The sequence below is a fragment of the Sphingobium olei genome (assembly GCF_042678845.1).
Classification (GTDB): Bacteria; Pseudomonadota; Alphaproteobacteria; order Sphingomonadales; family Sphingomonadaceae; genus Sphingobium; species Sphingobium olei.
Genome location: NZ_JBHTLS010000011.1, coordinates 1 through 54,426 on the forward strand (window position 1 = coordinate 1; position 54,426 = coordinate 54,426).

Consider the following 54,426-nt stretch of genomic DNA (forward strand, 5'->3'; position numbering starts at 1 on the left):
CCAAAACCAACATCCCGATCTCGCCGCCTGAACATCCAGACGGCTGTTTAAGCTATCGAAATGAGGGGTCCCTTTTAGACGCCGATCACCCCGCTAACGGGGTCCTTTTTGCACGCCGATTCACATCCTCGACTCGGCGGTCCTCTTCCGCGGCGAAGCTGACTGGGAAGTCGAAGCTCATCGGTAGGCTGGCAACCGCAAGGCGCTCACCGGACGCGGCAATGTCTAGGGTCGGATCACCTTCGGCAAGCCACCCCATCGCGGCGAGCAGCATGTCGCGCCATTTGTCGTTGAACCAAGACCGCGTGAGGCGCAACCGGATACGCTGCAGCTGTTCACCCGGGAGCGGGGTTCGGCCATCGGTCGTCACCGCGACATTGGCATGGACCCGGAAGAGAGCATCCGGCCAGAGCTTGGGTTGAGCGACAAGGCACAGATGCCAGCGCCGATCCTTGAACTTGCCGCTCAGGACCCGGTCGACCCGATGTCCATCGCTCAGCGTCAGCTTCACTCTTCCGTCGATGAGTCCGTCGGGGAAGAAGCGGCCGCGGGCGCCCGAGGCGAAATCGACAGGAAGTAGCCCGAGACGATGCATGGCCAAGTCCCAGTGCTGACGCATCAAATTGACGGCGATCCGCCGTGCATTGGAACGCTCAACGAAGTGGCGGCTATAGGTACCGTCGATCACGCCGTTGAATGGCAAGCTGGCGCGCGCCTTCAAAGGCGGAGCGCCGTTGTCGAGACGCTCGATAGCATCGGGTCCGCAGAAGGCGATCACCCCTCCATCGTGTAGTACATGGGGAACACGTGTGAACTGGCTCCAGGCTTCCAGCTGCGCAGTCGTTCCCTTCGCCTCCAGGATCCAGACGTCAGGCCTCGCCCGGAGTTCGAACCAGTTGCTGTAGAGCGTCTCGGGACTTGAAGTGACCAGCTTTCGACCGTCCTCTTGGGCAGCGACGATCATCGCAAGCTGCTCGGCGTCCGGATGCTCGACCTTTGGCACACGTGAGGAGTCGAGCGTCTCGAACAGGGGCTGAAGGCAGGCAGCCCAGTTAGGGAACGCATTGTGTGCGTTCTGGCGGAGGATCTCCGTCGGGAAATCGCCGAAATCCACGTCGGCGATTCGGATCGGAATCATAAACTCCGCATCGCCGAGCTTGCGACGCATGACGTCGCCGAGGGCGAGTTCCTTCTTTACGCCTTGCTTGCCGATGTGCTCGGACACGACGACGATCTGCTTGATCGCCTCGTGCCGCAGCACGTGCTCGATCTTGTCCCAGAAATCGTCGCCACCCCGAAGCGCGCCAACGTCGACCCAGACCTTGTACCCGGCAGTGGTCAAGCGACCTGCGAGCCACCGCGCGAACCGGTTATCCTCGGGGTTGGCGTGCGTGATCAGAATGGTGTCGCGCACCAGTGTCGGAACGGTTGTCATGCGTGTCCCCGCCTGCAGCGTACCGTACCCAAAAGCACGAATATGGGCCTACTACGCCAGAGGGCGCACGTTGGTGATGGTAATGCCGACATCCGCGCTCGCCAGCGGGCCGTCCGTCGTGAACATCTGCGCTTGCAGATCGATCGCCAAAGCAAGGCATGCCCGGTCGCCAAGCGAAAGACCAAGTGCCTTCGTCGACGGCCGGAGGTCGCCTATGATGAGCGCCTGGGCAGGGGAGAGCGGCCGAACATCGAGGTGCAACCCGCCGAGCGCCTCACGCACCTCGTCCAGCGACAGGCCACGCTCCCGCAGCTTGGACACGACCTCGGCCAGGTTTGCCGTTCCGATGACACTGCGGGTCAGCACGTCGACTACCCGATCAGCCCCGGGCTCGTCGTTCAGAAGGCAGAGCAGGGCGGAGGCGTCGAGTACGACCTTGCTACTCACGCTCCGCCTCACGCCGGCGTTCGGCAATCAGCTCGTCAGCCAGGCCGACGCCTTCGGGCACATACTTGCGAAGGATCGCGCGAGCCCGCTCTAACGCTCTCGGTACGGACCGTACCCGCAACTCGCCATCGTCCACATCGACGAGAACGGTGTCACCTGTGGTGATCCCGAGCTCACGGCGCATTGCCGCCGGGATCACGAGCTTGCCACCATCCACGATCTTGACCCTCTGTGCTTCCATCTGCACTGACCTCGCTTGGCTGACCCAATCACCAGACCTTACCGGATGTCGGCGCTGACGGATAGCGCAAAGCAGGACCCTTCAACGGGTTTAGTGATTGGTGGCCGTTCATATCTGCGCGCGGTAGCTACTTAGGCCTGACTAGCTGAGCTAGGCTCGACAGGATCGGCGCTTGCTATTCCGAGCCGGATGCCGCAGCGGTGGCTCACAAGGGTATACCCAACAACGCCAAGTAGGAGTGATGAGCAGGTGGCAGGCAGCGAGGTTAGGGCGGCGCGGGTGTATTTGCGGGTAAGCACGGACGAGCAGGACCTGACGCGGCAGGAGAGCATTGTGGCTGGTGCGCGGGCGGCCGGCTTTTATGTCGCGGCCGTATACCGGGAGAAGGCGTCGGGCGCGCGACCGGACCGGCCGGAGCTGCTGCGCATGGTGGCGGACCTGCAGCCGGGCGAGGTGGTGGTGGCCGAGAAGATCGACCGCATCAGCCGCCTGCCTCTGCAGGAAGCGGAACTGCTGGTGGATGCTATCCGGGGCAGGGGGGCTCGGCTGGCGGTGCCGGGCATTGTGGACCTGTCGGACTTGGTAGCTGATAGCGCAGGCGTGGCGCGCATCGTGCTGGAGGCGGTGCAGGACATGCTGCTGCGGGTCGCGCTGCAGACGGCGCGGGATGACTACGAGACCCGGCGCGAGCGGCAACGCGAGGGCATCGAGATTGCCAAGCGGGCGGGGCGGTACACCGGCCGCAAGCCGGACCTCGCCCACCACCGGCGCATCGTAGGTCTGCGCGAGGCGGGCATGAGCATCGCGAAGACCGCGGAGCTCGCCGGGTGCAGCATCGCCCACGTCAAGCGCGTGACCGCGCTCCACCGCTCAAGGGCCGCTCAGCCGCAGAAGACTAGTTGAGTACCGTACATGTTTTACCTGCGGGTCGTGGCAGACCGAACCCCACCGCGGATTGGTCTCCGCGTGGAGCAGCAGAGCGGCATCCTGGGTATCACCGCAGGATAATCGCGCATAGTCGCTTCCAACCTGCCATTCTGACACGGGGTTCCGACACCTGTAGACCCGCGGAAAAGCTGGGGTGCTACGCCGGTGTCACAACCGGACGGTTGTGACACCGGCCGCGTTACGGACTGGAATGATAAAACAGGAAGTTCGGTACGATCAGTCAGGGATCAGCGCCCAACCACGTATCTGCAATGTCGCCATTGTGGTGAGAGCCGAGACATCGACTTCGATAGCCTTATCGACCGTGACCGGAGCGATCCCATTCCCGACTAAAGCCTGGCTGCACACTCGAACGGACACGCCTGCCCGCCTTAGCGCCGCTATCAAGGCAAGATTGGGGTTCGTCGTGGCACCGGTTTTCGTCGCATATGCCTCATCATCGGCAATAATCGGTGTCGCCGGCCCGTGGACGATCACGATCACATCTCCCTGTGCCGGCCGCACGCCGTCCGCCCCGAGCAGGTTCAGGAAGCGTGCGACCTTCTCCAGCGAGGGATTGACCTTGTCGGGAGATGACGCCGCCTTCGTCACACTGAACAGCACACGATATCGCAGCGAGTGGTCCGGCCGCTCAACCGCGCCTTCTACCGGCGTGATCCTGCCATAGCCGGCAATCACGGGTTGTTGCGCGGTGACGCCTGCTGACCCGGCACTGCTCATGACGGCCAAGCATCCTGCAACTGCGATAGCGGGAAGCCGCATCTGGTTTGTCCTTTCGAAACCGGAATGATTATCCGACCCTCGCAAATACGGCTGCGCCTATATTTTGCGGCCGCGTGGCAGCCGACGCCCCGCGCGCTCGCGACGGTCGGGAAGCGGGCGCTGCCTCATGCACGGCTAGATCATCGGCGCCGAATATCGCCTCGAGCGTGCGCACGCACATTGCGGCTGCGTCATCGGCGAGCCGGTAATGGACCTGCTTTGCCTCGCGTCTCGTCTTCACCAGCTCGGCGCGGCGCAGCTCGGCAAGCTGCTGGCTGAGGGCCGGCTGGGTCACGCCGGTCGCAGCCTCTATGTCCGCAACCTGCCGCTCACCGCCCAGCAGATAGGACAGGATCATGAGGCGCTGGGGTTGAGCGAACACGCGCAGCTTTTCGACCGCCGCATCGGCGATCGCGCGGGATTGATGGATCGCCGTCATCGATCGGCCTTCAACTGATGAAACCAGTCGGCACCGGCGCTGCACGGCAAGGCGGGCGGGAGCAGGACGTCGTCACCCGGCTGCCAGTCGGCCGGCGTATAGGCCTGCCCATCGGCCGATCGCTGCAATGCCCTCACCGTGCGGAGCATCTCGTCGACCGATCGCCCGACGTTCATCGGATACCAGTTGAGCGCACGGATGATGCCCTCAGGATCGATGAAATAGGTCGCGCGCACGGCCGAGGCGTCGCCGGCCTGTTCGTCAAGCATGCCATAGGCGTAACCCACCGCCATCGACGGGTCTTCCACGACCGGGAACGGCACCTCTACACCGAAGACATCCTTGATCGCGCGCAACCAGGCGACATGCGAATACAGGCTGTCAACCGACAGCCCGAGCAAGGCGCAGTCGAGCTCCTCGAATTGCGGTGCGGCCTTCGCCAGGGCCACGAACTCGCTGGTGCAGACCGGCGTGAAATCAGCCGGGTGCGAAAAGAACACGACCCAACGACCACGATACTGATCGAGCGACATCGCGCCCTGCGTCGTGCGGGCGGTGAAATTCGGGGCCGCGTCCCCGATGCGCAACGAGCGCGGTACGTCTGCATCCATCGTTTCCATGCTTTTCAGATGGCACGGGCAGCCCGTTGACGCAAGCGGATTACACAACTACATAAACCATGAAATCAATAATTGGAGGCGATCGTGGAATCGGCGTTGAATGAGGCAGTTGCGCAGATTGAACGTGCGAAGGCGGCGGTAGCGCCGGTCGTTCACTCGTTCTTCGACGAGCCGACCAACACCGCGACCTACGTCGTCTGGGACCCCGCCACGCGAAAGGCGGCGATCGTTGACAGTGTCCTGAACTTCGACGCTGCGGCCGGTCGCACCAATACGGCGTCGGCGGATGCGGTAATCGCTTATGTGCGGGAGCACGGCCTTTCGGTCGACTGGCTGCTCGAAACCCATGCTCATGCCGACCACCTGTCTGCGGCGCCCTATCTGCAAAAGGCGCTGGGCGGTCAGCTCGCGATCGGCCGCGACATCATTCGCGTGCAGAACGTCTTCGGCAAGATTTTCAACGCCGGCACCGACTTCGAACGGGACGGCTCCGAGTTCGACCACCTGTTCGACGATGGCGACCGTTTTACGATCGGCGACATCGAGGCCATCGCGCTGCATGTGCCGGGGCACACCCCCGCCGATATGGCCTATGTCATCGGCGACGCAGTCTTCACCGGCGATACCCTGTTCATGCCGGACTACGGCACCGCACGCGCAGACTTCCCCGGTGGTGATGCGCGCCAGCTATTCCGCTCGATCCGTCGACTGATGCAGTTGCCCGACGAGACGCGGCTGTTCCTGTGCCACGACTACAAGGCTGCGGGGCGCGACCGGTATGTCTGGGAGACGACCGTGGGCGCGCAGCGCGTCGGCAACGTCCACGTTCATGAGGGGGTGGACGAAGACAACTTCGTCGCGATGCGCACCAGTCGGGACGCCACCTTGTCGATGCCCAAGCTCATCCTGCCATCGGTGCAGGTCAATATGCGCGGCGGCCATCTGCCGGAGCCGGAAGTCAACGGCACCCGCTACCTCAAGATTCCACTGGATACGCTGTGATGCCCGGATTTCCCCATGCCATGCCGCTTGCCGGCTTCATCGGCGGCCTGATGATCGGGTTCGCTGCGGCGATCATGTTGCTGGGCAACGGCCGCATCGCCGGGGTCAGCGGCATGTTCGCGCGTGTCCTCGCTCTCTCTGAAGGGGGAGCGCCTTGGATGATGGCCTTGCTTTTCACGGCGGGGCTGCCCCTGGGCGCGGCGCTGACCGCAGCCAATGTGAATGTGGAAGCTCGCTTCCCGACGTCGCTCGGGCTGATCGCCGTCGCCGGGCTGATCGTCGGGATCGGGACGCGGCTCGGCGCGGGGTGCACCAGCGGTCACGGCGTCTGCGGCCTGTCGCGCCTGTCGCCGCGGTCCATCGTCGCGACCGGCACGTTCATGGCGACCGGCATCGCCACCGTGACCCTCATGCGTCTCGCGGGAGTGGTATCGTGATGCGCCAGAGCCTTCTTTCGCTCGTCAGCGGCACGCTGTTCGGCGCCGGCCTCGCCGTGTCCGGCATGATCGATCCTGCGCGGGTACGGGCGTTTCTCGACGTCGCCGGTGCCTGGGACCCGACCCTGGCATTCGTCATGGCGGGAGCGATCCTGCCGATGGCGATAGCCTGGCTCATCGTGCGTGGACGCTCTACGCCGATCGTCGCGGAGCAATTCCATACGCCGGCCACGTCGCCGATCGACGCGCGCCTCCTCGGCGGTGCCGCCCTGTTCGGCATAGGCTGGGGCCTTGTCGGCCTGTGCCCCGGCCCCGCCATCGCCGCGCTCGCGATCCAGCCTGCCCCCGCGCTGCTCTTCACCGCTGCAATGGCGCTCGGCGCAGCCATCCACCGCTTCGCACTCATCCCACGCCGTTCGGCGTGACCGGACAGGAGACATTACATGGCCTTCAAGAAGATCACACCGTCCTTCTCGGCTGCTCCCCAGCTCACCCGGGATGATGTCGCTGCCGCCGCACAGGCGGGGTTTCGCTCGATCGTTTCGAGCCGGCCAAATGGCGAGGAGCAGGGACAGCCGAGCGCACACGAGATGGCCCGGATCGCCGAAGAACACGGCCTTGCGTTCGCCCATGTCCCGATCGTGCCGGGCAAGGCGACCGATGCCGATGCGGACCGGATGAAGGAAGCGCTGACTGCGCTGCCGGGACCGACGCTCGGCTTCTGCCGAAGCGGCACGCGGGCGGCTACCCTATGGGCGCTGGCGGAGGCGAGTCATGCCGATCCCGAAACGATCGTCGGTCAGGCCAAGGCAGCCGGGTACGACCTGGCCGATCTGAAGCCGGCGCTCGCTCGCCGGTCCGAAAGAACCGGCAAATGACCTACGACATCGTCATCATCGGAGGCGGAGCTGCGGGCATCGCAACCGCCGCCAGCATCCTGAAACGTAACGCCAAGGTGTCGATCGCGGTCGTCGATGCGGCCCGGGACCATTATTACCAGCCCGGTTGGACGTTAGTCGGGGCAGGCGTTTTCACCCCCGAACAGACCCGCAAGGCCGAAGCCGATGTCATGCCCAAGGGCGTCGAATGGATCCGGCTGCCGGCGATCACCATCGACCCCGAGCGTCAGGCGATCACCCTGGGCGACGGGGATACGATCGCCTATCGTGTCCTGATCGTCGCCCCCGGCCTGCGTTTGGCGTGGGAGAAGATCGCGGGGCTTACCGAAGCGTTGGGCCGCAACGGGGTCACGTCCAACTACCGCTACGATCTGGCGCCCTACACCTACCAGCTTGTCCAGGAATTGCAGCGGGGACGCGCGCTGTTCTCGCAACCGCCGATGCCGATCAAGTGCGCCGGCGCGCCTCAAAAGGCGATGTACCTGTCCTGCGACATCTGGCGCGAACGCGGTGTTCTCCCCGCGATCGACGTCGAATTTCACAACGCCGGTGCGGCGCTGTTCGGCGTCGCGACCTATGTCCCTGCGCTGATGGAATATGTCGAGAAGTATAGGATCAACCTCAAGCTCGAATCCAACCTCGTCGCGGTCGACGCCGATCGGCGTATTGCCACCTTCGAGCGCAAGCAGAACGGTGTCAGCGAGCGGATCGAGCGCGGGTTCGACATGCTCCACGTCGTGCCGCCGCAGGTGTCGCATGACGTCGTTGCCAAAAGTTCGCTCGCGGCGGCAAACGGCTTCGTCGAGGTCGATGAGGCGACGCTGCGCCACAAGCGATACGACAACGTCTTTGCCTTGGGCGATGCTGCGGGGACGAGCAATGCGAAGACGGCTGCGGCAGCCCGCAAGCAGGCACCCGTGGTGGCGGTCAACGCGCTCGCCGCACTCGAAGGCAAGCCTCCTGTTGTCGACTATGACGGCTATGGGTCGTGCCCGCTCACCGTCGAGCGCGGCAAGATCGTCCTCGCCGAGTTCGGCTATGGTGGAAAACTGCTCCCCAGCTTTCCGTCGTGGCTGCTGAACGGCACGCGCCCGACGCGCGCTGCCTGGTTCCTGAAGGAGCGGATGCTGCCCCCGATTTACTGGCAAGGCATGCTGAAAGGCCATGAATGGATGGCGGCTCCGCATAAGATCGGCAAAGCGGCATGACCCTCGAACCGATCCAGTATCTGCTGGGTGCGTTATCCGGCAGCCTGGTGGGCTTTACCCTCGGGCTTGTCGGCGGGGGCGGCTCGATCCTCGCCGTCCCACTCATGGTCTATCTGGTGCGCGTGCCCGACGCCCATCTCGCCATCGGCACGAGCGCGTTCGCCGTCGCGGCTAACGCCGCCACGGGGCTGATCGGCCATGCAAGGGCGCATAACGTCAAATGGCGCTGTGGCGGCATGTATGCGACCGCCGGCGTCATCGGCGCCCTGTTCGGCTCTACCGCGGGCAAGGCCGTCGACGGCGGCAAGCTCCTGTTCCTGTTCGCACTGGTCATGGTCGTCGTCGGCGTCCTGATGCTGCGCGGGCGCGGTGACACGGGCAACCCGGGGGCGGAGTGCAACCGGGAAAAGGCGCCGAAGGTGCTGGGCTACGGCCTCGGCACCGGTCTGTTCTCGGGCTTCTTCGGCATCGGCGGGGGCTTTCTGATCGTCCCCGGCCTGATCGGATCGACGGGCATGCCGATCCTGAACGCCGTCGGCACGTCATTGATCGCCGTCACCGCGTTCGGGCTGACGACGGCCGCCAATTACGCATTTTCGGGTCTGGTGGACTGGCCGCTGGCTTTCGTGTTCATCGCCGGTGGAGTTGTCGGCGGCTTGATCGGCACGCGCATCGCGAAGCGCCTCGGTACGGGCGGCACGCTCACCACGGTCTTCGCCGTCCTGATCTTCGTGGTGGCGGCCTACATGCTCTGGAAAAGCGCGGCCGCGTTTCTCTGATGGCGGGTGCGATTGCCATCGGGCCGCTGATGCTGGCCGTCGATCGCGGGCTTGCCGTGCTGTGCATCGTCGTGTTCCTTGGCCTCACGACACTGGCCGGTCGGTTCCGCTTCCCTCGCGTATCGACGGTCTCCACCAGCGCCATCGTCGCTGGACTGGTCACGGCACGGATCGGTTACGTCGCAGCGCATTGGTCGAGCTACACCGGCGCTCCGCTGTCCATCCTTGCCGTGTGGCAGGGTGGCTTTTCCCCCGTTGCAGGGCTTCTGGGCGCTGCGGCGATGCTGGCGATCCGGCTTGGCCGCTCAAGCGCGCTGGCGGCAGGCTGGGGAGCGTTGGCTGTTGCGGGTGGCCTCTGGTTCTCGCTTCAGGCGCTGATCCCTCCCGTGACCTACGGCCCGTTCCCCTATCATCTCAACCTGACAACCCCGTCCGGCGCGCCGCTTCCACTCGATCGCTTCCGTGGCAGGCCCTTCGTGGTCAACCTGTGGGCGACATGGTGCGGTCCGTGTCGGCGTGAGCTGCCGATGCTCGATGCGGTTGCGTCGCGCCCTGGCGAGGTCCCGATCCTTCTTGCCGATCAGGGCGAGGCGCAAGCGATCGTCAGCGGTTTTCTCGGCCGTGAAAATATCGGAGCGCGCCATGTCGCGCTCGACCCCGATCGTGGCCTTTCTCAAGCCCTGAAGGTGGCGGGGTATCCCGCAACGGCCTTCGTTGCGGGCGACGGCACGATCGTACAGCTCCAGCTCGGTGAATTGTCACGCGCTGCGCTCGCCGATGGAATCGAATTAGCAAGGAAACACCGATGAATCGTCGCAACCTGTTGTCTCGGGGCCTCCTGGCCGCGCTTGCCTTCGCCGCGCCGATCACGCCTCTCATGGCCCAGCAGCCCGATCTGTCGCGCAAGGCGGTCGTTGACGATCCCGTGGCTCCCAAGCGCGCCGGCAGGACCTACGACGTCACGGTTGTCGAGTTTTTCGACTATAACTGCCCCTATTGCCGTCGCATGGAGCCGGTGCTGAACGCCCTGCTTCGCTCCGACCCGAAGGTACGGGTCGTGTACCGGGACTGGCCGATCTTCGGACCTGCCTCGCGTGAGGCGTCACGCGCGGCTGTCGCGAGCCAATGGCAGGGCAGGCATGCCGCCTTTCACGAGGCCCTGATGACCTCGCCGGCGCGGCTCGACAGCGCGGGCGTCAAGGCAGCGGCTGCCAAAGCCAAGGTCGACTGGCCCCGTCTGCAACGCGATTTGAAGAACCGTGGCGCCGAAATCGACGCGCTGCTTACGCGCACCGATAGCATCGCCCAGGCGATCGGTTTCAACGGAACACCAGCGCTGATCGTCGGCTCGCAGGTCGTCGCCGGTGCTGTCGATCTCCCGACGTTGCGTCGTCTCGTCGCGGAAGCGCGCAAAAAACCAGCGGCGCGCTGACCATGCCCGGGCCGCTCAATCGGAGACAGCTTGCCGGCTTGGGCGCGGTGGTCGTGGGTGGTTGGGCAGTCGGGCAGGTTCTACGGCGTACCGCCCCGATCGGGCGCGACGTCGGGCCGACCGCCGACCTGATCCTTGCCGGTAACGGCTCGCCCGAGGACGGACCTGCCGATGCTACGCTCCGGCTTGCCGTGTTCACCGACTATCGTTGCCCGGCCTGCCGTCATGGATTTTCCGCCCTGGAAGAGGCTGTGCAACGCGACGGCAAGGTGCGGGTCATCTACAAGGATTGGCCCATCTTCGGTCCGCCATCCGAACGTGCCGCAAGCGTGGCGCTCGCGTGCGCCGAACAGGGAGTTTACCCGACCGTCCATCGTGCGTTGATGACGGACAGCCGCACGATCGACGACGACGTGTTGCGGGACGTCGTGATGCGCGCTGGCGGCGATTGGCTGCGCGCGATGACCTGGCTTGCCGCCCACGCGGACGCTGTCGCAGCCCGCCTGCGGGCGAACGGACAGGAAGCCTATTCGATCGGACTGGCGGGCACCCCGGGTTATCTTGCCGGTCCCATGCTGGTGATGGGCGCGATCGACGCCAGCGATTTCCAACGGCTGTTCGCGCGTGCGCGGGAAGAAAGCTGACGATGCGAGAGGATACGAAACATGATCGAGTATAATCACAAGGGCATGACGGTTGCGTCGCTCCATGACGAGCGCACCGGCAGCTTCCAGTATGTCGTGGTCGACGAAGCCACGAAGACCGCCGCGATTATCGATCCGGTCCTCGACTTCGATCCCCGTGCCGGTGCGACCGCAACCGACAATGCCGATATGATCCTCGAATATGTCCGCGCCAAGGGACTTACTGTGGAATGGGTGCTCGATACCCATCCCCATGCCGATCACTTCTCGGCCGCGCCGTATCTCGCGGAAAAGACAGGGGGCAAAACCGCGATCGGCACCAAGGTCGTGGAGGTGCAGAAGCTCTGGCAGGACATCTACTGCCTGCCCGACCTGCCCGTCGATGGTAGCCAGTGGGATCGCCTGTTCGCCGATGGCGAGCAGTTCAGGATCGGCTCGCTCGACGCGCACGTCATGCTGTCGCCCGGCCACACGCTCGCCTCGATCACCTACGTCGTCGGCGACGCGGCGTTCGTCCACGACACGCTGATGGTGCCCGACAGCGGCACCAGTCGGGCTGACTTTCCAGGCGGCAACGCGCGCGCGCTGTGGCGCTCGATCCGGGCGATCCTCGAACTGCCGCCCAGCACCGCGACCTATGTCGGCCACGACTACGGCAAGGACGGGCGCGAAGTCTTTGGACGATCGACCGTGGCGGACCAGCGTCGTGACAACATCCATGTGCACAACGGCATCGGTGAGGCCGAGTTCGTCGCCACCCGCGAGAAGCGCGACGCAACCCTGCCGCTGCCGGACCTGATGCTTGCCGCGCTCCAGGTGAACATCCGCGGCGGTCGCCTGCCGGAGCCGGAGGCGTGCGGCACAGCGTTCCTCAAGGTGCCGCTCAACCACTTCGGCGCGGGCAAATGACCGAACCAACGCCGCCAACGCCCGGTGATGATGGCGATGCCCAGCGTATCATCTTCGCCATTACCGCCGCGCTGCTCGTCCTCGTCGTCACCTACAAGGTAGGGCAGTCTGACGCGCCCGTGCAGGCACCCGTCGAGGTAGCAGCGGACGCCGCCTTTTCGCCACCGGCGGAAAGCACCATCCCCGCCGGGCCGGACGGCGACGCGATCCGGCGCGGTCGACTGATCTTCACCGCGAGCGCGGCTCATGCCGGCCAGTACGTCGGCAACGGCCTGACGTGCAGCAACTGTCACCTCGATGCCGGGCGGAAGGCCGATGCGTCCCCGATGTGGGCGGCCTGGGTCAGCTACCCAGCTTATCGCGCGAAGAACGGCCGAGTGAACACGATGGAGGATCGCATCCGCGACTGCTTCCTCTACTCGATGAACGCGCCCGCCTCGAAAGCCGGCGCCCCGCCGCCCTATGGCGACGATATCTACCGCGATCTCCAGAGCTATTTCGCCTGGCTCGCGACCGGCGCGCCATCCGGCAAGCCGCTGCCCGGTCGCGGGTTCATAAAGCTCGCCACAACCCCGATCGGGCACGATCCGGTTCGCGGCGCGATTGTGTTCGCCGGCCAGTGCGCATCATGCCACGGTGCGAACGGCCAAGGGCAGGCGAACCCGGACGGCAGCTATACTATCCCGCCGCTGTGGGGAGCGCGCTCCTACAATTGGGGTGCGGGCATGACCGGGCTGGCGTCGGCTGCCGGGTTCATCAAGGCCAACATGCCTTATGGTGAGGGCAACACGCTGACGGATCAGCAGGCGTGGGATGTCGCCGCCTATGTCGATAGTCGCGAGCGACCCCGCGATCCGCGGCAGACCGGGACTGTCGAGAGCGCACGTAAGCAGTTTCACCCCAAAGGGGACTATTATGGTCAGGAGATTGACGGAAAAATGCTTGGCAGCTGATCGCTCGGCTTCCTAACCAGTGTCACAACCGAACGGTTTTGACACCATTCCTTGAGTAGCCAAGTCAGCTAATCGCTTAGTGACCTAGCCGTAATGGATAAGTTGAGTCACTGCTGTTTTCTGCTTTCGTTCTCCACGATACTGAATCATAGAATTGTTATGCCAATCGCGCGTGAACATCGCTGGCTCTACCCGATTGACTGGCGTGAACTATCTGCCTTCATCCGGTTTGGCCGCGCCAAAGGACGCTGCGAACATTGTCAGCGCCCGCATGGTCGTCATGTGCTGCATCTGGGCGATGGTGTTTGGTGGGATGAGGACATAAGCAGGTGGCGCAACGGGCAGGGCAGGTGCGTTCGCCGCCTGCCGCCGCCCGACGCCCTCTTATGCGCGCAACCTGGCTTCGTCGGCATTGATCCACCTTCACAAGTGCGGATCACGCGCGTGGTTCTTGCTAGCGCGCATCTGAACCATGATCCGAGCGATAACCGACCACGCAACCTCGCTGCACTCTGCCAGCGGTGCCACATGCGCCACGACGCCAGCGAGCATCGCCGACGTCGGTGGATCAACGCCTTCCGTATGCGTGCGATCGGCGATCTATTTGCCTGATCCGAAATCTCCTGCTGACCGCCTGGGAGCTAATCAAAGATCACTCAGTCGGTGAATCGAACGCTGTCAGGATTGGGCACGGCCCTGCCGATCCCGAGCCGCACTCGCTGGCAAGCCGACGCAGCGAAGCACGCGCCTGTTCAAGCTCGGCGATCTTCGCATCCAGCGCCGCCATCTGCTCATGGGCGAGCTGGCGCGCACGCGCGCGATCGTCGGTCGCATCCAGCGCCAGAAGCTCACCGATCTGCTCGAGCGTGAAACCGGCTGCCTGCGCCGAGCGGATGAAGCGAAGGCGGCGGGCGTCATCGGTGCCGTAGCGCCGGATGCCGCCTCCGGCGCCAGCCCCGGTCGGCCGGTCTGGCTCGTCCAGCAAACCGCGACGCTGATAGTAGCGCACCGTTTCGACGCCGACGCCGCCCTCGCGCGCGAGCGCCGCGATCGTCATGCCGGTCATGCCTTGACTCCGTACTATGGTACGGACCCTATATAGGCGGGGCGAGGATATTGGAGAAGCGGCATGGCGAGCGCCCCCGCCAAACAGGCGACGATCTACCGGATGGTGATGCCGGAACATACCTGCCCTTTCGGGCTGAAGGCGAAGGATCTTCTGCGCCGGGAAGGCTATGCGGTCGATGACCATTGGCTGATGACGCGGGAAGAAACCGACGCTTTCAAGGCGAAGCACGGCGTCAAGACGACCCCGCAGATCTTTATCGCCGGGGAGCGGGTCGGCGGCTATGACGATCTGCGCCGCTTCTTCGGCAAGATGGTCCGCGACCCCAAGGCCGTCACCTATCGCCCGGTGATTGCCGTGTTCGCGATGACGGCGCTGATGGCGCTCGCCGCCAGCTATGCGGTACTCGGCACGCCCTTCACGGTGCGGGCGGGTGAATGGTTCATCGCGTTCTCGATGTGCGCTCTGGCGATGCTCAAGCTCCAGAACGTCGAGAGCTTCTCGAGCATGTTCCTCAACTACGATCTGCTCGCGAAGCGCTGGGTGCCCTATTCCTATGTCTATCCCTACGCGGAAGGAGCGGCGGGCGTCCTGATGGCAGCCGGCGCGTTGACCTGGCTGTCGGTGCCCGTCGCGCTCGTTATCGGTACGATCGGCGCGGTGTCGGTGTTCAAGGCCGTCTACATCGACAAGCGTGAGCTGAAATGCGCGTGCGTGGGCGGGGACAGCAACGTGCCGCTCGGCTTCATCTCGCTCACCGAAAACCTGATGATGGTCGCGATGGCGCTGTGGATGATCGCTGCGCCGCCCGTGCTGGCGATGGCGCACTGACGCGAAGGTCGGCACGCGTCGTCAATGCGGGCTGATCGCCGTAACTTCTGCCGTCATACCCTTCGCCTTGGCGGTGAATGCGACCCGCTGCCCCGACCGCAGTCCCTTGAGCAGGGTCGGGGGGGATGCCCGGAAGGTCATCGTCATTGCGGGCCAGCCGATCGTCGGGATCGGGCCGTGCTTGATGGTTACGGTTCCACCTTTCGCGTCGACGGCAGTGATCGTCCCCGATCCGCTGCCGGATTTTACAGCCGATGCAGCCGGCCTGCTGCCTTGAGCAAGAGCGCTCGCTGCGATCGGCGTGACTAGTAGCATGAATGCGGCGCGCATGGAGAAAGTGGCTTTCATCAGATCTTCCTTTCGGGGCGGGTTGAAGCTCGCCGCCGCAAGAGCAAGTAGGCGGCTGGCAGGATGAACATGGAGAGGAAAGGGGCGGTCAGCATTCCACCGATCATCGGCGCGGCGATCCGGCTCATCACCTCCGATCCGGCGCCATGCCCGATCAGCACGGGGAACAGCCCGGCGACGATGACAGCGACGGTCATCGCCTTGGGACGTACCCGCAACAGCGCGCCCTCCCTGATCGCTTCCGATACTTGCTCGCCCGACGGTGACGGCCCGCGCTCGGCCAATGCGTGTTTCAGGTAGATCAGCATGACGACGCCGAACTCCGCCGACACGCCGGCGAGCGCGATGAACCCGACACCTGTGGCGACCGATTGCGCATAGCCGAGCAGCCATAATGTCCAGATGCCGCCGGTCAGCGCGAAGGGCAGTGTGCCCATGATAAGCGCCGCCTCGTCGAGGCGACCGAAGGTAAGGTAGAGGAGAAGGAAGATGATCGCGAGTGTCGCCGGCACGACGAGCATCAACCGAGCCTCGGCACGCTGCAGATACTCGAATTGTCCGGAATAGGCGATCGAGACGCCGGGGCTGAGCCGAACATCTTTGCCAACAGCACGGCGCAGATCGGCGACCGTGGAGGCCAGGTCGCGCCCGCGCACGTCGACATAGACCCATGTCGAGAGTCGACCATTTTCCGTCTTGAGCATCGGTGGACCTTCCGCGATCGACACGGATGCGACGGTGCCGAGTGTGATCTGCTGACCCGATGCGGTGACGATTGGGAGAGTTCGCAGTCCCTCCAGACTGTCACGCAGCTCGCGGGGGTAGCGGACGCTGATCGGGTAGCGGGCAAGGCCCTCCACCGTCTGGCCGATCGTCTCGCCGCCGATCGCGCCGGACACAATCTCCTGCACATCGGCGATGTTGAGACCGTAGCGCCCCGCGGTCACCCGATCGATATCGACATCGACATAGCGGCCTCCGGTCAACCGTTCTGCCAATGCCGAGCTGACGCCCGGCACGGTCCTGGCGACACGTTCGATGCTGCCGGCGATGCGGTCCAGCTCGGAGAGGTTGGACCCCGACACTTTCACCCCGATGGGACTCTTGATGCCGGTCGCGAGCATATCGATCCGATTGCGGATCGGAGGCACCCATACGTTCGTGAGGCCGGGCACGCGCACTGTGCGGTCCAGCTCCTCCACCAGCTTTGCCGGCGTCATCCCCGCGCGCCATTGATCGCGCGGCTTGAATTGGATGGTCGTCTCGAACATCTCGAGCGGTGCCGGGTCGGTCGCGGTCTCGGCGCGTCCGGCTTTGCCGAACACGGTTTTGACCTCGGGAACGGTTTTTATCAGCCGGTCTGTGCGCTGGAGCAGGGCCGAGGCGCTCGCGGCCGAAAGGCCGGGAAGCGCGGACGGCATGTAGAGCAGATCGCCCTCATCCATCGTCGGGATGAACTCGCCACCCAATCGGGTCAGCGGCCATGCCGTCGTCGCCAGTACCAGGGCGGCGATGCCGATCGCCGCCCAAGGCCGCGCCAACACGCGGTCGAGCGCCGGGCGATAGGCACGGGTGAGCACGCGGTTGATAATGTTGTCGTTCTCGGCCGGAATGCGTCCCCGGATCAGCCATCCCATCAGGACCGGCACGAGCGTTACCGACAGGATCGCCGCTGCCGCCATCGCATAGCTCTTGGTGAAGGCGAGCGGGGCGAACAGCCGTCCCTCCTGCGCTTCGAGCGTGAACACCGGCACGAACGACAGCGTGATGATGACGAGGCTGAAGAACAGCGCCGGCCCGACCTCGGCCGCGGCCTCGGTGATGACGCGCCAGCGTTCCTCGCCCGCCAGCGCCACGCCCGGATGGTCGTGTTCCCATCGCTCGATCCGCTTGTGCGCGTTCTCGATCATCACGATCGCGGCATCGACCATCGCGCCGATCGCGATGGCGATACCGCCCAAAGACATGATGTTGGCGTTCACCCCCTGCACACGCATGACGAGCAAGGCCGCGAGCACCCCCAGAGGCAAGGTGACGATCGCGACCAGCGCAGACCGGACATGCCACAGAAACAACCCGCAGATGATCGCGACGACGACGAACTCCTCGATCAGCTTGCCCGTCAAATTCTCCACCGCGCGGTCGATCAATTGCGAGCGGTCATAGGTGGTGACGATCTCGACGCCGGGGGGAAGGCTCGCTTTCAGTTCCGCGAGCTTGGCCTTGACGGCTTCGATCGTCTGCCGTGCATTCTTGCCCTGACGCAGGATGACGACTCCGCCCGCGACCTCGCCTTCGCCGTTCAGCTCGGCGATGCCGCGGCGCATCTCGGGGCCGATCTGGATCGACGCGACGTCGCCCAAGGTAACGGGGACGCCGGCACCGGCGACCTTGAGCGGGATCGCGCGGAAATCGTCGACGGTGCGCAAGTAACCTGACGCGCGCACCATATATTCGGCTTCGCCCAGCTCGAGGACGGACCCGCCGGCCTCCTGATTGGCGCGGCGAATGGCATCGACGGCCTGAGTGTGCGTGACACCGAATGCGGCGAGCCGCGTCGGGTCGAGCAGCACCTGATATTGCTTCACCATTCCGCCGATGCTCGCCACCTCCGCAACGCCGGGCAGCGTTTTCAGTTCATAACGTAGGAACCAGTCCTGCAAGGATCGGAGCTGCGACAGGTCACGGCGGCCGGTGCGGTCCAACAGCGTGTATTCATAGACCCAGCCGACCCCCGTCGCATCAGGACCCAGCGCGGCCTGCGCGCCTTGGGGAAGCCGTCCCTGCACCTGGCTCAGATACTCCAGCACGCGTGAGCGCGCCCAATAGAGGTCGGTCCCATCCTCGAAGAGGACATAGACGTAGCTGTCGCCGAAGAACGAATAGCCGCGCACGGTTTTCGCGCCAGGCACGGACAGCATCGTCGTGGTGAGCGGATACGTCACCTGGTTCTCGACGATCTGCGGGGCTTGGCCCGGCCAGCTCGTGCGGATGATGACCTGCGTGTCGGACAGGTCGGGGAGCGCATCGACGGGGGTGGCACGCATTGCGAACACCCCGGCCATGGCGAGCGCGATGGCCGCCAGGACGACGAGGAAGCGGTTCGCGACCGACCAGCGGATGATCGCGGCAATCATCGCCCAGCCTCGCGCGTCATGCGGCGCAGCGTTGGACCATCGGCGGGTTGATCAAAGCCGAACCGCACCCGCTCACCCTTGCGATACCCACGCACCAACGCGGGATCGGCGACGCGGAACGTCATTGTCATGGCCGGCCAGCCGATCGCCGGAACGGGCTGATGGGACAGGGTGACGGAACTGCGATCGATCGCCTCGATGCTGCCGACCGTCTCGTAGATCGACGCGGTGGGTTTCACGGCCGGCTTTGTTGCGGGTGACGCTTCGACACCAATCGGACGCGCATCGAGGCCAGCGAGGCTCGCTTCGGAGTCGATCAGGAACTGGCCCGACGCGACAACCTTCTCACCCTCGGTCAGGCCGGCGACTATCTCGGTTTTGCCGCCGCCTTCTGCGCCAGTGCGAACCTCGGCGGGTCGAAAGCGTCCACCCGGCCCTGCCAACATGACGAGTGTGCGCCGGCCGGTCCGGATCACGGCCTCACTCGGAACAAGGAGTGCATCGCGGCTCCCCTGGTCGAGCGCCACGCTGGCGAACATACCGGGGCGCAACCGGCCGGCACGGTTGGGGAGCTCGACGCGGATTGTGAGCGTGCGGCTCGCTGCCTCGGCCTGGGGCAGGATCGCAGCGATGCGGCCCCTGAAGCTTTCGCCCGGGAAAGCCGCCAGCGTGGCGATGACGGGCGTGCCGATCCGCAGGTTTCCTGCGAGGGCCTCAGGGACAGCCGCGTTCAGCCACACGGTGGCGAGGCCGTTCACCTCCGCCAGTGTCTGTCCTTGCGCGACCGTCATCCCCTGTCGGACGCCGAGCGTCTTGATGACGCCCCCCACGGGCGTGCTGATCGTCGTCACACCTTGCGGTCGGCCGCGCCACTCCGCCGATGCAATCGATCCGGCGGGCATCCCGAGAAGCAACAGGCGCTCTCGTGCCGCCCGCGTGAGCCCGGCATCCCCGGTGCGGCGCACGGCGAGATACTCCGCCTGCGCGCCCGCCCATTCGGGCACAAGGATATCGGCGAGCGGGGCGCCTGCCGGCACGACATCGCCTGGCGCGCGCGCATAGACGCGCTGAACGAAGCCGCCGCTGCGTGCCTGCACGACCGCAACGTTGCGGTCATTGAACTCGATGCTGCCGGTTGCCGAGGCCGAGTTTGACAACGATCCGCGTTCGACCGTGACGATCCGCGCGCCGAGCCGCTGGAGGCTGGCCGGATCGATCGCTACGCCCGGTGCGGCGCTACCGCCTGCGCCCTCGTCGGCATAGCGGGGGATCAGTTTCATCCTCATCGACGAGAGACCCGGGCCGTCGTGCCGCTCCCCCGGGATCATCGGATCATACCAGTAGAGGATCTTCTTCTGCGGGGCTGGGGATGCCGTTTGATCGGCAGCCGAGGACGTGCCAAGTTTCGCGAGCCCGAAGCCCACGCCCCCTGCGACCAGCACCAGCGCGCTTACCGCGGTGACAAGGCGGGCGCGGGTAATGGTAGTGTCGCTCATCGATCGGCGCTCCCGAAGGTAATGGTGAGGCGGACAGAGTCTGCGGCGACGAGCGCCTCACGGTCGAGCACGGTCAGCTCGGCGTCGGCGAGCGCGGTCTTGGCTTCGATGGCATCCGCAAGACTCGCGCGACCGGCAGAGTAGCTCGCTATCTCCAGATCGGCTCGCTTCCGAGCGAGCGGAAGGAGCACGTCGCGCGCGCGCTGCCATTGGCTGTGATGCATTTGGTGGTCCGCCAGCGCGGCCTCCAGATCGGCTGCCAATGTGCGCCGGGTTTCTTCGCGCGCGGCCTCGGCCTGCGCCTGTGCGGATTTGCGGGCTTCGATGCGCGGGTTCTGACGCGATCGAGCGAACAGCGGCAGGCTCATCGAAACTCCCGCCGACACCATGTCGCCATACCGGGGGTCACGGCGTTGATAAGCTACCTCTACCCCCCAATCGGGTCGCTTCTCCGCTCGCGCCGCATCCACGTCGGCCTGGGCGCGCTGAATACCGGCCTCGGCGAGAACCATGTCGGAGTGAAGGCTGAGCGCGTCCCGCAGCCGCGCCGGAGCCAGATCGATCGCGGGCATATCGCCGGCAATCTCGGGCGCCGATACGCCGGTCCAGCGAGCCAGCATCGCGCGGGCGCGCGCAACGGCGGCCATCAACTCGTCGCGGCGGTCGTCGAGTGCCGCGATCTCCTGATCGGTCGTCAGTGTCTGACCAGGGCGGACCGAACCGGTCGTCACGGCGGCCCGCGCAGCGGAAGGGAGAGATCGAAGGAATAGCAGAACGGTGTCGAGGGCAGCTAGTCGACGCTCGGCATAAGCAAGGTCGATCCATGCCTGCCCCGCTCCCAATCGCACCTCCCGGAGCTTGGTCGCTTGCGATGCTTCTGCCGTTGCGATCACGGCGCGTGCCTGCGCTTGCGCGGCATGACGCTTGGCAAGGTTGGGTAGGTCCTGTTGGAAACCGACACGCCCCATCGTCATGTCGTCTCTGGATAGGGAGAAGGCGGGTGGCCCAGAGACAGGATAATTCTCGATTCCGATCGACACACGGGGGTCCGGAAGGCTTCCCGCCGCACGTGCATCGGCTTGGGCGGCGCTGACCCCCGCGCGACCGGCAACCGCTCCCGGGGCGTTGGCAACCGCATCGCGCAGCGCTTGGTCATAGGTAAGTGTCTGCGCGTGCGCGGCGCTCGTCGTGAGCGCGGCGACCGCGAGCATCATGGATGCGCGCATCCCTCTAGTCCCTTCATGTCATAATGATGGCCGGGCTCCAAATGGTTGATCGGAGCCCGGCACCTGTTCAGGCTCGCCAGCTTAAGTTGACTGGCCGCCCTTCATTGACATGCAGGCGTCGCGACCGCGTTCCATCATCGGGCACACGCAGGCGCTCGACTGGGGAACGTCCGTAACCCATACGCGACGTGGGGCTTGAAGCGGCGCCCGCGGGCCCGGCTGGTAATTGGAACGCCACTCCCAATGACCATTGCTTTTATTTTCAGATGTGGCCGCCGTCGCTGCCGACGCGGCGAGGCTAGCGGCAAATACCGCCAAGATGAACGTTTTCATGTCACTTTCCAATTTGATCGAGATTTAAAATCGGCAGAGCCGCAACCGGCGAACGGCTGCAGCCTGACACGGCTTGACTCGATCAAACGGTAGGCGGTTCGGGCTCGGGAGCGACGTTGAGGCCGGCAAGTGCCCGGCTGGCAGGCCAGATAACGATTTGAGATGCGATCGAGCGCTTCAGCACTCTTGCCGGCTCCTCAAACGTCATGGGAACAACGCATCCCATTTGGGCGATACACGCCAGCGTCAGTCCTTTGCATGGGTGTTCCGATGACGGATCCGGGGTCGCCATACCCGCGCAATCCATGCGGGATGGGGTGACATGGCTCATCGCCATCTTGGGTGAGAGCGATGGGCCGGCCGCATACGCAATTCCTTGGCCCAAAAGGCCAAGCAACGCTCCAACAAGAAGCAAGAGAGAAAGACGAGCTTTCAACACCCGGATACTATCCCAATTGTCAACGCCGAGGTCAATACGGGTGGTTTGCCGGGTGCCGTAGTGCCGGCATGAAGCGCCGGGGAAGATTTGCCGCTCACAAGACAACCTGTCGTTTAGGCGCCGTGGCTAGCAAAGACACGCCGGCCAGCGGCACCGAACGCAATGACGTCATAGGGCTGGGTTCTCATGCCGGGCACCTCCATGCCCGGTGAGCCCATCGGCATTCCGGCCACGGCCAAGCCGCGCACGCCTTTAGGATGCTGGGCCAGCGCGCGCTTCATGTCCGCGATCGGGACATGTCCCTCAAACGCCATGCCGTCGATGATCGCGGTATGGCAGGACGCGAGGTCAGCGGGCAGGCCGATCTTACGCTGCAGCACCTCACGGCGATCATCGTCGATGATCTGGACCTTGCGGCCGAACTGCTGACGCACCTGCGCCGCCCATTTCTCGCAACAGCCGCAACCCGGATCGCGGTGCATGGCGATGTCGGCCGCGGCCGATGCGACCGCTGGGATGGTCATTAGCAAGGCGGCGACGGCGCCACGAACACCATTCTTCATCATCAGCTCCTAAAAGGAAATCCCCGCCCTGCCGGGGGGTAGGGGGATCGACAGGGCGGGGCAGCGCTCCCTTATTGCGGGCGCTTGCCGTGCTTGCTGAGCCACGCCTGCAGCTCGGCAATATCCTTTTCCTGTTTCGTGATCGTCATCTGCGCCATGCGCTTGGTCTCGGCGTCGCGCGCGTCACGCACCGCAACGCGCGACATGGCGATGGCGCCTCGGTGATGCTCGATCATCTTGCGCGTCCACATTTCGGCCGCGTCGCCCTGCTTGGCCGCCATCATCTTCTGATGCATGTCCATCTCGGCCTGGCCGTAGGGATTGCCGGCCATCATGCCCGCCATGTCGTCGTGGTTCATGCCGGCCATCTGACCGTGGTTCATGCCCTGCATTCCGCCGCTCTGCTGCGCGAGGGCGGGCGTGGCGAGCAGCGCCAAAGCTGCGAATGTTGGTGCGAAGCGCATTATTGATCTCCCTGGGTTCTAAGACTTCTACGCGTGCGAGGCGGCTATCCCTCACCCGGGGTGCTAGAACGCGCGAGAAATTGTCAGGAAACAGGACTTTATTTCCGAGGGCTACGCTCCTGAGCCGCGTATATTATGCCTCGATCACGATGTTGCGACGCCGCGTTTTGGGCCATCGCATGTAGAGAAGCACTGCCCCCCCTAACCAAAGCGCAAGCCCACCGATCGCGAAGGCGAGCAGCCAGGGCGTGTTGAAGTTCTCGTGATTCGTCCAATCCATGATGTGAAGGCCCCAGAAGAAGTCGTAGAGCCGCCAAGTGCCGGTTCGGACAGCCGAGATCCGACCGGTGTCGGCCGCGACAAAGACGCGGGTGGAATCGAGGTCGGCGAACGCGACGCGCCAGGCGGGGAGCGTGCCGCGATATTCGGGGCTGGCGCGCTCGATCCGCTCTACCTTCGCCGCTGGTCGAGCACCGCCACGCCATGCCAAACGCGCGATCTCCTCGGCCTCACGAGCCGTTGGTGCTGGCAGCGCTTGGCCCGTCGCGGCGTCGAACAGGCGCGTTCCCTTGGCTGTCGCGACCTCGGCGACCGGGCGGCCAAGCCACATGCGATAGGTGATGGCCTCGATGGGCGCATCTGCTGCGCCTACGATCGCCGATGGTGGGGCGAACGTGCTGCCGCGGGGAAGGGGCGCCGCGGCTTTGCGGTCAACGAGGTGATCGCCATGCACCCGATCGATCGGCAGGAAGCTCATCAGGGCGCCGCTTGCGAACCATAGCAGGAGCTGCGCGCCGATGATGATCGCGAGCCATTTGTGCGTGCGGCTCGCGAGTAGATGCAGCCTCAGTTTCGCGCTTTTCAGAACCACTCCTCCCTCAACCTCGTCGCCGGGGTCACTTCATACCCGGCATGTCCTTCATCATCTCGTCGTGATCGGCCGGGGCGCTCGCGACCAGTGCCTTATACTGTTCGGGCGTCATGCCGGGGAGCTTGCGGACGAACGCGACCATATTCCAAATTAGGGGGTCGGGATGCGTCTTGCCCCATGCCGGCATGGCGCTGAGCTTCACCCCGTGCTTGATGATCCAGAATTGCTGGGCGGGGGTGAGATCTTGAGCGCGCGCGAGTTCCGGCGCCTGTGGATAGAGGCCCTGGCTCATCTCGGATTTCTCGACGCCGGGGCCGAGATGGCAACCGGAACACATTTCTCCGTAAAGGCCCGCGCCGACTGACACGCGCTGCGCCGATGCCAGATCGGCCGGGGGTGTTATGCCGCGCGCGCGTGCCTCAATCGACCGATCGCGCAGGCGTTCGAGCATTGAATAGACCGCCGGCGTGTGCGGTTCGTCGGCCGCGATGTTATACACGCCAAGGTAGATAAACGCGGCTGCGCCCAGCGCCAGGACGATCGCCAGGGCGCCTACGAACGGCAGGCTCGGGAAGTGCTGCCTTATCGAGCGCCTGCCGTCTTGAGCCATCTGTTCCTCCATCGATCAGAACCAGACACGAACGCCGGCGACGATGCTCTTGGACGTTGCGCGATCCCCATCGGCGCGCGCGTAGCGGGCGGTGTCGCCGAAGCGGCGATCCCATGACACGCCGACATAGGGGGCGAACTCGCGCCGGATCTCATAACGCAGCCGCAATCCAAGCTCGGCGTTGGATAGGCCCGATCCGATCCGGTTTTCCGGCACGTCCTGCGCAGCGAAATTGAGCTCGGCGCGCGGTTGCAGGATCAGCCGCTGGGTGATGCGCTGGTCGTAATAGCCCTCAAGCCGCCCTAGCAGGTCGCCCTTGTTGGACAGGAATACCGCGCCCTCTAGCTCGAAGAAGCCCGGTGCCAGCCCCTCCAGCCCGACGGTCGCATAGGTGCGTTTCGGGGACGGCCCCAAATCCTGGCGGACACCCGCTTGTAGATTGAAATAAGGGCCAATGGTCCGGCTATAGAGCGCCTGCACCTCGGCGCTCTCGATGCCCTCGCGGAAGGCTCCCTCGCCCTCAGACTTGATGAAGAGGCGGTTGATGTCACCCCCGAACCACGCCTCGCCATCCCAGCGATAGCCGTCACGACCGTTGCGGAATTGATACTCAGCGAGGTTCAATAGCACCTGGCTGAAGTTTTGACCGCCGTGATGCTGCTGAAGGTGATGGCGACCCATCGCCATCGCGTCCGCGCCGTAAACGCTGTCGGCCGCATGGTCGGTCGGCAGGGGCGGGGCGGGGGCGTTTCCTGCGGGAAGCGCGGTGCCAGTCTGCTGCACCCCATCGGCCGCCATGCCTGGCATTCCGGCCATTCCCGACATGCCCTGCATGTCGTGGCCGCTGTGCTGGTCGGCTGGCATGGTCATCCCCGGCATCGCCGAATGGTCCATGCCCTGCATCGGCTGCTGGGAGCCCTGAGGGACCGTTTGGCCGTTTCCGGGCATCTGCATCCCCGGCATGGCTTCCATGCCCTGCTGTGAGCCCTGCGGAGCCGCATGGTCCATGCCGGGCATAGACGAGTGATCCATGCCCGGCATGGTCCCGTGATCCATACCATTCATGCCGGCCGTTGGCGCGGCGCGGCGTTTCGTCGTCGAAGCTGATGGTCGCCTCGCAGGAGCTGACCTAGTCTTGGCCGGCTTGCCTTTGGCCGTGGGCTTCACCACCGGCTTCTTTTTCGCAGGCATCGGCATGGTCATGCCCGGCATTGCCGAATGATCCATGCCCTGCATCGACTGAGCGGCGACAGGACCGGCGATGCCGAGCATGGTGGCGGCGGCGAGCGCCGCGGTCAGCCGGTTCATGCCGCCTCTCCCGCGAACGGGCGAACGGTGACGACGCGCATCATGCCTGCGGTCATGTGGTAGAGATTGTGACAGTGGAACGCCCAATCGCCGGGTGCATCGGCGGTCAGATCAAAGGTCATCTTGCCTCCAGGCGGCACGTTGACGGTGTGCTTGCGCGGCGCATGATTGCCGTGCCCCGTCACCAGCTCGAAGAAATGGCCGTGGAGATGGATGGGGTGCGGCATCATCGTATCGTTGACCAACGTCACCCGCGCCCGCTCGCCTTTGCGGAACGGGATGGGGTCGGCGGGATCGCTCAGCTTCTGCCCGTCGAAGCCCCACATGTAGCGCTCCATGTTACCGGTCAGATGGATCTCGAACTGACGCGACGGCGCGCGCACGTCGGGGTTGGGCGCGAGCGAAACGAGGTCGCGATAGGTGAGGACGCGGTGATCCAGGCCCTCCAGACCCTGGGGCGGTTCACCGCTACGGTCCTTCGGCATCGGGGAGATGGTCTGCACGCCCGGCCCCATCTTCACGCCCGGCGCATTCTTCGGGTCGCGCATGTTCATGTTCATGCCGCCACCCGACCCGTGGTCCATCCCGGCCATGCCGCCAGCCTGGCCCGATCCGCCCGACATGGCACTATGGTCCATGCCGGCCATGCCAGCACCGCCCGCTGCCATTTGGCTATGGTCCATCCCGGGCATTACAGCGCCGCCCATCTGGCTGTGGTCCATGCCCGACATGCCGGACATGCCCGCCATCGCTGCGCCTGCCGCGACCGTCCCGTGATCGGTCGGCCCCTTCCAGCCCGTCAGCTTCCAAAGATTGCGCGAGGCGTTCTGCATCAAGGTGGGGTCCGGCCCGCGCGTGGCGACCGGGCTCTCGTCCTTCATGCCGGACATGCCCTGCATCCCGCCCATGCTCCCCATGTCCATGCCCATATCGGTCATGGTCAGCAGCGTGCGCGGACGAAGCGGCGGGACCGGGGCGACCATCCCCTCACGCGGGGCGAGCGTCGCCCGGCCCATGCCGGAGCGATCGATAGCCTCGGAGACGAAGCTGTAGGCCCGGTCCTCGGGCGTCACGATCACGTCGAACGTCTCGGCAACGCCGATCTGGAACTCGTCGATCTTCACCGGACGGACATTCTGCCCATCGGCCTGCACGACGGTCATCGGCAGGTCGGGGATGCGGACGTTGAAGTTGGTCTGCGCCGCGGCGTTGATGATCCGCAAGCGGACCCGCTCGCCCGGCTTGAACAGCCCCGTCCAGTTGTCATACGGTCCGTAGCCGTTGACCAGGAAGGTATAGGTCGAGCCGGTGACGTCGGCGATGTCGGCGGGGTCCATTCGCATCTTTCCCCACTCGATCCGGTCCTTGAGCGGCATTTCCCGACCCGCGAGCAAGCCCGCGAGGGTCGGCCGCTGATAGTTGAAATAGGCGCCGCCCATCTGCTTCAGCTTCCGGAAAATCTGCTCGCCGGTCATCTGGCTGTGGTCGGACAGCACGATCACATGCTCGCGGTCGAACGCGATCGGATCGGCACCGGCCGGGTCGATCACGATCGGCCCGTAAAGTCCGCCCTGCTCCTGCTCGCCGGAATGGCTGTGATACCAGTAGGTGCCCGACTGGATGATCGGGAACTCGTAGATGAAGGTCGAGCGCGCCTTGATGCCGGGGAAGCTGATGCCGGGCACGCCGTCCATCGCGAACGGCACGAGCAGCCCATGCCAGTGGATCGAACTGTCCTCGTCGAGATTGTTGGTGACGGAGAGGCGGACCTTTTGCCCCTCCTTCAAGCGAATGAGAGGGGCCGGCACCGTGCCGTTGACGCCGATTGCGGGCGTCGACTTGCCGTCGACGGGAAGTCTGAAACTGTCGATCGTCAGCGCGATGTCAGTGCCCGAGACGGTCGGCAGCGGTTTGACGATCCCGCCCGAGACAGGCTGCGCCCACGCGGGCATATAGGCGGTCAGCGCCATGCCACCGCCAGCAAGGGCGGCGCCGCGAAGCATCTGGCGGCGATCGATAGTGCGGCTCATACGGTCCTCAAGGCTCTCGAACGGGAGTGTCCCTCTAGCCTTGATACGCAGCTCAGGGCGCTATCCCTCAGCGCCCGCCCAATCGCTCCAGCAACTTCGATCGCGCGCGATAGAGGCGGGTTTCTACCGCCTTTTCGCTGATCGACAACACTGCCGCGGTTTCAGCCTGGCTCAACCCCTCGATCGTGCGCAGCACCAAGGATTCCTTCAATGCGGTCGGCAAGCCCGCAATGGCGCGCGTCACGCGGTCGAGTTCCTGTCGGTCGCCCGTCGCGTCGTCGATCGCCACCTGGTCGTCTGCAATGGCTTCGGCTTCCGGGCCGATCGGTGCGGCGAACGCCAGAAAGCGCCGCACGGTGCGCTTGCGCCCCCAATCGCGGCACTTGTTGATCGCGATCGTCGATAGCCACGCGCGCATCGATCGATCGCCGTCGTAGCGGGGCAGGGCCTGATGCGCCGCGACGAAGGTCTCCTGCAGAAGGTCCAGCGCCTCGTCGGCCTCGCCGACGCACGCGCGCACCATGCGGAAGATTGACTGCCGATGGCGGCGCATGATCTCGGCGAAGGCGGCTTCGCGCCCGGCGATGCTGAGGGTCGCCAGCTCGCCGTCCGTAAGCGTGGTCCAGTCGAGGCTCACGCGCCGAACCTCAACGTGCGTCGTCGGTGAGCGCCTTCACCACGGCCTGATCGAACTGGCCGGTCTGATTGGGCCGCAAGAGCTGGCGCATGGCGAAGATGTGCGCCAGCGTCGCTTTCTGGAGCTCGCCCATGACGGCGTGGCTCTGGTCGGCGAAGCCGCGCTGGCTTCCTTCGCGGGCACACCGGCACCGAAGATGCCCATGACGAGCGCCGCAGCGATCGTCATTGCCCCAACGCCTAAGCCGGCGCGCGCCGCTGGACGTGCGGCGACCCGCGCCAGCACGCGATCTTCCATGCCATCAAGGCTCGCGGGCACGGGTGCTTGCGCCAGCCTCATCAATACTGCGTCGAGGTCCATGTCGTTCACTCCACCCCTCTAGCATGGATTACGCAAGCGACGCGCCCATCCCTCAAATCCATCCGTGAGGGGTGGTCGATCGGGGCGCGTAATGAAGGACAGGAACCCTCCTGTCGAAAGGCCCCCTATGCGCCGCCTATCCGTTCTGACTGCTGCTGCCGCTCTCGTCATGTTCGCCGGAACGGCGAACGCCCATCCTAAGCTGGTGTCGGCATCGCCGGCCGCCAATGCGACGGTNAGCGATGCCCGGCATGGCAGCCATGAAGATGGCCAGCGCCTCCGCGCTCTCGTCCGATGGCCGGACCCTCGTCATCACCCCGAAATCGCCGCTCCCATCGGGTCGGTATAGCGTCGCGTGGAATGTCGTCTCGACCGACACCCACAAGGTCGCAGGAACCTACGTCTTCGCGGTGAAGTGAGGCGATGGGGGACTGGTCGCTTATCGGCGTCCGCTTCGCGCTCTACGTGACGCTGGCTGCGCTGTTCGGCCTTGCCGCATTCAGCCTTTATGGGCTGCGGGCGCGCGAGCGCGGCGACGCGCTCGCGCTGCGTCCCTGGTTCATCGCCAGCGCTGGCCTGAGCCTGTTGTTTTCAGGCGCCTGGGTCGTGCTGATGGCCTCCTCAATGGCCGGAACGCCGGCCTGGCCGATCGACCGTGAAGCAGTCGGCGCGCTGCTCACCGGCTCTGCGATCGGAGCAGCATGGAAGCTGCGCATGGTCATGGTGGCCCTCGCGGCGCTGGCAGCGCTGGTCGCGGGCGGGCGCGGCATCTGGCTGAGCATCGTCGCGCTCTGCTCGGCCGTGGCACTCGCAACGCTGGCGTGGACCGGACACGGCGCGATGGACGAAGCCGTGATGGGCTGGGTCCACCTCATCGTCGACATTCTCCATCTGATCGCCTCGGGCGCTTGGGTTGGCGCACTACTGGGGCTGCTCCTGCTCGTCTCCCGACCCGCGGCGCGCGTAGACGCGGCGCATCTGGGGCTGACGCACCGCGCGCTGCACGGGTTCGGCGCGATCGGGACGGTTGTGGTCGGCACGATCCTCGTCACCGGCCTGGTCAACGGCTGGATGCTGGTCGGGATCGGCAACCTCGCCACGCTTCCTGCGACGCTCTATGGTCAGCTCCTGATCGCAAAGCTGGCGCTGTTCGTCGCCATGCTAGGGCTCGCCTCGCTCAACCGCTTCCGGCTCACGCCGGCATTCGAGCGGTCGATCGCAGCGGACGATCACAAGGGCGCCCTCGGCGCGCTGCGGACAAGTCTGGCGATCGAAACCGCCTGTGTCATCGCGGTTCTCGGGCTGATCGCCTGGCTCGGGACGCTCGCGCCGCCTGCATCGGCGATGTGATGCGCGGCCGGGGAGCCCTCGCGGTCCCCGGCCGTTCACGGGGCCGCGCCTGATGGATCAGTCGATCCTGCTCGACGAGACGGGGAGGATGCTGGCCGTGGCCGGCCTGATCTGCGTGGTGCTGCTCGTGCCGATGATGATCGTCGGGCTGATAATCAGCATCATCCAGGCGGCGACGTCGATTAGCGAACAGACGCTGAGCTTCGTGCCTAAGCTGATCGCGCTAGGCGTATGTTTGGTGATTTTCGGGAGCGCAGCGACCGAGCTCCTGACCAAGTTCACGGCCGAGCTGTTCGCTGTGATCGCGAGCATGGGCCGTTGATATGCAGATAGCTGCGCGGGCGGGCGACCGCCCGCGCAAGCCCCGCTATGCCGCCATCCGATCGCAGGAATCGGCGCACTTCCGGCACGCTGCCACGCAATCCTCCATGCCGCCCAGGGCCTCGCAGCTCGCTGCGCAAGCCCGGCAGATCTCGGCACACTCGCGGCAGATATGCTGATGGTGGGCGGACTTGCGCGCCATGAAGTCGATCGCAACCGCGCAAATTTGCGCGCAGTCGGCCATGATCTTCATATGCTCGGGCGCGGCGTGCTGGCCGCCCATTTCGAGGCAATGGTTCATCGCCATGTGAAGACAGGTCACATGGCATTCGTGGCAGGCGTCCATGCACGCCTTCATGCCGGGGTCGATCTGGTGCATCGCATTATCTCCGTATGAGCCCCCGCCTGTTCCTAGATACGCGCGCCGCGCGATCACCCCTTGCCGCGATCTCCGTCGTTCGCGGCAAGTTACATGGCCCACCGACCGAACAGCGTCGCAACGATGATGCCCGCGCCAAGCATGATGAGCGTCAACACTGTCATCGCGGCGATCTGAGGTCCGGTCACGCGCGCGCCGGCCGCCATGCCGCTCATCCCTGCCATTGCGTCGTGTCCCATGTCCGGCATCGGCGTGGCCGATTGCCGGTCCGCGCCGACTTCGTGTCCGCCATGCCCCAGCGCGCGCACCGTGCCCATGCCGTGCTTCAAGCGCACGCCAACCAGCCAAAGGTTGATCGGATAGGCGACTGCGAACCCGACGAGTGTCGCCAGCGACATGACGCCCCAAAAGCGGAGCGAGCTGGCGTGCATCGCGGCCATGTCGCGGCTCATCAACACCACCATCGTCGGGATCATGCCGGCCATGACGGCATTCATCGACAGCCATTCGGGGATGAACGACATGCGAAGCGCGCCCCAATAGGAACCGCCCGCCATGTCGCGCATGAAAAGCGCCTGGAAAATCAGCAGTCCGAACGCGAAGCCGAACACATATTCCGCGATCACGTCCTGCCACATCGGCAGGCCGAGCGCCGTGGTGATCGCGGCTGCGGCGATGACGCCGGTTGCATCGCCCGCCATGCAATGGATGGCCGAGCCGAACGCCTGCTTCCAGAGCGGTCGAACGAAATCCTCGTGCCGCTCGTTCGCCGGCTCCTGGCAGGACAGGACATAGGCCGCGGCCATGATCGGGCCACCATAGAGCGTGACCAACAGCCACCCCCATTTCATCACGCGCAGCTCGGGGTTGCGGGTGAAGGCATCCCACGCGACGTAAGCGACCGAAAGGGCGGTCAGCACGAACCACCCGATCAGCACGGCGTCGAGCCAGGGGGCCGGGGATGGCATCGTCACGGCAGCACTCCTCTACATGCTAGAGGATACGCGGCTCTCCGGATCATCCCTTGCGCGGAGCGGGCTAGGCGAGCTTGCTGGAAACGGCCTTGATCGCTTTCAGTCCCGATCCGAACCGCGCGATGGCCTCCCGGTTCTTCTCCAGCTCGCCATAGGGCAGGTAGGATATGTCGAGGTCGGCTACGCGGCTGAACGCGGGCCGCTGCAACTGCGCGCGAACGTCCGTCTCGCGCGCGTCGGGCGCGACAAGGAACAGCCCCGCGGTCGCGTGAAGGTCGCCACCGCTCAAGGCCAGGTCGAGCATCCTGACGATGCCCGAATAGATCGAGGTCGAATGCTCCACCTCGAACGCCGCGGCGACATGATCGCCGGCCTTCTCAAGCCACAGCACGTCGATCAGCCGGATCGAGTCAGCGCCCTTCGACGTCGCGATCGTGTCGGGCAGGCGCTCAAGGCATCCTGCGCCCAAGGGTGATCCGTCGAAGGCGCGGCTGCGGTCGTTCGCGGCGATCCATACGTCATAGCCGAGCGCCAACCCTAGATCGCGAAGCCATGCCTGGATTTCGGTATGGGTGCGCTCGTTCTCGCCCTCGCGCTGAGCGGCCTTGCTGAGCGTGCGCGCTTCCTCGCGCGCCGCCTCAAGCCGCTGCCCCCAGCTCGCCAGCGTCGCGCCGCTCACGTCGAGGGGCGGAGCCGGATAGCGATCGGAGCCGATGTCGAACAACAGACCGCCGATCGCGCCTAAATCATTCGATAGCAGCTCGCGGAAGCGGTCGTTGAGATCGAGGATGCCGGTCCGCATCGCCAGAAAATGCTCCCAGCTCCCGAGCTTCACATTCGCCCCCGTCAGCGCGTTGTAGCCCTTAACGATTGCGGTGTTGAAGGGCGGCACCAGCGTCGGGTGAAGGAAGTAGAGGAGGTTGGCGACCGCCGGACCCAGCCCCTTGATCTTCAAACGGTCGATCGCGTGGATATGGCTGATGATCTCCTCGGCCGTGTCGCAACAGGAACAGGCGTCGAGCAAGCGGCCGAACGCGCGCTGATTGTCGGGGCTCTCGTAAATGTCGGGGATGCGGAGCTTCGGCTTCCAGAGGAACGCATGGTCCGCGCCCTTGAAGATTTGCCGCTGCTCGGCGACGGAATGGACGACGGTTTCGAGCGACGATCCGCGGTAGGCGACGCCGAACGTGCCGCGCTCGATCTCGCCGACAACCTGGGTGATGCCGCGCCGGATTGATCGGAAGTTCTTCAACCGCTCGTCCCAAAGAAACCAGCTCCGATAGGTCGCGCCCTGATCGTCACGCCAGCGGGCAATTAAGCGGCGCACCAGGCCGTCATGGTCGGTGCCAGTAGAAAGACTGTCGATCTGCGCTGCCATATGTCCCCGATTGCCCCCGGCCCGCGTTTGGCGAGCTAGTAATAGACCTAAGCTGCGGCCCTTATGGCGTCGAGGGTGTAGAGCTGGCCCCCGCAATATGAGGGCAACGCCGCTCCCGCGCGTAGATTCAACATACACGCCAGCGGTGCCGACAGGGCCTTGACCCTAACACGGTGTCATACCCTACATGCTCTCGGGTCGAAGGAGTCTTGCCATGAACGACCCTCATTACCATTCCCAAGCCGGGCGTTGCGGCTGTTCGAAGCCTGCGCCTGAATCGGTCTCCACGCCCTCATCCTGTTGCGGGGGCGGCTCGGCCGCTCCCGCAAAGATCGAGCACGAACATCATCACACCGAAGCGGGCGGCTGCTGCTCGGGCAGTAAGGACAACGATGCCGCAGCAGCAGTGATCGACGCGGTGTGCGGCATGACGGTCGATCCCGCAAAAACGACACACCATGCCGAGCACGCTGGTCATGCCTATCATTTCTGTAGCGCAGGGTGCCGGAGCAAGTTTGTCGCCAATCCTGACGCCTATCTGAGCGATAAGCCGAAACCGGAGCCGATGGCGACGCCGGGGGCGATGTGGACGTGCCCGATGCACCCGCAAATTCGCCAGGAAGGGCCGGGAACTTGCCCAATCTGCGGCATGGCGCTCGAACCCGAAGAACCGTCGCTCGACGATACTCCCAACCCTGAGCTGGTCGACTTCACGCGCCGACTGTGGGTGGCGGGCGCGCTCACGATCCCGCTGCTCGTCGTCTCGATGTTCGCGGAAATGTTAGGCCTGCATGTGGTTAGCCCTGCGGCCTCGCCTTGGGTCCAGCTCGCACTCACCGCGCCGATCGTGCTGTGGGCGGGCTGGCCGTTTTTCGAGCGGGGGTGGACATCGCTTCGTACCCGCCATCTCAATATGTTCACACTGATCGCGATCGGCGTAGGTGCCGCCTTCCTCTATAGCGTGGTCGCGACGCTCGCGCCGGGCATCTTCCCAGCGACCTTCCGCACGCATGGGAGCATGGTTCCCGTCTATTACGAGGCGGCCGGCGTCGTGGTGACACTGGTGCTGCTCGGGCAAGTGCTCGAACTGCGCGCTAGGGCGGCGACAGGGCGCGCGATCCGCGCTCTCATGGATCTCGCCCCCAAGACGGCGCGACGCTTGCAGCCTGACGGTTCTGAAGAAGAAGTCGGGCTTGCCGACGTGGCAACCGGTGACCGGCTGCGGGTCCGCCCCGGTGAAGCCATCCCGGTCGATGGCGTCGTGGTCGAGGGTCGTTCGTCGGTCGACGAAGCCATGCTCACCGGCGAACCCGCGCCGGTCCTCAAGGAAGTCGAGGCGATCGTTACCGGGGGCACCGTCAACGGGACGGGCAGCCTGGTGATGGAAGCCCGCGCGGTTGGTTCGGACACGATGCTCGCGCGTATCGTCCGCATGGTCGCGGAAGCGCAGCGAAGCCGCGCCCCGATACAGGCGGTCGCCGATCGGGTTTCAGGATGGTTCGTGCCGCTCGTCGTGCTGATCTCGATTGCGACCTTCATCACTTGGTCGCTGGTCGGCCCTGAGCCGCGCATGGGCCATGCCCTGCTTAACGCCATCGCAGTGCTGGTGATCGCCTGCCCGTGCGCGCTCGGGCTCGCCACGCCCATGTCGATCATGGTCGGCACGGGACGCGGCGCTCAGGCCGGCGTGCTGGTGAAGAACGCGGAAGCCTTACAGGGGCTGGAAAAGGTCGATACCCTTGTCATCGACAAGACGGGTACGCTCACGGAAGGCAAGCCCAAGCTGATCGCGGTCGAGACGGTCAGCGCGGTCGGAGAGAACGACATGCTCGCGCTTGCCGCGGCCGTCGAAGGCCAATCCGAACATCCGCTCGCGCACGCAATCGTCGTTGCCGCCAAAGAACGAGGATTGCAGCTCGGCACAGTCGCGGACTTTGCCTCGCAAACCGGGCTGGGTGTCAGCGCCACGGTGGGCGGCCGCTCGGTCGTGATTGGCAATGCGGTGCAAATGAGCCGGATCGGCGCTGATCTCAAGCCGGTCGACGCCGCGGCCGATCGTCACCGTGGCGAAGGCGCGGGCATCATCCTCGTCGCGATCGACGGGGCGCTCGCCGGTCTGCTCGCAGTCGCCGATCCGGTGCGCGCATCGGCGCGCGACGCTATTGCCGCGCTTCGCAAGGAGGGCCTGCGGGTCGTCATGCTCACCGGCGACAATCGTGGGACGGCCGATGCTGTCGCGCGCGCCGTGGGCGGTCTTGATGACGTGCGCGCCGATCTGCTGCCGGAAGACAAGGCGCGTATCATCGGCGAGCTGAAAGCGAGCGGCGCAAGGGTCGCAATGGCGGGCGATGGGATCAACGACGCCCCGGCGCTCGCCGCCGCGGATGTCGGCTTGGCGATGGGAACGGGAACAGACGTGGCGATCGAAAGCGCCGGCATGACGCTCACGCGCGGCGATCTCTCGGCGATCGTGCGCGCCCGCAAGCTCGCTCGCGCGACGATGCGAAATATCCGCCAAAACCTGTTCTTCTCGTTCTTGTTCAACGGAATCGGCGTGCCGGTTGCGGCCGGCGTGCTTTACCCGGTTGCCGGTATCCTGCTGTCGCCGATGCTGGCCGGTGCAGCGATGGCGCTCTCGTCCTTCACCGTGGTCCTGAACGCACTGCGGCTCAACGCGGTAAAGCTGTGAACATCGGAGCGGCGTCGGACGCCAGCGGCGTCTCCCAACGCATGATCCGCCACTATGAAAAGATTGGTTTGGTGCCCGCGCCGCCACGGCGCGGGAACTACCGGGACTACGCCGACGCTGACGTTCATCGGCTGCGATTTATCGCCAACGCGCGCGACCTGGGGTTCCCGATCGAGGAAATCCGCACGCTGCTGGGGCTGTGGTCGGATCGCGATCGGTCGAGCGCGGAAGTGAAGACGCTGGCGGAAGCCCGCGCTGCCGAACTGGGCCGCAAGGTCCGCGTCTTGGACGCCATGCGCCGCTCGCTTACCGGGCTCGCCCAAGCCTGTCATGGCGATGATCGGCCTGATTGTCCGATCATCGAACGCTTGGCTGAATAACTTGCGCGGCTAACTTTTACTCCACTTGAGCGTGATCGTGCGTCGCACCGTTTCACGCGTTTCGCGCTGCGGCTTTGCCGCACCCCTCGATCGCCGCGCGGTTGGCCGTCACGATCCTGTCGGCCCCGACGATGGCGCGGAACGCGGTGGGACTGGCGCTCTGGATCATACGCTGCCCGGCTTCCCAGCGGGGCAAGTCGAGCGTCCGCGCCGCCATGCGCTCGGGCCATTGCCAGCTCGCCGGTGCGATCTCGCGCGCGACCAGGCCCGGCACGATCGCCCATGCGAGGATGCCGGCCGCCACCCCACCCAGGGCAAACCATAGCTGCCGATTCTTCTGGTCGGCGCGTGTCCATGCGGACCCGGCGATGGCGCGAAGATCGGCCATGATGCGGGCCTTGTCCTCGCCCGCCTTGGCGAGCGCCGCCTGATCCTCGCGCCGGGCGGCGCTGCCCGCCGCGGCGATGCGCTGCGCCATCTGCTCCGGCGTCATCGCCAGCGCCGGGGCCGCTTTCAGGAATTGGCCGATGCGCGCGACGTTCTCGCCTGCCGTGTTCACGTTCTGCTGGAGCACGCCAAGCGTCTCGGTATGGTCGGGTATGTCGACCGCCGCGCTCGGCCGCCAAGCCCTCCACGGCGCAGCGCCAGCTCGCCGCGCATGGCCTCGAACGCCTCGGCCGCGCCTGCTCCGCCCTGATCGTCCTCGTTCGTCACCTGTCGTGAGCCTGCAACCCGTGATATTCCTCCGAGTTAATCAAAGGAGACCCAACAATCACCGGACCGGTCATGCCTAAGACACCACACACGAAAGGCCCGGACGAAACCCTTTCTCTCCTCGCCGATCCCTATCGGTTCATCTCCAGGCAGTGCCAGCGCCTAGGCGCAAACGCTTTTGAATCCCGTTTCCTGCTGAAAAAGACCAACTGCCTTAAGGGGGCCAAGGCCGCCGAAATCTTCTACGATACGACCCGCTTCGAGCGCGAAGGTGCCATGCCGGTCGCTATTCAGAAGACACTGCTGGGCCAAGGCGGCGTTCAGGGTCTGGACGGCGAGACCCATCGGCACCGCAAGCAGATGTTCATGGGCCTGATGACACCAGAGCGCGTGCGGGCGCTGGCGCAATTGTTCGAGGCCGAGTGGCGCAGGGCGGTGCCGGGCTGGACGCGCAAAGGAGAGATCGTCTTCTATGACGAGTTGCATGAGCCGCTGACGCGAGCGGTATGCGCTTGGGCGGGAGTTCCTCTTCCGGACGATGAAGCCGGCAACCGCGCGGGCGAGCTGCGGGCGCTGTTCGACGCCGCCGGCTCGGCGAGCCCAAGGCATCTTTGGTCACGGCTGGCCCGTCGTCGCGTCGACGCATGGGCGAAGCGGATCATTGAAGGCATTCGGGCCGGGAGCATCGGCTCGGGCTCGGGGACCGCGGCTTACGCGATAGCCTGGCATCGCGACCGGCACGACGATCTTCTTTCGCCGCACGTCGCAGCGGTCGAACTGGTAAATGTCCTTCGCCCGACCGTCGCGATCGCAGTGTACATCACCTTCGTCGCCCACGCGCTGCAAACCTGTTCAGGGATCAGGGCGGCCTTGGTTCAGCAGCCGGACTATGCCGAGCTCTTCGTCCAAGAGGTCCGCCGATTCTATCCCTTCTTTCCCGCTGTGGTGGCGCGCGCGAGCCAAGATTTCGAGTGGGAGGGGATGGCCTTTCCGGAAGGGCGTCAAGTGGTGCTAGACCTTTATGGGAGCAATCACGACGCAGCGACCTGGGCCGACCCCCAGGAGTTTCGCCCTGAGCGTTTCAGGGCTTGGGACGAAGACTCCTTCAACTTCATTCCGCAGGGCGGCGGCGATCACTATCTCGGCCATCGCTGTCCCGGCGAATGGATCGTCCTCGCGATCATGAAGGTGGCGGCACACCTCCTCGTCAACGCGATGCGCTATGACGTACCGGACCAAGACCTGAGCATCGATTTCGCCAGGCTGCCAGCGCTTCCGAAAAGCGGCTTCGTGATGCGCAACGTCCACATAGGTGGCTAGGGCCGCGTGCCGTGGTGATGGTGATCGGCTCCGTTATCGACCGTTTGCGCGAGTACGGGGTGCGATGCGACATCTACGCAGTCGAATGTTGGTTCAGCAAGTCGATCACGGCGCACCTCGCCGCCCCGTCGCCTTCGCAACGGTCGATGGTCGCAGCCAGCAGGCTTTCTAGTTGCGCCAGATCCTCCATCTTAGCGCGCACACGCTCTAGATGGTGAGCCGCGATCTCGCGGACCTCACTGCATGACGCCTGCGCAGAACCGCCAAGAGACAGGATCGCGCGCACCTCGGCCGGGGAGAAGCCGAGTTCGCGCGCGCGACGGACGAACCCAAGTGCGCGGACGTGACCGGTCCCATATACCCGCCGCCCGCCGCTTGTGCGGGGTGGCGTTGCGAGAACACCAACGCGCTCGAAGTACCGGATCGTCTCGATATTCACGCCAGTCCGGCGAGACAGCTCGCCGATCGTGATGCTTTCCTCAACGCGCATATATTGCTTGCTCCTGTAGTCACTACAGGATGCATAACGGGCTAACCCGCTAGAGGCGATAGATGAACCAAGAGACCATCCCGCGTGAACCCCTAGGCGCACCAACGTCACGACGTCGCGCCGACACGGGGCTATCCGCCCTCGGCGCGCTTGCGAGCTTAGCCGCTGTTCTAGCTGCGGCGTCATGCTGCGTCCTGCCCCTCGCACTCGCGGCGCTCGGCCTGGGGGCGGGCCTGTCCAGCAACTTCGCCGCGCTGATACCACTACGGTGGCCGCTAACGGCGACCTCCCTCATCGGCTTGGCTGCTGGGTGGTGGGCCTACGCGCAGCGGCGGAGGTCCTGTGCTGGGGACCGGTCCTGCACAATGCCGCTGCCCTCGCGCGCGACACCTATCCTGCTCGCGATTGGAACGGTTCTGACGCTTATCGCGTTCGCCTGGGACCTCCTAGAAGCGCCGCTGATGAACGCGCTTTCCTGATGCAGCTCACCTCAACCCTGACCTGTCCCAAATGCGGCGGGGTGGCCACCGAAAGGATGCCCACCAACGCCTGCCAATTCTTCTATGATTGCCGGCATTGCGCGGTGGTGCTGCGGCCCCTGGCTGGCGACTGCTGCGTGTTCTGCTCATTTGGCGATGTCCCATGCCCTCCGATCCAGGAAGCGAAAGCAAACGGGACTGTGGCGGGCTGCTGCGGGTGAGGCGATAGCTTCACGTTTCTTCGTGAACTGGGGTCCTGCTCGCCAAGGTCGCGCAAGCGAAATTGCCTACTTCGGTCTTATTCGACCGGTTCCTGACCTGCCTCAACTGCTCATTTTCGAGAGGGCATTTGAACAGGATAGCATTTCGGGCGCTTCAAAAACCCTTGCTCCTCCAGTTGCTAGAGCATGTAACCGCAATTTGCTCTCCTGCGGACGGGGGGCTGGAGGTGGCTTTTTGACGGCCCGTGTTGAAGCAATCGGTATGTCTCGACGCTCATTAGTGGCGCGGTTGGTGGCCTGTGGAACCGGCTTGGTGCTCGGTTCTCCAACGCTCGCGCGACAGACTTCCCGGTCTGCGGCCTCGTGGAACTTCGGCGCGGCTCACCTCGAATGGGAGCCGCTGGAAGTCGGCACGGGTGATACCCTCCTTGTTTCGGCACAAGTGCGCGGAGTGCCGGCGCGGGCGGTGCTCGACAGTGGCAGCGGCGCGTCGATCATGAGCACGGCGCTCGCGGCGAAGCTCGGCTTGAACAATGGTGAGCGGCGCATGATTAGCGGGCTGAGCGCCAAGGCCCCGGTGCTGCTGGTCCGCGACATCGACGTACAGCTCGCCCGCGAAACCCGTCGCTTACCCTTTGCCGTTGTTGGTGATCTGAGTTCAGTGTCGGCGGCCTTCGGACGACCGATCGACGTTCTCCTCGGTGCCGATATGTTCACGGGCAGCTGCATCGCGCTCGATTTCGCGAACAGGCGTATGGCGGTCGTCAAGTCAGGCACGTTTCTCGCCGGCCCCGACTGGCGCGCTGTCGCGCTCGGACGCGGTGCCAAGCAGGAGCTGTTCATCCGGGCCTCCGTCGAGGGCCTGTCTCCCGTGCCCTTGATGATCGATCTTGGCAGCTCGGCCGCGCTGATGCTCTCGTCGGCCTATGCCCGCGATCAAGGGCTGTTGAACGGGAAGCTCGTCTCGACCGCGGCGATCGGCGGCGTCGATGGTGTGCGTATCAACGATGCTTTCACGATCCAGAACATCAACATCGAAGGGCTTGGCGTCTCGAACGTCCCCACACTCGGGATGAGAGCTTGGCTCTCCACCAGCACGGTTGGCAATGTCGGCCTACCGCTGATCGCTCAATTCGACGTGGTGTTCGACGTGACCGCCGGATTCGTGTGGCTCCGGCCACTCGGTCCTCGTCGTCGCCTGCCGATGCTGAAGGACCGTAGCGGCCTTGGCCTCGCAGCCTCACCAACGGCGCTCACCGTTGTTCATGTGGCGGCGAACAGTCCCGCGGAAAAGGCTGGCTGGGCGGTCGGCGACCGGATCGTGGCGGTGAACGGCCATTCGATCGATGCGAACTATACGCGTGGGGAGCTCTGGCAAGTGCGCTCCCGGCCTGCTGGCACCCTCGTAAAGCTGACGATGGCCTCGGGTGATGTGCGCGAGCTCAGGCTGGCCGATTATTATTGATCGGCTTGAGGGTGGCCTTTGCCGATCGCCTTCATGATCCGACAATCGGCCATGCGCGCCTTGGTGCAGCTCTGGCTGAGCATTGCCAACTCATCCCGCAACACCGCGAGTTGCGCCAGTCTCTCCTCCACATCCTTGAGGTGCTGAGCAGCGATAGCTGAGGCGGCACCACAATCCTGGTCCGGGTTCTGCGCCAGCCCCATCAACGAACGGATCTCGTCGACGGAGAAGCCAAGCCGGCGACCGTTGCGGATGAAGTGCAAACGCTCAATGTCACTGGCATCGTAGGTTCTGCGACCCGACGCCGTGCGAGGGGCGGATCGGAGCAACCCGATCGACTCATAAAAGCGGATCGTCGTCACCTTCGTCGAGGTCTCGCTGGCGAGCTGCCCAATCATCACCGGCTTCATCATGCCATCCTTGCTTATGCGAACGTGTCGCACATTTCGCTTGCTTCTACAGCGACTGGAGGTGGTAAGGAAGGCCGCATGAATGCTTCTACCGAAAGCTGCGGGTGCCACGGGGAGCCCGCGCGCGCGCAAACCGATCCGGCCTATCGCCGTGCGCTGCTGACCGTCGTGGTGCTCAACCTCGGCTTCGGAGTCGCCGAGCTGTTCGGCGGGTTCATCGCCGATAGCCAAGCGCTGAAAGCGGATTCCCTCGATTTTCTCGGGGACGGGTCGATCAGCCTTATCGGTCTTCTCGCGCTTGCCTGGTCCGCACGGGCGAGGGCAAAGGTCGCGCTGACGCAGGGGTTGTTTCTCGGTGCGCTTGGCGTGGGCGTAATCGGTTTCGCGATTTGGCGCGCCCTGAACGCAACCGCGCCGGATGCCGAACTGATGGGCACAATCGGCGTTGTCGCGCTCGCGATCAATGTCGTGTCCGCCTTGGTGCTTGCGCGTTTCCGGGAAGGGGACGCCAATGTTCGCGCGATCTGGCTGTTCAGCCGCAACGACGCGCTCGCCAATGTCGCGGTGATCGCCGCGGCCGGTCTGGTGGCGTGGACAGGAAGCGCCTGGCCGGACCTCGCCGTCGCCGGCCTCATCGCCCTCCTGTTCCTCCACTCCGCTTATGAAATCGTCACTGGCGCTCGGCGCGAACTGGGAGAGCGGTAGTGCGTCTGCTCACCTTGATCCGGGCAATGCTCTCGCTGCGGCTGCTCGCCGCGCTCGCTGCGCTGCTGATCCCTGCTGCGGCATTCGCCGAACCCGGCGACGTGCAAACCGCATGGCGGCTGCTCGACTATATGGCCGTCGATTATGGAGGCGCGGTCGCGAACGGTCGGATCAAGAGCGCGTCGGAATACGCCGAAATGAATGAGTTTGCCGCGTCGGTCTCGACACGGCTTCAAGGCCTGCCGGCGAAGCCGGAGCGCCAAGCCCTCATTCAGCGGGCCGCCAACCTCCAAGCGGTAATCGCGGAAAAGGGATCGACTGAACAGGTGGCAACACTGGCGCACGGGCTCGCGGCCGATCTGCTGCGCGCCTACCCGGTGCCGCTCGCGCCCGATAAGGCTCCGAACCTCGTCTCCAGCGATGCACTGTTCCGACAATCCTGCGCGTCCTGCCACGGGATGACGGGCAACGGCCGTGGCCCTGACGCCGCCAAGCTCGCTACGCCCCCGATTGCTTTCACCGATGCCGAGCGCGCGCGCCAGCGCAGCGTGTTCGCGCTCTATCAGGTGGTGACGCAAGGCATCGACGGGACCGCGATGCAGAGCTTCGCCGATCTGCCCAACGATCAGCGCTGGGCGTTAGCATTCCGAGCCGGGAGCTTCGCCTTCACGGATGCGCAGGCGCGCGAAGGCGAGCGGCTTTGGAAATCCGACCCGACCCTTCGCCGGCGCATTCCGGACCTGAAAACCCTGGTCGCGCTCACCCCGGCCGCGCTCGGCGCGGCGATCGGCGACGCCAAGGCTGACGCCGTGCTCGCGTTCCTGCGTCGTCATCCCGAACAGGTGATACAACAGGCTCCCGGCTCGCTCGCGGTCGCCCGCGCCAAACTCGCCGAAAGCGTGGCGGCTGCGCGGCGCGGCGATGCGCGCATGGCGAAAGAGCTGGCGCTGTCGGCCTATCTCGATGGGTTCGAGCCGATCGAGCCAACACTCACCGCGCGCGACGCGACGCTGATGGGTCGAATCGAGGGCGCGATGGGGGAGTTCCGCGCCTCGATCGACCGGGGCGCGTCGCCCGATGATCTCGCGGAGAAGGTCGCAGTACTGGGCGGCCTTTTCGACGATGCGGAAGCGGCGCTCGCGCCTGATGCCGCCACCGAAGCGTCCACGTTCCTGGGCGCGTTCACGATCCTGCTGCGTGAAGGGCTCGAAGCCCTGCTCATCGTTGTCGCCATGATCGCGTTCCTGCGTAAAGCCGAGCGCGGCGAGGCGCTGCGGTACGTGCATGGCGGCTGGGTCAGCGCGATCATCGCGGGCGGGATCACCTGGGCGGTCGCCACCTATGCGATCGGGATCAGCGGTGCGAGCCGGGAGCTGACGGAAGGGTTTGGCTCGCTGTTCGCCGCGGTCGTGCTGCTCTCGGTCGGGATTTGGATGCACGGCAAGGCGCAGGCCGATCAGTGGCAGCGCTATATTCGCGAGAAGATGTCGCGGGCGCTCTCGGGCGGGTCGGGCTGGTTCCTGTTCGGGCTGGCGTTCGTCGTAGTTTATCGCGAGGTCTTCGAGACGATCCTGTTCTATGCCGCGCTTTCGGCGCAAGGTGACAACGGGATGCTTCTCGCGGGGGCCGGGTCGGCGATTGGACTGCTCAGCCTGATCGCTTGGGCCATGCTTCGCTACAGTCGCAAGCTGCCGATCGCGCAGTTCTTCCGCTATAGCTCCTGGCTCATGGCGGTCCTGACCGTCGTGCTGGCGGGTAAAGGCGTCGCCGCGCTCCAGGAAGCCGGCCTTATCAACATCGCACCGCTCGCGGACGTGCCACGGCTGTCGATGCTCGGCGTGTTTCCCACTTGGCAATCGGTGCTGGCGCAACTCCTGATGGCGGTCGCCATTGCGGTCGGGTTCGCCTGGAACGGGCGCGACCGATCCCGCTCGGGTTCCGGCTCAGTGACCCTTGGTTCGAATTAGTGCAATGACATGAAAACCCTTCCGTGATAGAGGCAAGCTAGTGCGAGCCTTTTTGCCTTTCCTGACATGCCTGATGCTGGTCCTGACCAGCTTCTCCGGCATGGCCCATGCCGCCGATCTGGCGGGGGGAAGCATCGCGGGCGTTGAGTTCACGGTCCATACCGCCGGTGACATCGATCAGGTGCCATCGGACTCGGACAAGAATGTCCCGCATCATCACAATTATTGTCACGGACACGACGTCGGCGCGCCTGCGCGCACGACGATGGAATATACCCCCGTCCTCACAGTGCCCAAGCCGACAATCTCCGCCTCTGCGTCGCTCGACGGCCGCACCGGCATGGTCCATTTGAGGCCCCCCCAAGCCTGACGTCCGATTTGGGCGTGCGTTGGCGCGCCCCTGTCGATCATCGTCAGGAGTCCTATTTTCATGAATCGTATCCTCGCGGCCATGCTGGCCGCAGCGTCTTGCGCCACGATGGCGCAGGCGCAGGTCGGACCGTCCGCGCCTGTTGCGCAGGATGCGCCGGTCTACACGCTTGACCAAGCGGTCAGTGCAGCGGGCGGTTCGGCCCCTGCTGCGGAAGCGGCGACAGCTGGAATCGACGCGGCCCGTGCAGGTCGCACAGTCGCCGGCTTGCGGCCCAATCCGGTGGTTCAAGGCCAAGTCGAGAATGTCATCGGCTCCGGGCCGTATCGGGGGGTCCGCAGCGCGGAAACCACGGTCGGCTTTGCGATCCCGATCGAGCTAGGCGGCAAGCGCGGCGCCCGCGTCGCGGTCGCCAATGCGCAATTGTCCCGGGCCGAGATCCAGGCCGCGATCATCGCGGCGGATGTCCGGCTTCAGGTAACGCAGCTCTATGTCGAAGCGGTCGCGGCCGATCGCCGGGTAATGACAGCCCGCGATCAGGCCCGGATCGCCAGCGATGCGCTGCGGGCCGCGAGCGTTCGCGTGCAGGCAGGGCGGGCATCGCCACTCGAGCAACAGCGCGCGGATGTCGCGCGTATCAATGCCGACGCCAATGTGGAGCGGCAGCTTCGCTTGGCCGAGGCGGCCCGCGCCAATCTGGCGCGTCGGATCGGACGGCCGATCGACGGCCTGCTCGATGACACGCTGCTCGATCGCCTTCCCGATGTGAACGTCTATGGGCCGTTGGCACCGGTCAACACGACCGGCACACTCGCGCTGGCGGCAGCCAACGCGGATTTCTCCATTGCCGAAGCCGGCGTGCGGCTCGCGCGCGCCAATCGCGTGCCTGACCTGAACGTCGGGCCGTCGATCCGCCGCCTGGAAGCGACCAACGACATGGCGGCGGTGTTCAGCGTGTCGATCCCGATCCCGGTGTTCAACAATGGTCGCGCCGCGATTGCGCAGGCGACCGCGCAGCGGACCCAGGCGGATGCGCAGCGCCGCGTGACCGCGCTCGACATCGAACAGGCGATCACGGACGCGCAGGCGCAGGCGGCCAATGCCGCAACGACGGCTCGTGCGGCGTCGGGGCCGGCGCTGGCGGCTGCACAGGAGGCCGCCCGCATCGCGCGGATCGGCTATCGCGAGGGCAAGTTCGGCCAGCTCGAATTGCTCGATGCTGAACGCACGCTCGCCGAAACGCGGGTCGCCGCGATCGACGCGCTTGCCAATTACCAGAATGCCCGCGCGCAAGTGGAGCGACTGACCGCTCGTGCGCCCAATGGGGGGAATCAGTGATGAAGAGCTTTTATCTCGCGGGCGCGGCGTCGCTCGCCCTGCTCTTGGCTGCCTGCGGCGGCAAGGATGGCGGAAACGAGGCAACTGCCGAAGGCGCAGCTGCCAATGAGACGGCAGCGGGCACGGAAAAGGGCGGTGCTGAAGGCGGTCATGCCGGTGAAGGCGTCGTCACATTGGGTGCCGACCAGATCGCCACAGCGGGCGTCCAGGTCGGACGGCCGATCATCGGCGGGGCCGGGACGATCGAGCTGCCCGCGATCATCGAGGGCGACCCACAGGGAACGCAGGTCGTCTCGGCCGCAATTGCGGGACGCGTGGTCGCGCTCACCCGTAACCTCGGCCAATCGGTCGGACGCGGCCAGACCATTGCGGTCATCGAAAGCCGCGAGGCGGCGCAGATCAAGGGCGAGGTCGAGGCGGCGCGGGCGCGGCTTCAGCTCGCTAATTCGAACCTCGCGCGCGAACAGCGGCTGTTCGCGCAGAGAGTCTCCCCTGAACAGGATCTGATCGCCGCCCGCACAGCGGCGACGGAGGCGCGGATCGCCCTGACGCAGGCGCAGAGCATGGTTTCGGCGGCGGGTGTCGGCGGCGGCGGGCTCAACCGGCTCGGCATTGCCGCGCCGATCTCGGGCCAGATCATTGCGCGCCCCGTGACGCTGGGACAAACGGTCGCGGCGGATGCCGAACTCTATCGCATCGCCAACCTGAGCCAGGTGTCGATCGCGCTTAATCTCAAGCCCGAGGATGCGGGCCGGGTGCGTCCCGGCAATACGGTGCTGGTGAAGGCGGCAGGCCGTCAGGCGACCGCCCGCGTGACCTTCGTGTCGCCGGCGCTTGATCCGCAGACGCGGCTCGTGCCTGCGCTCGCCACCCTCGACAATCGCGGTGGCGAATGGCGGGTCGGCGAGCCTGTGACGGCAGCCGTGCAGCTCACGGGCAGCGGCGGGAGCGGGGCGGTCCGCGTGCCGACGACGGCGGTCCAGAGTTTCGAGGGCAAGTCGGTCGTGTTCGTGCGCACGCCCACCGGCTTCAAGGCGACCCCGGTCCAGCTCGGCGATGCGTCGGGCGACACGGTGATCGTCCGGTCGGGCCTGACCGGCAACGAACAGATCGCCACCACCGGAAGTTTCACGCTCAAGGCCGAGATCGGCAAGGGCGAAGCGAGCCACGAGGATTAAGCCATGATCGCCCGTATCGTAACCTGGGCGGTCGAGAAGCGCTGGCTAGTCCTGCTCCTCACCGTCATCGTCGCCGCCATCGGCGCCTTTTCCCTCTACCGGCTACCGATCGACGCGGTGCCGGACATCACCAACAATCAGGTCCAGATCAACGTCCGCGCGCCTGCCCTCTCGCCCGAGCTGGTCGAGAAGCAGGTGTCGTTTCCAATCGAAACCGCGCTCGCCGGCACCCCCGGCCTGGAATATACGCGCTCGTTGAGCCGCAACGGCTTCGCGCAGATCACGGCGGTCTTTTCGGACGCGACGGACATCTATTTCGCCCGCCAGCAGGTGGGCGAGCGTCTGCGGGGCGTGCAAGAGAATCTGCCCGACGGCGTGAACCCTGAAATGGGTCCGATCGCGACAGGCCTGGGCGAGGTGTACATGTACACCGTTCGTCTCGATCATCGCGAGGACGACAAGCACAAGCCCGGTGAACCGGGCCAACAGCCCGATGGCAGCTACATCACGCCAGAGGGCGAGCGACTGACGACCGAAGAGGACAAGGCGACCTACCTGCGCACCGCGCAGGACTGGATCGTGACGCCGCTTCTGAAGACCACACCGGGCCTCGCCGGTGTCGACTCGATTGGCGGTTACGCCAAGCAGTTCCTCGTCGTGCCCGACGTGCAGAAGCTGGCCTCGCTCGGCATCACGCTGACGGACCTGGGAAATGCGCTGGAGCGCAATAACACCAGCGTCGGCGGTGGCTTCGTCAATCGCAATGGCGAAGGTCTGGCTGTTCGCTCGGATGCGCTCGTTCGCAATGCCAGCGAGTTGGCCAGGACCGTGATCGCGACACGTAACGGCGTGCCGATCACGGTAGAACAAGTTGCGACTGTGAAGACGGGTCAGGCGATCCGCATGGGTTCGGCATCGGAGAACGGTACCGAAGTCGTCGTCGGCACGGCGATCATGCGGATCGGCGAGAACAGCCGCATCGTGTCGACCGCGGTCGCTGAGAAACTGAAGACGATCAACGCTTCGCTGCCTCCTGACGTCGTAATTCAGCCGGTGCTGAACCGCACCGAGCTGGTCAATTCGACGATCAAGACGGTCGCGAAAAACCTGTCCGAAGGCGCGGTGCTGGTCATCGTCGTGCTCTTCCTGCTGCTCGGCAACTTCCGTGCGGCCCTGATCGCGGCGTTGGTCATCCCGATCACCATGATGCTGACAGGCTTTGGTATGCTGCGCGCTGGGGTCTCGGCCAATCTGATGAGCCTTGGGGCTTTGGACTTCGGTCTGATCGTCGACGGCGCCGTCATCATCGTTGAAAACGCGCTGCGAAGGCTTGCCGAGCAACAGCATCATGAAGGCCGATTGCTGAGCGTCAAGGAAAGGCTCGCGACCGTGGCAGCCGCCGCGCGCGAGATGATCCGGCCCTCGGTCTACGGACAGGCGATCATCATCCTCGTCTACGTGCCGCTACTCACGCTGACCGGCGTGGAGGGCAAGACGTTCGTGCCGATGGCGCTCACCGTCATCATCGCGCTCGGCTTCGCCTTCATCCTGTCGCTCACCTTCGTCCCCGCCATGATCGCGATCTGGCTGTCCAAAAAGGTGGAGGAGAAGGACGGCCGCATCATCACATGGCTGAAGAAGCGCTACGAACCCGGTCTCGACCGGGCGATGAAGCGCCCGACCCTGACGATCGGGGCGGGTGTCGGCAGCCTTGTGGTGGCGGCGCTTGCCTTCACCACGCTCGGCTCGGTGTTCCTGCCGCAGCTCGATGAAGGCGATCTGCTCATCCAGTCGCTCCGCATCCCGGCAACGTCGGTCCAGCAGAGTCAGGCGATGCAGGTGCCGATCGAGAGGATGATGTCGAAGCAACCGGAGGTGGCGTTCGTCTATTCAAAGACGGGCACCGCCGAGCTGGCGGCCGACCCGATGCCGCCGAACGCGACCGACATGTTCGTCATCCTGAAGCCGCGGAAGGACTGGCCGAACCCCGACCTTCCCAAGGAGGAGCTGGTAAGTCGGATCGAGGGTAATCTCGCGAAGTTCCCGGGCAATGCCTATGAGATCACCCAGCCCATCCAGATGCGCTTCAACGAGCTGATCGCCGGCGTTCGCGGCGATATCGCGGTGAAGGTATTCGGCGACGACTTCACACAAATGAACCGGACGGCCGAGCAGGTTGCTGCGGTGCTGCGCAAGACGCAGGGCGCAGCGGACGTGAAGGTCGAGCAAACGACGGGCCTGCCCATGCTCGACATTCGCGTCAATCGCGACGCAATGGCGCGTCTGGGCGTCACTGCCCAAGATGTGCAGGACATCGTCACCGCGACAATCGGCGGGCGCACCTCGGGCCAGATCTTCGAGGGCGATCGGCGCTTTCCGGTCGTGATACGGCTCTCTGAAGCGCAACGGGCGGACATCGGCCTTCTCGAACAGGTGCAGGTGCCGTTGGCGGGGGGTGGCTATGTGCCGCTTTCGAGCGTCGCCGACATCAAGGTGGTCGATGGTCCCAACCAGATCAGCCGCGAGAACGGGAAGCGTCGCGTGGTGGTGCAAGCCAATGTGCGCGGTCGCGACGTCGGCAGTGTCGTTGCGGACGCGCAGGCGGCGATCGGTAGCCAGGTTCGGCTGCCCGCTGGTGCCTATCTCGAATGGGGCGGCCAGTTCGAGAACCTGCAATCGGCAAGCGAACGTCTGAAGCTGGTCATTCCGGCCTGCTTCATCCTGATCCTGTTGCTCCTCTACGGGGCATTGGGATCGGTCCGCGATGCCGCGATCGTCTTCACCGGCGTGCCCTTCGCGCTGGTGGGCGGCGTTCTGCTGCTGTTCCTGCGGGGCATGGACTTCTCGATCTCGGCGGCGGTTGGCTTCATCGCCTTGTCGGGCATCGCGGTCCTCAACGGCCTCGTGATGGTCAGCTCGATCCAGGACCTGATCCGGTCGGGGCTATCGCGCGAAGAGGCGGCCCATGTCGGCGCAATGCAGCGTCTGCGGCCCGTCGTCATGACCGCGCTCGTCGCCAGCCTCGGCTTCGTGCCGATGGCGCTTGGCGAAGGCGCGGGCGCGGAGGTGCAGAAGCCATTGGCGACCGTCGTCATCGGCGGCCTGATCTCGGCAACGCTGCTGACGCTGTTCGTGCTGCCGACGCTCTACGCCCGGTTCGGGCAGAAAGTGATCGAGAAGCCCGAGCACTACAATGAGGAGCATGAAGGGGACGACCACGGTCAGACCTTCGTGAACGACTTGGCCTGAAGGGTGAGCGGGGCGATCCGCGATCGCCCCGCTCATCTCTGGGAGATGGGGATATGCCTCGCACCATAACCAGCTCAATGCTTCACGGCGGGCCACTGCGGATCTGGTCGGCGATCACCGATCCGGATCATCGTCGGGCTTGGAGTCCGCTCGTATTCCTCGACAACCCGTGCCAGCTTGGCGAGACGGAATGTACCTTCGCGATCCAGGGCATCACCCGACCAATTCGGACGCCAGCACGGATTGATCGATTCGATAAGCCGCACGCCTTCGCTTGGTCCTGCGGCATCCCTTATCTGTTCACGCTCGAAGAGCGGTACGAGCTGGCAGGGGACGACGGTGGCACCAGGCTAACACATAGCTGCACGCTGCGCGGGGCGCTGTCTTTGCCGTTCGCGGCGATGATGTTGCGTCGCCTGCGGTCCCTGATGATCGAGGCTGACGATCGCCTCGCAACCTATCTGCGCTGGCGGGTGGGTCAGCCTGCCCGTGGGATCAATCGTCAGCGCGTCCCCTCCCGGTACAGGAGGAAGGCGCGATGACGCCGTTGAAGCGGGTTCTGCCCGCCCTCATCCTCGTTATCGGGCTGGCGGCTTGCACGGAAAGCAAGCCGCCAGCCCCGCCAACGGAGCAGCAAATCCATTCGTCCGACAGCGCCGTGGCGACCGGGGAAATGGGGCGCCATCCCTATCGCTGTTCCGACGGGGAACCGCTGTTCGTCGACTACAAGGACAACGGCCTGCAGATCGATTTGCGGCGCTCCAGCAGCGCCGTGCCCATGACGCTGACCGCGCCAGCGCAGGGCCTCCAATATGTCGGCGAGACAGCCACCGCGACCTTCAAGGGGTCGCAGCTCACCATCGTGGAAGGCGAAGGCCGCACGCGGACCTGCGAACGGGAGGGCACCCGATGAACCGTCCTGTCTTCCGACACGTCGCACTGCAACGGGAGAGAAACGATGTCTGACACGTCGATCTCGAATGTGATGGCCATTCGCGCCGAAGTGATCGCGCGAAGCCGCGCCTTGCGCGAGGCGCAGCCGACGGCACCGCCCGGCGTGACGCCGACCGCTCCAGCCTCAACCTTTGCCGACACCCTCAATGCCGTGGTGGCGAAGGTCAACGAGACCCAGGAGCAGGAGGATGTCGTCACCGAAGCATATGAACGGGGCGAAACCACCGACATTGCGACCGTCGCGCTCATCCAGAGCCGTGCATCCATTACGTTCGAGGCGACGCTGCAAGTCCGGAACAAGCTGCTGTCTGCATATCGAGACATCATGAACATGCCGATCGGATGACGATCGCGGAGATAACTAAGGCGGTATTGGTATGATTGTCGGCACAAGGCCACGATTTACGCAGATTATTGTCGAGGTTTGGAAGCCCCTCACGATCCTGTTCGTGTGGGACGTGGCGGTGACGGCATTCCACATGATGACCCCGATCAAGGAACCGCCTTTGCCGACGGCGCTGTTCGGCACTGCCATCGCGCTCTTCATGGGGTTTCGGACCAACGCCGCTTATGCACGCTGGTGGGAAGCGCGAACTCTTTGGGGCGCGCTCATCAATTCCTCGCGCAGTCTGGCCCGGATCACGCGCAGCCTGACCAAGGGGGAACCCGAGGGCAGTGAGATACGGCACCACATCATCCTGAGGCAGATCGCCTTTGCGCACTCGATGCGCTGCCAGCTTCGCCGACAGTCGCCCTATGAAGAAATTGCCCGGGTCGCCGGAACGGAGGTCGCCGATATGGCGGTCACTCGCCTGAACCCTGCCAATGCGCTCTTGGAGGACATATCGGGCATTTACGCTGACGCGCTCGCGGAAGGTCGGATCACCGAGATCCAGCAGGCAACTGTGGAGCGCGTCCTGATCGACATCGCCAATGCGCAGGGCGGCATGGAGCGGATCAAGAACACGCCGCTGCCCAATGGCTTTCGGTTCTTCCCGAACCTCTTCACGCGTGTGTTCTGCGTGCTGCTCCCGATCGCGCTGGTCGAATCCCTGGGCCTTGCCACGCCGATCGGATCGACGCTGATCGGACTCGTCTTCCTCGCGGTGCTGAGCATCGGCGAGGATCTGACCGATCCGTTCGCCAATAGCGTCCACGATGTCCCGCTCACGGCCATGTGCCGCACGATCGAGATCGACCTTCTCCAAACCGCGGGACTTCCGGCCCCCGAGCCGCTGACACCTGATCACGGGGTGCTGTGGTGATGGGCATGCGCGCCTTGCTGCATCTGCCCGGGCTCACGATCGCGCGCGTTGGCGCCGTTCTCGTCACCGGCGTGATTGTAGGGGCGTGCAACCCGGCTCCGAGCGAACCTGTCGAACCGGCTCATGACAAGCGTGTGACGCCAAGGCTGATCGCGCAGCGCATCATGTATTGCGACGACGGCACCCGCGCCGATGTCGACTTCATCGACGACGGCCTGAAGATGGCCGTCACCTGGCTGCCGAAGGGCAGGACCGAGATCCTGCGCGCCCAGCGAACCGGTGATGAATTTCGCGGCAACCAGTCACGGGCGGTCGTGGCGGGCGGGGCGATCGCCTTCATGCGGCGCGGGAAAATCCACGTCTGTCACCGAACCCCGGAGGGATCATAGGATATGCAGGCACTGCTTTACACGCTTGCGCCTGTGCTGGCGGTCGTAATCGGCGCGATCATCGCGAGCCGCACAAAGTTAAATCCTGGCCTCGTGGCGGGGCTACAGCATCTTGCTGCCGGCGTCGTGTTCGCGGCGGCAGCGACTGAAATCCTGCCGCAGGTCAAGCATGAGGCTTCGCCCAGCGCGACGTTGATCGGCGGGGCGGCGGGCGTCGTAACGATGCTGGGTCTCAAGGCTTTCGAGGCCCGCTTCAAGGGGCCGATGGCGCTGCTCGCCGCGATCGGCATCGACATCCTGGTCGATGGCCTGGTGCTCGGCCTTGCGTTCGTCGCGGGCGAGAAGGCGGGATTTCTGCTGACGATCGCGCTGACACTCGAAGTGCTCTTCCTGGGTCTGACACTGACCAACGAGCTGGCGGAAACCTATCGCTCGCGCCTGCGCATCATCGTGATCGTCTCGGCCTTGGCGCTGCTGCTGCCGATCGGCGCGCTCGCTGCCGTTCCTGTCGCCACGCTCTCGCCGGTAATGGTCGCTGGCTTCCTGAGCTTTGGGCTGATGGCGCTGCTCTACCTCGTCACGGAAGAGCTGCTGGTTGAGGCGCACGAGAAGCCTGACACCCCGCTCATCAGCTCGATGTTCTTCGTAGGGTTCCTCGCCCTCCTGACGCTCGAGGAGATCATGGGATGAATGCGAGCAACGACAACGCGGGCACGCAGGAGCGTCGCACGCTCTGGATCGTGCTGCTGCTGAACGCAGCAATCGCAGCGGGCTTTTTCGTATCCGGCGCGTTCGCCGATTCAAGTGCGCTCATCGCCAACGGCGTCGACAATCTGTCCGACACCGCCGTTTACGCTCTCAGCCTCGTCGCGCTGACCCACGGTAAGACGTGGAAGACGCGCGCCGCGATCGCATCGGGGGTAATGCTGCTGATCTTTGCGGGCGGCATCCTGATCGATGTCGGGCGACGCTATGTGCAGGGGAGCGAGCCGATCGGACCGACCATGATGGTCATGTCGGCGATCGCCGGCGTCGTAAACTACCTCTGCCTGCGGCTGCTCCAGCGGCTCAAGGATCCGGACGTTAACCTACGGGCCGCCACCACCTTCAGCTTCAATGACTTCATTTCCAATGGCGGCATCCTGATCGCGGGCGTGCTGGTGCTGTGGCTGGGCACCAACTGGCCGGACCTTCTGGTCGGCTTCGCTACCGCCATCATCGCCATCAAGGGCGGTGTCGAAATCCTGCGCGACGCGCGCGCCGAAACCAAGAAAAGCGAAAGGAGGTCGTCATGAACGACAAGCTCGAACTCGATATTCCAGTATTGTTGCCGGACCTTCCTGACGCGGCCGACGCTTGCCTGGACCGTCTCGTATCAACCCTGTCAAAGCGCGAAGGCGTCGAGCGGGCGCATGTGATCTGCCTCGACGGCGACACGCCGGCGGCCCTGTGCATCCATTTCGACGCTGCCAAGCTGCCGCTGCCGCGCTTGCGCGAGATGGTGCGCGCCGCGGGCGCCGAAATCACCGAACGCTACGGCCATGCGATCTGGCAGGTGACGGGGATC

At 64.9% G+C, this 54,426-nt stretch carries 61 protein-coding genes and 1 pseudogene (1 of these 62 only partly in view); 37 read left to right on the top strand and 25 right to left on the bottom strand.

The annotated features are described in order from the left end of the window. Window positions 1-85: 85 nt before the first annotated feature. From ACFQ24_RS03225 to ACFQ24_RS03235, 3 genes are read right to left on the bottom strand one after another with little or no spacing between them, the layout of a single operon-like run. The gene (locus ACFQ24_RS03225; RefSeq protein WP_380909085.1) at window positions 86-1,435 is read right to left on the bottom strand and encodes a toll/interleukin-1 receptor domain-containing protein; all 1,350 of its coding nucleotides are present in this window, start codon (window positions 1,433-1,435) and stop codon (window positions 86-88) included. Between the two features lie 51 nt (window positions 1,436-1,486). Next, on the bottom strand, window positions 1,487-1,882 hold the full coding sequence (locus ACFQ24_RS03230; RefSeq protein ID WP_046408755.1) for a type II toxin-antitoxin system VapC family toxin: 396 nt from the start codon (window positions 1,880-1,882) through the stop codon (window positions 1,487-1,489). Next, window positions 1,875-2,123 carry an AbrB/MazE/SpoVT family DNA-binding domain-containing protein gene (locus ACFQ24_RS03235; protein WP_046408754.1) on the bottom strand — a complete coding sequence of 83 codons (249 nt, stop codon included), beginning with the start codon at window positions 2,121-2,123 and terminating at the stop codon, window positions 1,875-1,877. Before ACFQ24_RS03235 ends, ACFQ24_RS03230 begins: the two co-directional genes overlap by 8 nt. Window positions 2,124-2,402: 279 nt before the next feature. Here ACFQ24_RS03235 and ACFQ24_RS03240 point away from each other — a divergent pair, with 279 nt between their 5' ends. Then, window positions 2,403-3,026: a recombinase family protein gene (locus ACFQ24_RS03240; RefSeq protein ID WP_170172280.1), complete on the top strand. Its 624-nt coding sequence runs from the start codon at window positions 2,403-2,405 to the stop codon at window positions 3,024-3,026. Between the two features lie 261 nt (window positions 3,027-3,287). On the opposite strand, the gene ACFQ24_RS03245 is transcribed toward ACFQ24_RS03240, so the two are convergent. The 3 genes from ACFQ24_RS03245 to ACFQ24_RS03255 form a co-directional block, all read right to left on the bottom strand. Beyond that, the gene (locus ACFQ24_RS03245; protein WP_018251190.1) at window positions 3,288-3,791 is read right to left on the bottom strand and encodes a DsrE family protein; all 504 of its coding nucleotides are present in this window, start codon (window positions 3,789-3,791) and stop codon (window positions 3,288-3,290) included. Between the two features lie 70 nt (window positions 3,792-3,861). Continuing rightward, entirely contained in the window at window positions 3,862-4,272 is a 411-nt protein-coding gene (locus ACFQ24_RS03250; protein WP_018251191.1) for an ArsR/SmtB family transcription factor, read from the bottom strand. After that, the gene (locus ACFQ24_RS03255) at window positions 4,269-4,892 is read right to left on the bottom strand and encodes a peroxiredoxin (RefSeq protein ID WP_018251192.1); all 624 of its coding nucleotides are present in this window, start codon (window positions 4,890-4,892) and stop codon (window positions 4,269-4,271) included. The genes ACFQ24_RS03250 and ACFQ24_RS03255 overlap by 4 nt, the downstream gene beginning before the upstream one ends. 72 nt (window positions 4,893-4,964) lie before the next feature. Here ACFQ24_RS03255 and ACFQ24_RS03260 point away from each other — a divergent pair, with 72 nt between their 5' ends. The 12 genes from ACFQ24_RS03260 (at window position 4,965) to ACFQ24_RS03315 (ending at window position 13,767) form a co-directional block, all read left to right on the top strand. Beyond that, window positions 4,965-5,894 (top strand): MBL fold metallo-hydrolase, encoded by a 930-nt coding sequence (locus tag ACFQ24_RS03260; protein WP_018251193.1) that lies wholly within the window; start codon window positions 4,965-4,967, stop codon window positions 5,892-5,894. Then, entirely contained in the window at window positions 5,894-6,331 is a 438-nt protein-coding gene (locus ACFQ24_RS03265; protein WP_170172224.1) for a YeeE/YedE family protein, read from the top strand. Before ACFQ24_RS03260 ends, ACFQ24_RS03265 begins: the two co-directional genes overlap by 1 nt. Next, window positions 6,331-6,756: a DUF6691 family protein gene (locus ACFQ24_RS03270; protein ID WP_018251195.1), complete on the top strand. Its 426-nt coding sequence runs from the start codon at window positions 6,331-6,333 to the stop codon at window positions 6,754-6,756. Before ACFQ24_RS03265 ends, ACFQ24_RS03270 begins: the two co-directional genes overlap by 1 nt. A gap of 18 nt (window positions 6,757-6,774) precedes the next feature. Beyond that, complete coding sequence (locus ACFQ24_RS03275; RefSeq protein ID WP_018251196.1) at window positions 6,775-7,209, top strand: TIGR01244 family sulfur transferase; 435 nt, start codon at window positions 6,775-6,777, stop codon at window positions 7,207-7,209. Continuing rightward, window positions 7,206-8,438, top strand: coding sequence for an NAD(P)/FAD-dependent oxidoreductase (locus tag ACFQ24_RS03280; RefSeq protein ID WP_018251197.1), 1,233 nt, complete (start codon window positions 7,206-7,208; stop codon window positions 8,436-8,438). Before ACFQ24_RS03275 ends, ACFQ24_RS03280 begins: the two co-directional genes overlap by 4 nt. Further along, window positions 8,435-9,217 carry a sulfite exporter TauE/SafE family protein gene (locus tag ACFQ24_RS03285; RefSeq protein ID WP_018251198.1) on the top strand — a complete coding sequence of 261 codons (783 nt, stop codon included), beginning with the start codon at window positions 8,435-8,437 and terminating at the stop codon, window positions 9,215-9,217. The genes ACFQ24_RS03280 and ACFQ24_RS03285 overlap by 4 nt, the downstream gene beginning before the upstream one ends. Beyond that, window positions 9,217-10,026: a TlpA family protein disulfide reductase gene (locus ACFQ24_RS03290; RefSeq protein WP_018251199.1), complete on the top strand. Its 810-nt coding sequence runs from the start codon at window positions 9,217-9,219 to the stop codon at window positions 10,024-10,026. Before ACFQ24_RS03285 ends, ACFQ24_RS03290 begins: the two co-directional genes overlap by 1 nt. Beyond that, window positions 10,023-10,649, top strand: coding sequence for a DsbA family protein (locus ACFQ24_RS03295; RefSeq protein WP_056432835.1), 627 nt, complete (start codon window positions 10,023-10,025; stop codon window positions 10,647-10,649). Before ACFQ24_RS03290 ends, ACFQ24_RS03295 begins: the two co-directional genes overlap by 4 nt. 2 nt (window positions 10,650-10,651) lie before the next feature. Next, a complete protein-coding gene (locus ACFQ24_RS03300; protein WP_026189135.1) occupies window positions 10,652-11,293 on the top strand; it encodes a DsbA family protein in 642 nt (213 codons plus the stop codon). 21 nt (window positions 11,294-11,314) lie between these two features. Continuing rightward, the gene (locus tag ACFQ24_RS03305; protein WP_018251202.1) at window positions 11,315-12,202 is read left to right on the top strand and encodes an MBL fold metallo-hydrolase; all 888 of its coding nucleotides are present in this window, start codon (window positions 11,315-11,317) and stop codon (window positions 12,200-12,202) included. Next, on the top strand, window positions 12,199-13,155 hold the full coding sequence (locus ACFQ24_RS03310) for a c-type cytochrome (protein ID WP_018251203.1): 957 nt from the start codon (window positions 12,199-12,201) through the stop codon (window positions 13,153-13,155). The genes ACFQ24_RS03305 and ACFQ24_RS03310 overlap by 4 nt, the downstream gene beginning before the upstream one ends. 159 nt (window positions 13,156-13,314) lie before the next feature. Beyond that, window positions 13,315-13,767: a hypothetical protein gene (locus ACFQ24_RS03315; RefSeq protein ID WP_043060763.1), complete on the top strand. Its 453-nt coding sequence runs from the start codon at window positions 13,315-13,317 to the stop codon at window positions 13,765-13,767. Window positions 13,768-13,807: 40 nt separating this feature from the next. Here the strand turns inward: ACFQ24_RS03315 and ACFQ24_RS03320 are convergent, their stop codons facing one another. Continuing rightward, on the bottom strand, window positions 13,808-14,212 hold the full coding sequence (locus ACFQ24_RS03320; RefSeq protein WP_101750172.1) for a MerR family DNA-binding protein: 405 nt from the start codon (window positions 14,210-14,212) through the stop codon (window positions 13,808-13,810). A gap of 72 nt (window positions 14,213-14,284) precedes the next feature. On the opposite strand from ACFQ24_RS03320, the gene ACFQ24_RS03325 reads away from it, so the two are divergent. Further along, window positions 14,285-15,052 carry a glutaredoxin family protein gene (locus ACFQ24_RS03325; protein ID WP_017980773.1) on the top strand — a complete coding sequence of 256 codons (768 nt, stop codon included), beginning with the start codon at window positions 14,285-14,287 and terminating at the stop codon, window positions 15,050-15,052. A 21-nt stretch (window positions 15,053-15,073) separates the two neighbouring features. Here ACFQ24_RS03325 and ACFQ24_RS03330 read toward each other — a convergent pair whose 3' ends face one another. The 12 genes and pseudogenes from ACFQ24_RS03330 to ACFQ24_RS03385 form a co-directional block, all read right to left on the bottom strand. Further along, a complete protein-coding gene (locus ACFQ24_RS03330; protein WP_017980774.1) occupies window positions 15,074-15,400 on the bottom strand; it encodes a copper-binding protein in 327 nt (108 codons plus the stop codon). Beyond that, a complete protein-coding gene (locus ACFQ24_RS03335; protein WP_018251208.1) occupies window positions 15,400-18,537 on the bottom strand; it encodes an efflux RND transporter permease subunit in 3,138 nt (1,045 codons plus the stop codon). The genes ACFQ24_RS03330 and ACFQ24_RS03335 overlap by 1 nt, the downstream gene beginning before the upstream one ends. Next, complete coding sequence (locus ACFQ24_RS03340) at window positions 18,534-20,033, bottom strand: efflux RND transporter periplasmic adaptor subunit (RefSeq protein WP_043060764.1); 1,500 nt, start codon at window positions 20,031-20,033, stop codon at window positions 18,534-18,536. Before ACFQ24_RS03340 ends, ACFQ24_RS03335 begins: the two co-directional genes overlap by 4 nt. After that, the gene (locus tag ACFQ24_RS03345; protein WP_017980777.1) at window positions 20,030-21,259 is read right to left on the bottom strand and encodes a TolC family protein; all 1,230 of its coding nucleotides are present in this window, start codon (window positions 21,257-21,259) and stop codon (window positions 20,030-20,032) included. The genes ACFQ24_RS03340 and ACFQ24_RS03345 overlap by 4 nt, the downstream gene beginning before the upstream one ends. An 885-nt stretch (window positions 21,260-22,144) precedes the next feature. Then, window positions 22,145-22,597: a DUF411 domain-containing protein gene (locus ACFQ24_RS03350; protein ID WP_017980778.1), complete on the bottom strand. Its 453-nt coding sequence runs from the start codon at window positions 22,595-22,597 to the stop codon at window positions 22,145-22,147. 68 nt (window positions 22,598-22,665) lie between these two features. Beyond that, complete coding sequence (locus tag ACFQ24_RS03355; protein WP_018251211.1) at window positions 22,666-23,031, bottom strand: DUF305 domain-containing protein; 366 nt, start codon at window positions 23,029-23,031, stop codon at window positions 22,666-22,668. A gap of 160 nt (window positions 23,032-23,191) precedes the next feature. After that, window positions 23,192-23,929: a PepSY domain-containing protein gene (locus ACFQ24_RS03360; RefSeq protein ID WP_017980780.1), complete on the bottom strand. Its 738-nt coding sequence runs from the start codon at window positions 23,927-23,929 to the stop codon at window positions 23,192-23,194. 25 nt (window positions 23,930-23,954) lie between these two features. Then, window positions 23,955-24,539, bottom strand: coding sequence for a c-type cytochrome (locus ACFQ24_RS03365; protein ID WP_024310687.1), 585 nt, complete (start codon window positions 24,537-24,539; stop codon window positions 23,955-23,957). A gap of 15 nt (window positions 24,540-24,554) precedes the next feature. After that, window positions 24,555-25,847: a copper resistance protein B gene (locus ACFQ24_RS03370; protein ID WP_043060765.1), complete on the bottom strand. Its 1,293-nt coding sequence runs from the start codon at window positions 25,845-25,847 to the stop codon at window positions 24,555-24,557. After that, window positions 25,844-27,877, bottom strand: a complete 2,034-nt coding sequence (locus ACFQ24_RS03375) for a copper resistance system multicopper oxidase (protein ID WP_018251213.1) — start codon at window positions 27,875-27,877, stop codon at window positions 25,844-25,846. Before ACFQ24_RS03375 ends, ACFQ24_RS03370 begins: the two co-directional genes overlap by 4 nt. A 67-nt stretch (window positions 27,878-27,944) precedes the next feature. Next, window positions 27,945-28,514 (bottom strand): RNA polymerase sigma factor, encoded by a 570-nt coding sequence (locus ACFQ24_RS03380; RefSeq protein WP_018251214.1) that lies wholly within the window; start codon window positions 28,512-28,514, stop codon window positions 27,945-27,947. 10 nt (window positions 28,515-28,524) lie between these two features. Beyond that, window positions 28,525-28,665: pseudogene (locus tag ACFQ24_RS03385) on the bottom strand (heavy metal resistance protein); the annotation flags it as partial. A 460-nt stretch (window positions 28,666-29,125) separates the two neighbouring features. On the opposite strand from ACFQ24_RS03385, the gene ACFQ24_RS03390 reads away from it, so the two are divergent. From ACFQ24_RS03390 to ACFQ24_RS03400, 3 genes are read left to right on the top strand one after another with little or no spacing between them, the layout of a single operon-like run. Continuing rightward, window positions 29,126-29,293: a copper resistance CopC family protein gene (locus ACFQ24_RS03390; protein ID WP_380909089.1), complete on the top strand. Its 168-nt coding sequence runs from the start codon at window positions 29,126-29,128 to the stop codon at window positions 29,291-29,293. Between the two features lie 4 nt (window positions 29,294-29,297). Continuing rightward, entirely contained in the window at window positions 29,298-30,224 is a 927-nt protein-coding gene (gene copD / locus ACFQ24_RS03395) for a copper homeostasis membrane protein CopD (protein WP_017980789.1), read from the top strand. 52 nt (window positions 30,225-30,276) lie between these two features. Beyond that, complete coding sequence (locus ACFQ24_RS03400; protein WP_017980790.1) at window positions 30,277-30,546, top strand: flagellar biosynthetic protein FliQ; 270 nt, start codon at window positions 30,277-30,279, stop codon at window positions 30,544-30,546. A 45-nt stretch (window positions 30,547-30,591) separates the two neighbouring features. Here the strand turns inward: ACFQ24_RS03400 and ACFQ24_RS03405 are convergent, their stop codons facing one another. The 3 genes from ACFQ24_RS03405 to ACFQ24_RS03415 all read right to left on the bottom strand — a co-directional run bounded on the left by ACFQ24_RS03405 (window position 30,592) and on the right by ACFQ24_RS03415 (window position 33,276). Beyond that, window positions 30,592-30,924 (bottom strand): four-helix bundle copper-binding protein, encoded by a 333-nt coding sequence (locus ACFQ24_RS03405; protein ID WP_017980791.1) that lies wholly within the window; start codon window positions 30,922-30,924, stop codon window positions 30,592-30,594. 89 nt (window positions 30,925-31,013) lie between these two features. Further along, window positions 31,014-31,892, bottom strand: a complete 879-nt coding sequence (locus ACFQ24_RS03410; RefSeq protein WP_017980792.1) for a DUF4396 domain-containing protein — start codon at window positions 31,890-31,892, stop codon at window positions 31,014-31,016. 70 nt (window positions 31,893-31,962) lie between these two features. Further along, window positions 31,963-33,276 carry a hypothetical protein gene (locus tag ACFQ24_RS03415; RefSeq protein WP_017980793.1) on the bottom strand — a complete coding sequence of 438 codons (1,314 nt, stop codon included), beginning with the start codon at window positions 33,274-33,276 and terminating at the stop codon, window positions 31,963-31,965. Between the two features lie 331 nt (window positions 33,277-33,607). Here ACFQ24_RS03415 and ACFQ24_RS03420 point away from each other — a divergent pair, with 331 nt between their 5' ends. After that, on the top strand, window positions 33,608-35,965 hold the full coding sequence (locus ACFQ24_RS03420; RefSeq protein ID WP_371262954.1) for a heavy metal translocating P-type ATPase: 2,358 nt from the start codon (window positions 33,608-33,610) through the stop codon (window positions 35,963-35,965). Next, window positions 35,962-36,345 carry a Cu(I)-responsive transcriptional regulator gene (cueR, locus tag ACFQ24_RS03425; protein WP_017980795.1) on the top strand — a complete coding sequence of 128 codons (384 nt, stop codon included), beginning with the start codon at window positions 35,962-35,964 and terminating at the stop codon, window positions 36,343-36,345. The genes ACFQ24_RS03420 and cueR overlap by 4 nt, the downstream gene beginning before the upstream one ends. A gap of 52 nt (window positions 36,346-36,397) precedes the next feature. Here the strand turns inward: cueR and ACFQ24_RS03430 are convergent, their stop codons facing one another. Beyond that, the gene (locus tag ACFQ24_RS03430) at window positions 36,398-36,919 is read right to left on the bottom strand and encodes a DUF6118 family protein (RefSeq protein WP_017980796.1); all 522 of its coding nucleotides are present in this window, start codon (window positions 36,917-36,919) and stop codon (window positions 36,398-36,400) included. 212 nt (window positions 36,920-37,131) lie between these two features. Between ACFQ24_RS03430 and ACFQ24_RS03435 the strand changes: the two genes are divergently transcribed. Then, window positions 37,132-38,379 (top strand): cytochrome P450, encoded by a 1,248-nt coding sequence (locus ACFQ24_RS03435; RefSeq protein WP_017980797.1) that lies wholly within the window; start codon window positions 37,132-37,134, stop codon window positions 38,377-38,379. A 73-nt stretch (window positions 38,380-38,452) separates the two neighbouring features. Here the strand turns inward: ACFQ24_RS03435 and ACFQ24_RS03440 are convergent, their stop codons facing one another. Continuing rightward, the gene (locus ACFQ24_RS03440; RefSeq protein ID WP_017980798.1) at window positions 38,453-38,869 is read right to left on the bottom strand and encodes a MerR family transcriptional regulator; all 417 of its coding nucleotides are present in this window, start codon (window positions 38,867-38,869) and stop codon (window positions 38,453-38,455) included. A gap of 62 nt (window positions 38,870-38,931) precedes the next feature. Here ACFQ24_RS03440 and ACFQ24_RS03445 point away from each other — a divergent pair, with 62 nt between their 5' ends. From ACFQ24_RS03445 to ACFQ24_RS03455, 3 genes are all read left to right on the top strand, one after another. After that, window positions 38,932-39,348, top strand: coding sequence for a mercuric transporter MerT family protein (locus tag ACFQ24_RS03445; protein ID WP_017980799.1), 417 nt, complete (start codon window positions 38,932-38,934; stop codon window positions 39,346-39,348). Beyond that, entirely contained in the window at window positions 39,348-39,569 is a 222-nt protein-coding gene (locus tag ACFQ24_RS03450; protein ID WP_081609171.1) for a GDCCVxC domain-containing (seleno)protein, read from the top strand. The genes ACFQ24_RS03445 and ACFQ24_RS03450 overlap by 1 nt, the downstream gene beginning before the upstream one ends. Window positions 39,570-39,831: 262 nt before the next feature. After that, window positions 39,832-41,034, top strand: a complete 1,203-nt coding sequence (locus tag ACFQ24_RS03455; RefSeq protein ID WP_081614886.1) for an aspartyl protease family protein — start codon at window positions 39,832-39,834, stop codon at window positions 41,032-41,034. On the opposite strand, the gene ACFQ24_RS03460 is transcribed toward ACFQ24_RS03455, so the two are convergent. Then, the gene (locus ACFQ24_RS03460) at window positions 41,028-41,444 is read right to left on the bottom strand and encodes a MerR family transcriptional regulator (protein WP_004212867.1); all 417 of its coding nucleotides are present in this window, start codon (window positions 41,442-41,444) and stop codon (window positions 41,028-41,030) included. The two genes, ACFQ24_RS03455 and ACFQ24_RS03460, sit on opposite strands and share 7 nt — an antisense overlap. A gap of 78 nt (window positions 41,445-41,522) precedes the next feature. Here ACFQ24_RS03460 and ACFQ24_RS03465 point away from each other — a divergent pair, with 78 nt between their 5' ends. From ACFQ24_RS03465 to ACFQ24_RS03530, 14 genes are all read left to right on the top strand, one after another. Continuing rightward, complete coding sequence (locus tag ACFQ24_RS03465) at window positions 41,523-42,149, top strand: cation transporter (RefSeq protein WP_004212870.1); 627 nt, start codon at window positions 41,523-41,525, stop codon at window positions 42,147-42,149. Further along, entirely contained in the window at window positions 42,149-44,116 is a 1,968-nt protein-coding gene (locus ACFQ24_RS03470; protein WP_018251218.1) for a cytochrome c/FTR1 family iron permease, read from the top strand. The genes ACFQ24_RS03465 and ACFQ24_RS03470 overlap by 1 nt, the downstream gene beginning before the upstream one ends. Before the next feature lie 73 nt (window positions 44,117-44,189). Further along, a complete protein-coding gene (locus ACFQ24_RS03475) occupies window positions 44,190-44,486 on the top strand; it encodes a hypothetical protein (RefSeq protein ID WP_007406840.1) in 297 nt (98 codons plus the stop codon). A 60-nt stretch (window positions 44,487-44,546) separates the two neighbouring features. After that, window positions 44,547-45,824 carry a TolC family protein gene (locus ACFQ24_RS03480; RefSeq protein WP_013039111.1) on the top strand — a complete coding sequence of 426 codons (1,278 nt, stop codon included), beginning with the start codon at window positions 44,547-44,549 and terminating at the stop codon, window positions 45,822-45,824. Then, window positions 45,824-47,002, top strand: coding sequence for an efflux RND transporter periplasmic adaptor subunit (locus ACFQ24_RS03485; RefSeq protein ID WP_004212877.1), 1,179 nt, complete (start codon window positions 45,824-45,826; stop codon window positions 47,000-47,002). Before ACFQ24_RS03480 ends, ACFQ24_RS03485 begins: the two co-directional genes overlap by 1 nt. Before the next feature lie 3 nt (window positions 47,003-47,005). After that, window positions 47,006-50,251, top strand: coding sequence for an efflux RND transporter permease subunit (locus ACFQ24_RS03490; RefSeq protein ID WP_007406862.1), 3,246 nt, complete (start codon window positions 47,006-47,008; stop codon window positions 50,249-50,251). 53 nt (window positions 50,252-50,304) lie between these two features. Beyond that, on the top strand, window positions 50,305-50,793 hold the full coding sequence (locus ACFQ24_RS03495; RefSeq protein ID WP_043060768.1) for an SRPBCC family protein: 489 nt from the start codon (window positions 50,305-50,307) through the stop codon (window positions 50,791-50,793). Then, on the top strand, window positions 50,790-51,164 hold the full coding sequence (locus tag ACFQ24_RS03500) for a hypothetical protein (RefSeq protein ID WP_007406844.1): 375 nt from the start codon (window positions 50,790-50,792) through the stop codon (window positions 51,162-51,164). The genes ACFQ24_RS03495 and ACFQ24_RS03500 overlap by 4 nt, the downstream gene beginning before the upstream one ends. A 45-nt stretch (window positions 51,165-51,209) precedes the next feature. Continuing rightward, window positions 51,210-51,551, top strand: coding sequence for a flagellar hook-basal body complex protein FliE (gene fliE / locus ACFQ24_RS03505; protein WP_007406845.1), 342 nt, complete (start codon window positions 51,210-51,212; stop codon window positions 51,549-51,551). Between the two features lie 31 nt (window positions 51,552-51,582). Next, window positions 51,583-52,470, top strand: coding sequence for a bestrophin family protein (locus ACFQ24_RS03510; protein WP_007406841.1), 888 nt, complete (start codon window positions 51,583-51,585; stop codon window positions 52,468-52,470). Between the two features lie 5 nt (window positions 52,471-52,475). Beyond that, complete coding sequence (locus ACFQ24_RS03515; protein WP_007406861.1) at window positions 52,476-52,859, top strand: hypothetical protein; 384 nt, start codon at window positions 52,476-52,478, stop codon at window positions 52,857-52,859. A 3-nt stretch (window positions 52,860-52,862) separates the two neighbouring features. Then, complete coding sequence (locus ACFQ24_RS03520) at window positions 52,863-53,549, top strand: ZIP family metal transporter (protein ID WP_007406853.1); 687 nt, start codon at window positions 52,863-52,865, stop codon at window positions 53,547-53,549. Beyond that, window positions 53,546-54,154, top strand: coding sequence for a cation transporter (locus ACFQ24_RS03525; protein WP_007406859.1), 609 nt, complete (start codon window positions 53,546-53,548; stop codon window positions 54,152-54,154). Before ACFQ24_RS03520 ends, ACFQ24_RS03525 begins: the two co-directional genes overlap by 4 nt. Then, a protein-coding gene (locus ACFQ24_RS03530; RefSeq protein ID WP_007406838.1) for a heavy metal translocating P-type ATPase crosses the window boundary here: on the top strand, window positions 54,151-54,426 show its 5' end (the start). It continues 2,226 nt past the right edge of the window; only the first 276 of its 2,502 coding nucleotides appear in the window; the start codon lies at window positions 54,151-54,153; its stop codon lies off the right edge, out of view. The genes ACFQ24_RS03525 and ACFQ24_RS03530 overlap by 4 nt, the downstream gene beginning before the upstream one ends.

Coding starts and splice junctions, on each gene's coding strand:
- ACFQ24_RS03225 (WP_380909085.1), bottom strand. CDS start 1,435: ATGACAACCGTTCCGACACTGGTGCGCGACACCATTCTGATCACGCAC.
- ACFQ24_RS03235 (WP_046408754.1), bottom strand. CDS start 2,123: ATGGAAGCACAGAGGGTCAAGATCGTGGATGGTGGCAAGCTCGTGATC.
- ACFQ24_RS03245 (WP_018251190.1), bottom strand. CDS start 3,791: ATGAGCAGTGCCGGGTCAGCAGGCGTCACCGCGCAACAACCCGTGATT.
- ACFQ24_RS03250 (WP_018251191.1), bottom strand. CDS start 4,272: ATGACGGCGATCCATCAATCCCGCGCGATCGCCGATGCGGCGGTCGAA.
- ACFQ24_RS03255 (WP_018251192.1), bottom strand. CDS start 4,892: ATGGAAACGATGGATGCAGACGTACCGCGCTCGTTGCGCATCGGGGAC.
- ACFQ24_RS03265 (WP_170172224.1), top strand. CDS start 5,894: ATGCCCGGATTTCCCCATGCCATGCCGCTTGCCGGCTTCATCGGCGGC.
- ACFQ24_RS03270 (WP_018251195.1), top strand. CDS start 6,331: ATGCGCCAGAGCCTTCTTTCGCTCGTCAGCGGCACGCTGTTCGGCGCC.
- ACFQ24_RS03275 (WP_018251196.1), top strand. CDS start 6,775: ATGGCCTTCAAGAAGATCACACCGTCCTTCTCGGCTGCTCCCCAGCTC.
- ACFQ24_RS03280 (WP_018251197.1), top strand. CDS start 7,206: ATGACCTACGACATCGTCATCATCGGAGGCGGAGCTGCGGGCATCGCA.
- ACFQ24_RS03285 (WP_018251198.1), top strand. CDS start 8,435: ATGACCCTCGAACCGATCCAGTATCTGCTGGGTGCGTTATCCGGCAGC.
- ACFQ24_RS03290 (WP_018251199.1), top strand. CDS start 9,217: ATGGCGGGTGCGATTGCCATCGGGCCGCTGATGCTGGCCGTCGATCGC.
- ACFQ24_RS03295 (WP_056432835.1), top strand. CDS start 10,023: ATGAATCGTCGCAACCTGTTGTCTCGGGGCCTCCTGGCCGCGCTTGCC.
- ACFQ24_RS03300 (WP_026189135.1), top strand. CDS start 10,652: ATGCCCGGGCCGCTCAATCGGAGACAGCTTGCCGGCTTGGGCGCGGTG.
- ACFQ24_RS03305 (WP_018251202.1), top strand. CDS start 11,315: ATGATCGAGTATAATCACAAGGGCATGACGGTTGCGTCGCTCCATGAC.
- ACFQ24_RS03310 (WP_018251203.1), top strand. CDS start 12,199: ATGACCGAACCAACGCCGCCAACGCCCGGTGATGATGGCGATGCCCAG.
- ACFQ24_RS03315 (WP_043060763.1), top strand. CDS start 13,315: ATGCCAATCGCGCGTGAACATCGCTGGCTCTACCCGATTGACTGGCGT.
- ACFQ24_RS03320 (WP_101750172.1), bottom strand. CDS start 14,212: ATGACGATCGCGGCGCTCGCGCGCGAGGGCGGCGTCGGCGTCGAAACG.
- ACFQ24_RS03325 (WP_017980773.1), top strand. CDS start 14,285: ATGGCGAGCGCCCCCGCCAAACAGGCGACGATCTACCGGATGGTGATG.
- ACFQ24_RS03330 (WP_017980774.1), bottom strand. CDS start 15,400: ATGAAAGCCACTTTCTCCATGCGCGCCGCATTCATGCTACTAGTCACG.
- ACFQ24_RS03335 (WP_018251208.1), bottom strand. CDS start 18,537: ATGATTGCCGCGATCATCCGCTGGTCGGTCGCGAACCGCTTCCTCGTC.
- ACFQ24_RS03340 (WP_043060764.1), bottom strand. CDS start 20,033: ATGAGCGACACTACCATTACCCGCGCCCGCCTTGTCACCGCGGTAAGC.
- ACFQ24_RS03345 (WP_017980777.1), bottom strand. CDS start 21,259: ATGCGCGCATCCATGATGCTCGCGGTCGCCGCGCTCACGACGAGCGCC.
- ACFQ24_RS03350 (WP_017980778.1), bottom strand. CDS start 22,597: ATGATGAAGAATGGTGTTCGTGGCGCCGTCGCCGCCTTGCTAATGACC.
- ACFQ24_RS03365 (WP_024310687.1), bottom strand. CDS start 24,539: ATGGCTCAAGACGGCAGGCGCTCGATAAGGCAGCACTTCCCGAGCCTG.
- ACFQ24_RS03370 (WP_043060765.1), bottom strand. CDS start 25,847: ATGAACCGGCTGACCGCGGCGCTCGCCGCCGCCACCATGCTCGGCATC.
- ACFQ24_RS03375 (WP_018251213.1), bottom strand. CDS start 27,877: ATGAGCCGCACTATCGATCGCCGCCAGATGCTTCGCGGCGCCGCCCTT.
- ACFQ24_RS03390 (WP_380909089.1), top strand. CDS start 29,126: ATGGCAGCCATGAAGATGGCCAGCGCCTCCGCGCTCTCGTCCGATGGC.
- copD (WP_017980789.1), top strand. CDS start 29,298: ATGGGGGACTGGTCGCTTATCGGCGTCCGCTTCGCGCTCTACGTGACG.
- ACFQ24_RS03400 (WP_017980790.1), top strand. CDS start 30,277: ATGGATCAGTCGATCCTGCTCGACGAGACGGGGAGGATGCTGGCCGTG.
- ACFQ24_RS03405 (WP_017980791.1), bottom strand. CDS start 30,924: ATGCACCAGATCGACCCCGGCATGAAGGCGTGCATGGACGCCTGCCAC.
- ACFQ24_RS03410 (WP_017980792.1), bottom strand. CDS start 31,892: ATGCCATCCCCGGCCCCCTGGCTCGACGCCGTGCTGATCGGGTGGTTC.
- ACFQ24_RS03415 (WP_017980793.1), bottom strand. CDS start 33,276: ATGGCAGCGCAGATCGACAGTCTTTCTACTGGCACCGACCATGACGGC.
- ACFQ24_RS03435 (WP_017980797.1), top strand. CDS start 37,132: ATGCCTAAGACACCACACACGAAAGGCCCGGACGAAACCCTTTCTCTC.
- ACFQ24_RS03440 (WP_017980798.1), bottom strand. CDS start 38,869: ATGCGCGTTGAGGAAAGCATCACGATCGGCGAGCTGTCTCGCCGGACT.
- ACFQ24_RS03445 (WP_017980799.1), top strand. CDS start 38,932: ATGAACCAAGAGACCATCCCGCGTGAACCCCTAGGCGCACCAACGTCA.
- ACFQ24_RS03450 (WP_081609171.1), top strand. CDS start 39,348: ATGCAGCTCACCTCAACCCTGACCTGTCCCAAATGCGGCGGGGTGGCC.
- ACFQ24_RS03455 (WP_081614886.1), top strand. CDS start 39,832: ATGTCTCGACGCTCATTAGTGGCGCGGTTGGTGGCCTGTGGAACCGGC.
- ACFQ24_RS03460 (WP_004212867.1), bottom strand. CDS start 41,444: ATGAAGCCGGTGATGATTGGGCAGCTCGCCAGCGAGACCTCGACGAAG.
- ACFQ24_RS03465 (WP_004212870.1), top strand. CDS start 41,523: ATGAATGCTTCTACCGAAAGCTGCGGGTGCCACGGGGAGCCCGCGCGC.
- ACFQ24_RS03475 (WP_007406840.1), top strand. CDS start 44,190: ATGCTGGTCCTGACCAGCTTCTCCGGCATGGCCCATGCCGCCGATCTG.
- ACFQ24_RS03480 (WP_013039111.1), top strand. CDS start 44,547: ATGAATCGTATCCTCGCGGCCATGCTGGCCGCAGCGTCTTGCGCCACG.
- ACFQ24_RS03485 (WP_004212877.1), top strand. CDS start 45,824: ATGAAGAGCTTTTATCTCGCGGGCGCGGCGTCGCTCGCCCTGCTCTTG.
- ACFQ24_RS03490 (WP_007406862.1), top strand. CDS start 47,006: ATGATCGCCCGTATCGTAACCTGGGCGGTCGAGAAGCGCTGGCTAGTC.
- ACFQ24_RS03495 (WP_043060768.1), top strand. CDS start 50,305: ATGCCTCGCACCATAACCAGCTCAATGCTTCACGGCGGGCCACTGCGG.
- ACFQ24_RS03500 (WP_007406844.1), top strand. CDS start 50,790: ATGACGCCGTTGAAGCGGGTTCTGCCCGCCCTCATCCTCGTTATCGGG.
- fliE (WP_007406845.1), top strand. CDS start 51,210: ATGTCTGACACGTCGATCTCGAATGTGATGGCCATTCGCGCCGAAGTG.
- ACFQ24_RS03510 (WP_007406841.1), top strand. CDS start 51,583: ATGATTGTCGGCACAAGGCCACGATTTACGCAGATTATTGTCGAGGTT.
- ACFQ24_RS03515 (WP_007406861.1), top strand. CDS start 52,476: ATGCGCGCCTTGCTGCATCTGCCCGGGCTCACGATCGCGCGCGTTGGC.
- ACFQ24_RS03520 (WP_007406853.1), top strand. CDS start 52,863: ATGCAGGCACTGCTTTACACGCTTGCGCCTGTGCTGGCGGTCGTAATC.
- ACFQ24_RS03525 (WP_007406859.1), top strand. CDS start 53,546: ATGAATGCGAGCAACGACAACGCGGGCACGCAGGAGCGTCGCACGCTC.